We start from the raw sequence: 55,584 nt of genomic DNA, 5'->3' as shown, positions 1-55,584 counted from the left end.
ACAACTGGCCCGAGTTGAAGGACGTGCCGGACATGCTGGACGCGCTGGCCGAGGTGGGCATGCACGCCATCCAGACCTCTGGCAACACGATCCGCAACGTGACCGCCGACCATTTCGCAGGGGCCGCAGCGGACGAGATTGCCGACCCGCGCCCCGTGGCCGAGCTGATGCGCCAGTGGTCTACCGACCACCCCGAGTTCCAGTTCATGCCCCGCAAGTTCAAGATCGCCATCACCGGCTCGCCCAACGACCGTGCTGTGACCAAGGCCCATGACATCGGCATCCGCATGGTCACCCGTGACGGGCAACGCGGCTACGAGATCATCGTGGGTGGTGGCCTGGGCCGGACGCCGATGATCGGCAAGGTCATCACCGACTTCCTGCCCGAAGCGGACCTGCTGCCGTACCTCGAAGCGGTCGTGTCCGTCTGGAACCAGATCGGCCGCCGCGACAACAAGTACAAGGCGCGCATCAAGATCACCGTGCACGAGCACGGCATCGACGAAATCCGTCGCCTGGTCGAAGAACGGTTTGTGGAAACGCGCAAGACCTTCTCGGGCGTGGATGTCCAGATGCTGCGCGAGATCGAAGAGCACTTTGCCGCTCCCGCGTTCAAGACTGCGTCCGAGGCACCGTTCAAGGACGCCTATCACAACGACCCCGTTTTCCGCAGCTGGGCCGACACCAACCTGACCGCCCACAAGGCGCCGGGTTACAAGATCGTGTCGATCTCGCTCAAGAAACACGGGGCCACACCCGGTGACGCCAGCGCGGACCAGATGCGCCTGATGGCCGATCTGGCGCAAGACTACGGCCACGACGAATTGCGCATCAGCCACGAACAGAACGTGATCCTGCCCCATGTGCACGTGTCCGACCTGCCCGCGCTGCACGCGCGCCTCAAGGACGCGGACCTCGCCACCGCCAATATCGGCCTGATCAGCGACATCATCGCCTGCCCCGGCATGGACTATTGCGCGCTGGCCACGGCCCGCTCGATCCCCATCGCCCAGGAGATCGCCACAGCCTTTGATGACCTCAAACGCGAGCACGAGATCGGCGCGCTCAAGATCAAGATCTCGGGCTGCATCAACGCCTGTGGCCACCACCATGTGGGCCATATCGGCATCCTCGGCCTCGACCGCGCAGGCGTCGAAAACTACCAGATCACGCTGGGCGGCGATCACACCGAAACGGCTGCCGTCGGCGACCGCGTCGGCCCCGGCTTTTCCGCGGACGAGATCGTCCCGGCGGTGGAACGGATCGTGGACACCTATCTCGACCTGCGCAGCGACGCGGACGAGACATTCCTCGACACCTACCGGCGCACGGGCCTCGCCCCGTTCAAGTCCGCCCTCTACCCCGAGACCAAGGTTGCCGCGGAATAGGGTCTGATGCTTCATTGTTCCCCAAATATGCACGGCCCGACGCAGCCCGAGGCGCATGTGATGGTCAGCGCGCTGAACGCGAAACTGACCCATCACGGCGCCACGGATGTGCTGCGCGCGGCCTTTGACGCGGTGCCGGACATCGCACTCGTGTCCAGCTTTGGCGCGGAATCGGTGGTGCTGTTGCATCTGGCGGCGATGGTGCGGCGGGACGTGCCGGTGATCTTTATCGACACCGAGATGCTCTTTGCCGAGACGCTGGTGTACCAGCAGGACGTGGCCGAACGGCTGCGGCTGGAAAACGTGACCGTGATCCGCGCGCAGGACATTGTGGTACAGGACCCGGACGGCACATTGCACCGGCGTGACACCGATGCGTGCTGCGCGCTGCGCAAGACGCGGCCTCTGCAACAGGCGCTGGCGCCTTACGGCGGCTGGATCACCGGGCGCAAACGCTACCAATCCGGCACACGCGCGCGTCTCGAATTCTTTGAGGTCGAGGACGACACGGGCCGGATCAAGGTCAATCCGCTGGCCCGCTGGGCCCCTGCGGATGTGGCCGAGTATATGGACGAAAACCGCCTGCCCCGGCATCCGCTGGTGGCGCGGGGCTATCCCAGCATCGGCTGCGCGCCCTGCACCTCGCCAGTGGCACGAGGTGAAGACCCCCGCGCCGGACGCTGGCGCGATACGGACAAGGACGAATGTGGCATCCATTTTGTGAATGGCAGAATGGTGCGCGTAGGAGAAAGCAAATGACAATTATTGTGACGGATCAGGGCTTTGGCCCCGACACATGGGATCGCGGTTACACGCCCTTGGGCGAGGCCGCCAATGACGCCGTGGCCCTTGATGTGCCCAGCGACGCCGACCCCGATCAGATCCCGCTGAGCGCGGAGATCATCCGCGTGGATTTCCCCAGCTTTGCCGACGGGCGCGGGTTTACCATTGCGCGGATGCTGCGGTTGCGCGGCTTTCGGGGCCGTTTGCGGGCGCGGGGGCACGTGATTTCGGATCAATACGCGATGGCGCGCCGGTCCGGGTTCGACGAGGTCGAGATCGCCCAGGCTCTGGCCGCCCGCCAGCCCGAAGACCAGTGGACGTTCCGCGCCGATTGGCAGAACCACGACTATCAGGCGCGTCTGCGCGGGCAGTCGAACCACTAGCCTGCGTTGACACGGATCAAGGCGCGCGACCATTTGCGCCCTTATCCCCGCGACAAAATCCTTCCCAAAGAGAGAGGCGCAGGTGTAAACCTGCGTTGACATAGTTATGACCGAGCAAACACCTGTGAACCAAGCCAGCGCCGTCAAGGCGACCCCCGCCCTGCCCGATGCCCAGACCGTGACGCAGGTCACGCACTGGACCGACCGTCTGTTTTCCTTCCGCGTGACGCGGCCTGCGTCGCTGCGGTTCCGGTCGGGCGAGTTCGTGATGATCGGCCTGATGGGCGAGCCACATCCCGAGACCGGCAAGCAAAAGCCGCTGCTGCGCGCCTACTCCATCGCCTCGCCCAGCTGGGACGAGGAGTTGGAGTTCTATTCGATCAAGGTGCCCGACGGCCCGCTGACCTCGCGGTTGCAGCACATCAAGGTGGGCGAAGAGATCATTCTGCGCCCCAAGCCCGTGGGAACCTTGGTGCATGACGCGTTGTTGCCGGGCAAGCGGCTGTGGTTCTTTGCCACCGGTACCGGTTTTGCGCCTTTTGCCTCGCTCTTGCGCGAGCCGCAGACCTATGAGGATTATGACGAGGTCATCATCACGCACACCTGCCGCGAGGTGGGCGAGCTGGAATATGGTGCCAAGCTGATCGAGGATCTGAAGTCGGACGCGCTGTTGAACGAGTTGATCGGCGATGGCTTCTGGAAGAAGATCAAGTATTACCCCACCACCACCCGCGAAGAGAGCCCCAAGATGGGCCGCATCACCGATCTGATGAAGTCGGGCGAGGCCTTTGCCGATCTGGGCGTGCCGCCGCTGAACCCTGACACGGACCGCGCGATGATCTGTGGCAACCTGGCGTTCAACCTGGAACTCAAGGCGATGTTCGAGGCGTATGGTCTGGAAGAAGGCGCCAATTCCAAACCCGCCCATTACGTGGTGGAGAAGGCATTCCTCGACTGATCCTGCCTTCAATCGCAGATCAAAAAAGGCCGGAGGCGACATGCGCTCCGGCCTTTTTCGTATGCAGGGTGTGGCCGGAGGGTATGGCCCCCCGGCCCCGCGCGGGTCAGAGGCCCATCGCGTCTTTCAGCTGATCCAGAAGACCCTTGAGGACTTCGGGATTGTCCTGGGCCTGTTCGATCCCCGCCTTGAGCGTCGTTTTCTGGATCGCGTTCAGAGCGTCGGAGTTGTCGATCATGTCGGTCACCTTGGTCAGGTCGAACCCGTCCACGGTCAGCAGATCCGCCAGACCGCCTGTCGCGGTTTCGGTCCCTTCGGCGGCTGTTTCGGCGGCCTCGGCGATGGCGTCATTGCCACCTTCCTGCACCAGCGTGTCGACCGTGTTGGTCGCAGGCTCGGCCGTTTCAGTCGCGGCCTCGGTGGTTTCGGTGACGGCATCTGTCGCCGCCTCGGTGGCATCCGCACCCGCATCCGCTGCTGCGGCGGCGGCGTTTTGGTCCACTTCGGTCACTGCTTCGGCAGCATCAGTCGCCGTATCCGTAGCCGCATCTGCCGCGTCGCTGGCTGCGTCCGTGGTTGCATCGACCGCATCTGTTGCGGCGTCCGTGGTCGCATCCACGGCGTCAGTTGCAGTATCGGCCACGGCATCAGCCGTGTCACTGGCCGCGTCTGCGGTCGCATCAACCGCCTCGTCCGCTGTCTCAACGGCGGCGTCGGCTGCGTCTGCGGTCGCATCAGCTGCATCACTGGCGGTGTCAGCCACGGCATCTGCGGTGTCGCTGGCCGCGTCCGCGGTCGCATCAACCGCCTCGTCCGCTGTCTCAACGGCGGCGTCTGCGGCGTCTGCGGTCGCATCAGCCGCATCACTGGCGGTGTCAGCCACGGCATCTGCGGTGTCGCTGGCCGCGTCTGCGGTGGCATCAACCGCCTCGTCCGCAGTCTCAACGGCGGCGTCGGCGGCGTCTGCGGTCGCATCAGCCGCATCACTGGCGGTGTCAGCCACGGCATCTGCGGTGTCGCTGGCCGCGTCCGCCGTGGCATCAACGGCATCACCCGCCGTGCCCGTCACCGCATCCACCGCGTCGCTCGCAGCATCGGCAACGGCATCGACGGCATTTTCACCGGTCTCGACCAGTGCCTGGCCAGCATCAGTTGCGGCGTCCACGGCCGCGTCAACCGCGTCACCGGCTGCGGCAGCGGCGTCCTCGGCGGTTTCGGCAACCGCATCAACCGCGCTGCCCACGGCATCCGTTGCCGCATCAACCGCACCGGCCACGGTGTCGGTCGTGGCGTCAGCCGCGGCACCGACGGCGTCGCTTGCGCTCTCCAGAGCGGCGGGCGCATTCACGGCCTCGGCGGCATCCGTCACCGCCTCTTGCGGCGTTTTGCCGGAAAAGAGCAGATACGCCCCGCCCAGCACAACCGCAGCAACCACGATCCAGATCAGATTTTTCATTTTGATGTCCCCTTTTATGTCGGACCAACGCACAGAGCGCGTGATGAGTTCCAAGGGGTCAGATGCGCGTCGGAAACAAAAGGTGCAAGGGGGAAAATCCGCGATTTCGGCGCAGTATGGCCGATTTCGAGGGTTGAAGACGGCGCGGTCTAGGGCTAGGTTTTGGCCTCAATTTCCGGAAATGATCCAAGGACAACCACCATCGCTCGCAGACCCCACAACGCGCCGCCTCAACGTGACACCGGCCCGCGCGTCAATGACAAGATCCGTGCCCCAGAAATCCGCCTGATTGGCGCCGACGGCGAAAATGTCGGCGTTGTGTCCCCCGCCCGCGCCATGGACATGGCCGACGAGGCCGGACTGGACCTGGTGGAAATTTCGCCAAACGCCAATCCGCCCGTGTGCAAGATCATGGATTTCGGCAAGTTCAAGTATGAACAGCAAAAGCGCGAGAGCGAAGCCCGCAAGAAACAGAAGATCATCGAGATCAAAGAGGTCAAGTTCCGGCCCAATACCGACACCAATGACTATGATGTCAAGATGCGCAACGTGTTCAAGTTCCTTGAAAACGGCGACAAGGTAAAGGTGACGCTGCGGTTCCGGGGGCGCGAGATGGCGCACCAGAACCTTGGCCGCGAGCTGTTGGAACGGGTGGCCGAGGACACCAAGGAACACGGCAAGGTCGAGAACTTTCCCAAGATGGAAGGTCGCCAGATGGTCATGCTGATCGGCCCGCTGCCCGCCAAGGGGTAACGCAAATACTCCGTGATCCAAGGGCGTTGCAATTGCAGCGCCCTTTGTTGTTGCCCGGTTCATCCCCTGGCACATGACGACGCCGTGATCCGTATACGGCGTTCGTCGGGCGGCCTTGACGGCGCGTCTGGTGCGCTAGAATAAGAGACTGTTACCGCTCACAGCTCTTTTGGAGGTCCCATGCCCGCATTCGCCAAATATCCCAGCCTTGATGGCGCATCAGTCCTGATCACCGGCGGGGCCTCGGGCATTGGGCGACTGACGGTCGAGGCCTTTGCCGAGCAAGGTGCACGGGTTGGATTTCTGGACCGGGACGCGGATGCCTCGGCAGAGGTGAGCGCGGTGACGGGTGCGGCCCACGCCCTGTGCGATCTGCGCGATATCGAGGCCACGCGCGCCGCCATTGCCACGCTGGCCGAAAAGGTCGGCCCCTTCACCGTTCTGGTCAACAATGCCGCGCGCGACGACCGCCATGACTGGCGCGAGGTGACGCCGGAATACTGGGACGAGCGGATGCAGACGAACCTGCGCCACATGTTCTTTGCCATTCAGGCGGTGGCACCGGGCATGATGGATGCCGGCGGCGGATCGATCGTCAATCTCGGCTCGAATTCCTGGTGGGAAGCGGGCGGCGGTTTCCCGGCCTACACGACGGCCAAGGCGGCGGTGCACGGCCTGACCCGCACCATGGCCCGCGATCTGGGCAACCACCGCATCCGGGTGAACACGGTTGTGCCGGGCTGGATCATGACGGACCGGCAGAAGGAACTGTGGGCCACGCCAGAGGCGCTGGAGGCGCACCGCGCGCGGCAATGCCTGCCCGACCTGATCGACCCCGTCTATGTGGCGCGGATGGTGCTGTGGCTGGCGTCGGACGACAGCGCGATGTGTACGGCCAATAACTTCATGGTCGAAGCGGGGTCGATCTAGGGCAAGTCGACACCGAAATGTCGGGCAAGCGAGAACGCTGTCAACACGTCTCCAAAAGCTGCTGCTCCTCTGCAAACAGTGATGTCGAAGGTCTTGCTGTGTTGTTTTGTGCAATGCGCCAAGCTATCGCCAGGCATTCGCAACCCGTCCAAGCGGCGTTTGATCCCAGCAGATTGAAAATCCATGACCTCAACGTCGTCCGGCAGCAAAGGCACCGATCAGGCAACAAATTTCCTCATATCTTCGGTCATTCGGTCCAGACAAGCGAGGATGGGCCCACTTTGGGGCTGTTCGCAAAAATTCCCAGCAATCACCAAACAATGGCTTTGCATCGGACCGCGTATGATATCTTCCAAGTCGTCGACGGCGCGGACACAGGCCACGACATCGGCGCGAGGCGGGTCCTTGTCCTTTGCAGCCAACGGCCCCCCGAAAAACAAAAGGGCCGCCATCAGGCAGCCCTTCCACAGATATGTCACGGACCCGATCACGCCGCTGCCGCAACCGCCCGTTTGGTCATCACCGCGCACAGATGTGCCCGGTAGGCGTCGGTGCCATGCAGATCGCTGATCATGTCATCGCCGCTCAGGGACAATCCGTCGATGGCATCCGCAGAGAAGTTAGCGGACAGCGCCGCCTCAGCCTCGGCCCAGCGGAATACGCCGTCATTGCTGGCCCCGGTGATCGCCACGCGCACGCCATCTGCGAATTTCGCCACATAGACCCCCACCAGCGCAAAGCGCGAGGCGGGTTGCACGAACTTCTGGTAGTTCGCCTTTTCCGGAACCGGGAACCGGACCTCGGTGATGATTTCGCCCTCGTCCAGCGCGGTGGTGAACATGCCCTGGAAATAGTCGTCGGCTGCAATCTCGCGGCTGTTGGTGACAATGGTGGCACCCGACGCAAGTGCAGCCGCGGGATAGCAGGCGGAGGGGTCATTGTTGGCGAGGCTGCCGCCGATGGTCCCACGGTTGCGCACCGCCGGATCCCCGATATGGGCCGCCGTGGATGCCAGCGCCGGGTAGGCCCCAGCCTCTGCTGCCACGGTGGCATGGCACGTGGCCCCACCGATACACAGCGCACCGTCGTCGCCGGTGCACACACCCTGCATCTCGGAAATGCCCTTGAGGCTCACCAGTTTTGTCGGGCTCGCCAGCCGCTGCTTGAGCGTGGGGATCAGGGTCTGCCCGCCGCCCAGCGCCTGTGCGTCCTCTTCTCCCAGTGCCGCAACTGCATCCGCAACTGAACTGGGTTTTGCAAATTCGAAGTTATACATCTTCAGGTCCTTCTTCTCGGCAACATGATCCTTGTCATCTTGCCAAATAAACTCCGGGGGTCCGGGGGCTGGCCCCCGGTCCTGCCCTTTCCATTCAGCCGTTCATCGCCGCCCAGACACGATCCGGCGACAGGGGCATGTCCACATGGGTCACGTCCTTGCCCGCCGATTGCAGCGCATCGACCACCGCATTCACCACCGCAGGGGGCGACCCGATAGCACCCGCCTCGCCGCAGCCCTTGACCCCAAGCGGGTTGTGGGTGCACGGCGTCTGGCAGGAATGATCCACCGAGAACATCGGCAGGTCATCGGCACGCGGCATCGCATAGTCCATGTAGGACGCGCTCAGCAACTGGCCGTTCTCGTCATAGGCACAGTTCTCGAGCAGCGCCTGCCCGATCCCCTGCGCCAGACCGCCATGGACCTGACCCGTCACAATCATCGGATTGATGATGTTGCCAAAGTCATCTGCGGCCGCAAAGCGTTCGATACTGACCTTGCCGGTGTCGGGATCCACTTCAACTTCACAGGCGTAAGCCCCTGACGGGTATGTGAAATTCGACGGATCATAGAAGGCCGTCTCTTCCAGCCCCGGCTCGATATCCTCGAGCGGATAGTTGTGCGGCACGTAAGCGGCGAGGGTCACATCCCCCCAGGCCACGGACTTGTCCGTGCCCGCAACCGAGAACGCGCCGTCCTTCAGCTCGATATCCGTCTCTGAGGCTTCGAGCAGGTGCGAGGCGATCTTTTTGGCCTTGTTGATGATCTTTTCCGTCGCACGGACCATGGCCGAGCCGCCGACCGCAATCGACCGCGAGCCATAGGTCCCCATGCCCATCGGCACCTTCGACGTGTCGCCATGCACGATCTCGATCATGCTCTCATCAATACCGATCATCTCGGCCACCACTTGCGCAAAGGACGTCTCGTGCCCCTGCCCGTGGGAATGCGACCCGGTCATCACGACAAGGCCGCCAGTGGCATTCACCCGCACGGTGGCACTTTCATACAAGCCAGCCCGCGCGCCCAGCTGCCCCACGAGGTTCGACGGCGCGATGCCGCAGGCCTCAATATAGCAGTTCACGCCCAAGCCCCGCAGCTTGCCGTTTTTCTCGCTTTCGGCACGGCGCGCGGCGAAACCGGCGAAATCGCCCATCTCTTCGAGCTTGTCCATTGTCGCGTGGTAATCCCCGGTGTCATATTCGACCGCCACGGGCGTGGCATAGGGGAATTCGGTGATGAAATTCTGGCGACGCAGCGCGATAGGATCAACACCCAGCTCGCGCGCGGCCTTGTCCACCACACGCTCCAACTGGAACGTCGCCTCGGGGCGGCCTGCCCCGCGATAGGCGTCCACCGGCACAGTGTTGGTGAACACCGCCTTGACGTTCACATAGATCAGCGGGGTCTTGTAGTTCCCCGCCATCAGCGTGCCGTGCAGCCATGTGGGCACGGAGGGCGCAAAGGTCGACAGATAGGCCCCCATGTTGGCATGGGTTTCCGTACGGATCGCGGTAAAATTGTTGTCCGCATCCAGCGCCAGTTCGATCTTGGTCACGTGGTCGCGCCCATGGGCGTCCGAGATGAACGCCTCGGAGCGGGACGAGGTCCACTTGACCGGACGGTTGCAGGCCTTGGCCGCAAAGGTGCAAAACGCTTCTTCCTGATAGTGGAAGATCTTGGTGCCGAACCCGCCGCCCACATCGGGGGCCACGACGCGCAACTTGTGCTCCGGGATGCCCAGAACAAACGCGCCCATCAACAGACGGATCACATGCGGGTTCTGCGACGTGGTATAAAGCGTGTGCTCATCCGTGCCGCGGGCATACTCGCCCACGGCGACACGCGGCTCCATCGGGTTGGCGACAAGGCGGTTGTTGACCAGCTCCAGCGAGGTGACGTGTGCCGCCTCGTCAAAGGCCTTGTTCACGGCGTCCTTGTTTTCCTCGACAAAGCCCCAGTCGTAGCAGAGGTTGCTCGTCAGATCGTCATGCACCTTGGTCGCCCCGTCCTTGAGCGCGTCCTTCATGTTCACAACGGCGGGCAGTTCGGCAATGTCCACGGAGATCGCCTCGGCGGCGTCACGGGCCTCGGCCAGGGTCTCGGCGACCACGGCGGCGATGGGTTCACCCACATGGCGCACCTTGCCCTGCGCCAGCACGGGGTGCGCCGGTTCCTGCATCGGATCGCCGTGCCTGTCGGTCACTTGCCAGCCGCAAGGAATGGAGCCCACGCCCTCGAAATCCGCGCCGGTAAAGACCTTGACCACGCCGGGCATGGCTTCGGCGGCACTGGTGTCGACGCTGGTGATGGTGCCATGGGCAATGTCAGAGCGCAGAAAGAACACATGCGCCTGCCCGTGGATGTTGATGTCGTCAGTGTAATTGCCGGCCCCTGTCAGAAACCGTACGTCCTCGCGCCGCTTGCTGCTGGCGCCGATGCCTCCGTCTTTTGGCATGTCATTCCTCCCTGATGTCGCGACACGGGGTGTGCCCCGCCTTGTTTTCCCGCCCGTCGCCCGATCTTCTTTCGGCCAAAAATATCCCGGGGGGTGCGGGGGGCTGGCCCCCCGTCTGTTCTCACTTGAACGCGGGCCTATTCCGCCGCGATCGCGCCGACGTCCTGACCGGATGCGGCCATGATCGCCTTGACGATATTGTGGTATCCGGTGCAGCGGCAGATATTGCCTTCGAGATATTCCCGCACGTCGCTTTCGGACGGTTTCGGGTTGTCCTTGAGCAGCGCCGCCGCCGACATCACCATGCCCGGCGTGCAAAATCCGCATTGCAGCCCGTGGTGGTCCTGAAACGCCTGTTGGATCACGTTGAGCGATCCGTCCGCATTGGCCTGCCCTTCGATCGTGGCGACATCCGCGCCATCGGCCTCGGCCGCCAGCATCGTGCAGCTTTTGACCGCGACACCGTCCACGTGGACCACGCAGGCCCCGCATTGCGAGGTGTCGCATCCCACATGTGTGCCGGTCAGTTTCAACTGGTCTCGCAGGAAAGACGACAGCAACGTGCGCCCCTCAATCTCGCCAGACGCAGCTTTTCCGTTCACGGTCATGGTGACCTGTGCCATGGCATCCTCCCTTTTGGCATTCTTGTTTGACCCGAGTTAAGCATGCAGACCTGCAGTTGAGAACAGAAATCTTTGCCCATCCGCCGATTTCGCAAGATCATGCAGGCGTTTAAGGTGCGTGGCGCGGGCGCGGGCGGGTCGGGATTTCCTTGAGCAGGCCGCCCACCCCCATGGCCGCGATGTCGGATGCCGAAAGCGGGATCCCGCAGATCAGCCGTTCGAGCACCCAGTCCGCCCCGTTCAGCGCGGGCGACCGCGCGCAGCCCGGCAATCCGATCACCGGCTTGCCCGACACCGCGCCGAAAAACAACAGGTTGCCCGGATCGACCGGCATGCCAAAGGCGGTGACGGTTCCGCCTGCGGCGCGCAGGGCTTGCGGCGCCACGTCGCGCGTGTCCGAGGTGGCCGAGGCCGTCAGGATCAGCACCACATCCTCGGTCGTGGCCGCGATGGCATCCGCCAGCGCGCGCGTTTGATGGGCCACAACGCAGCGCGGGCCAAGCGTCACGCCCAACCGGTCCAGCCGCCCGGCCATGGCGTCGCGCCCCTTTGCGGGCGGCACCTGCCCGCCCACCCGGCTTTCGATCAGCCGCGCGCTGGTGACCGTGGGGGCTGCGATGCGCAGTGCGCCTGCCGCCTGGGCACAGGCCCGGTCCAGGTCTGCCGCCGCCACGCCATAGGCGATGATCTTGATCGTGGCGACCATGGTGCCCGCCTCGACCCGGTGAAACGGGGCCACGGTGGCCAGCGTGATCATCGGATCCACCCCGTTGATCCCCGCCACGCGGGCCGCATCGACGCACGCCACCCCCGGTCCGGTGGCATAGAGGTTCACGCGCCCCGCACCCGCACCCGCGATCCGCAGGCCCTGCCCACCCGGATCAGGCACAATGGCACGGGCCAGCGCCTCCGCGGCGCGGTTTTCCTCGACATCGCCGGGCTCCAGCCGCGCCACCACAAGGGTCTCGTGCCCTGCGGCGCGCAGGTCCCGCACCTGCGCAGGTCCCAGCACCGTTCCCTTGGGCACGCGGGCCGTGCGGCCGGGCATGGAATGGGCAAGGATCGCGCCCTCGGCCTCCGCCGCCGGGACCGGTCCAAAGATCATGCGGGCCGCCGCAGCGTCTGGATCATCTGCGCTAGGATCGACACCGCAATTTCCGACGGGCTGGCCGCGCCGATATCAAGGCCCACCGGGCCCTTGATCCGCGCGATATCCCCCGCGCCGAACCCCGCCGCCTCAAGCCTTTCGCGCCGTTTGGCATGGGTGCGTGTCGATCCCAGCGCCCCGATATAAAACGCGCCGGACCTGAGTCCCAGATGCAGCGCCGGGTCGTCCAGCTTGGGGTCGTGCGTCAGCAGAACCAGCGCCGTACGGGTATCCAGCCCCACCTGCGCCAGCGCCTCGTCGGGCCAGTCATTGATCACTGTCTCACCGGGAAAGCGCGCCTGCGCGCCAAAGGCTGCGCGCGGATCAATCACCACCGGATCAAAACCCGCAATCCGCGCCATGGGTACCAGCGCCTGCGCGATGTGCACAGCGCCCACAATCGCCAGCCGCAAGGGCGGATTGTGGATGGCCACAAAGGTCCGCCCGTCCTCTTCGACGCCGCTGCGGTCCGCGGCAAACCGTGCTGCGTGGCCGTCATGGTCCAGACGGCGGTCCCAGCTTTGCACATCGACCACATAGGCCGCAGGCCGCCGCGCGGCCCGCGCGGCCACCAGATCCTCCAGCATCGCCAGAGGCATCGCCGCGCCCACCGGCTCCACCAGCACCTTGATCGTGCCGCCGCAGGCCAGCCCGACGGCAAAGGCGTCATCATCGCTGACCCCATATTCCAACAGCCGCGGCGCCCCATCCTCGAGCGCATCCATCGCCTCGATGACCACGGCCCCCTCGACGCAGCCGCCCGAGACCGAGCCCATCATCTCGCCCGTGCCCGACACCACCAGCTGCGCGCCCGCACGGCGCGGCGCGCTGCCCCATGTCTGCACCACCGTGGCCAGCGCGGCACCCTGCCCCGCCTGCACCCAGTTCAGCGCCTGTTCCGGCGCACCGTCGATTGATGACATGTGTTTGTGCCTCCTGCCCCAGACCGGCCTCGTGTCCGTGCCGCCCGGAAACCTAGCGCCAGCGCCTTGCCGGACACAAGGCCAAGCTGGCGCAGGTGCGCATGTGCACGGCAAACGCTTGCGCGCCCCCGCGCACCGCCCTACATCTGTGCCAAGCACAGCCGGAGACACGCCCCATGCCGATGCAAGCCCAGGAAATCGAGGATCTGATCCGCGAAAGCTTTCCCGATGCCCAGATCACCATCACGGACCTTGCCGGAGACGGAAACCACTACTCCGCCGAGGTGATCGATGCGTCCTTTGCGGGCATGAACCGGGTGCAGCAGCACCGCGCAGTGACCAAGGCGCTCAAGGGCAAGATGGACGGCAGCCATGGCGAATTGCACGCGCTGGCCCTGACCACCAAGGCGCCTGCGTGACCCTGCTCTGGCAAATCCTGTCCGCGCCGTTCCGGCGTGGGCCGCGCCGGCCACTGGCCGCGCGCCGCCCGGACCGCCGGGCCATGGGGCAGGAACAGTCCGTGCCGCTCGGCATGGAAGCGACCGATCTGGCGCTGATCGACCGGGTGAACCGCAAGAATGACGCGCTGGAACGCGTGACCATGCCCCGCACCGGGCAAAGCCGCAGCCTCAGCGGGCTGGCCGGGGCCAGCACCCATATCGACCCGATGCCCGAGGACGAAACCTATGCCGCGCGCTACCACCGTGCGCACAACAAGAAAGACAGCTGACATGAGCAACGCAAACGACCGCATCTCTGAAACCATCACGTCAAACGATGTGGTGCTTTATATGAAAGGCACAAAATCCATGCCGCAATGCGGCTTTTCCAGCCGGGTGGCGGGTGTGCTGAACTACATGGGCGTCGATTTCGCCGATGTGAACGTGCTGGCCGATGAAGAGATCCGGCAGGGCATCAAGGATTTCTCCGACTGGCCCACGATCCCGCAGCTTTACGTCAAGGGCGAGTTTGTCGGCGGCTGCGACATCATCACCGAAATGACCCTGTCAGGCGAGCTGGACACGCTCTTTGACGACAACGGCGTGACCTATGACAAGGACGCGGCAGACAAGATCCGGGAAGCCAACGGCTGAGCCTGGCCGCGCGCACGGACCACGTGCGCGCCAGGAATGGAACAAGGCGCGCCCCACCGGGCGCGCCTTTCCTTTGGATCAAGCCGGGCCGCGGGAACTAGCGGGTCTTTTCCTCGATATCGGCGGCCAACGCCTCGGCGCGGGCGGCGAGTTCGGCCAGCGTGTCCGTCACCGCATCGGGGATCACCGGCACCTCGATCCGCTCCGGCTCCGGCGCGCCCATGGTGCGCAGCCCCTCCAGCTCCGCCTCGCGTTCGGCCAGTTGCGCCTGCACCTCCGCGATCTTGTCCTCGACGCTTGCGGTCTTGTCGGCCAGCATCAGCCCCGCCATTAACAGCATCCGCGCCTCGGGCATGCGGCCCGCCTGATCGGCCAGCACCTGCGCCTCGTCGTCCAGCATCTTGGCCGCGGCATGCAGATAGCTTTCCTCGCCTTCCTGGCAGGCCACGCCGAACTGGCGTCCACCGATGGAAATCGTCACCTCGGGCATCAGGCATCCTCCTCTTCGTCGGGCATCTCCAGCTGGTCCAGCAGCGGCGTCAGCGCGCCGATGATGCTGCTGGCCTCGGCCACGTCTGCTGCCCGCGTCGCGCGCAGTGCTTCCAGCTCGGCCATCATCGCCTTGTTGATCAGGTGCGGCTCGCCCACCCCTTCTTCGTTGGCGGCGCGCAGGGCCATGTTCGACTCGCGCAGTTGGTCGTTGGACTTGCGCAGCCGTTGCAGTTCAAGATCCAGCTCCGCCACGCGCGCCTGCGCCTGGGATGCGGCCGCCTCGGCCGCTGCGGCGGCACCGGCCTGCTGATCCGACAGTTTGCGCACGCGTTCCTGCAATTGCGCATTGGCCAGCTTTTCGTCCTCCAGCGCCGCCTGCAACGCGTCAGCATCCGCGTTGCTGGTGGATCCAACCGCGCCCAGACCGGTGGAGATCCGGTCCATGGCCGCGGTGAGCCGCTGTTGCAGGGTGTCAATCTCGCTCATCTTGGTGCCTGTTCCATTCTGTTTGTCGGGCGCATGGGCCCGCACCTTGTCCTGTTTTCGACCCCGCCCGCGCGAATCGTTTCGTGGGCCGGTTGCATTGCAGTCTAGCCAATGCCCGGCGCAAATGCGCCCCCCCTTTGTGATCAACCACTTGCGGGGCGGCGTTGATGTGCCGCCGGGCCCCTGCGCCCGGCAACGGTGCAGATCGCCTTGATCTTTGGGGTTTGGCTGTTATTCAGCCTCAAACGCATATTGCCCAAAGGACGTCACGCCGTGGATCTGACAGCACTTCGCACCGCCCATCCGGACCACTGGTCCAAAGCCACTGCCATCCGCGCGCTGACGCTGGATGCCGTCGCCGCCGCCAATTCGGGCCATTCCGGCATGCCGATGGGCATGGCCGACGTGGCCACCGTCCTGTTCGAAAAGCACCTGAAATTCGACGCCTCCGCCCCCAACTGGCCCGACCGCGACCGGTTCATCCTGTCGGCAGGGCATGGCTCCATGCTGCTCTATTCGCTGCTGCACCTGACGGGCTACGAAGACATGACGCTCCAGCAGATCAAGGATTTCCGCCAGTGGGGGGCAATCACGGCGGGTCATCCGGAATACGGCCACGCCACGGGCATCGAGACGACGACCGGCCCCTTGGGTCAGGGCATCGCCAACTCGGTAGGATTTGCCATGGCCGAAGAAATCCTGCGCGCGCAGTACGGGCGCAAGGTTGTCGATCACTTTACTTACGTCATCGCGGGTGACGGCTGCCTGATGGAGGGTGTCAGCCAAGAAGCGATCACGCTGGCGGGCCGCCACCAGCTGTCGAAACTGATCGTGTTCTGGGACAACAACAACATCACAATCGACGGCCCCGTCACGCTGGCCGACACGACCGACCAGCCGCAGCGCTTTAAATCCGCAGGCTGGGCCGTGATCGAAATCGACGGCCATGATCCCGAGGCCATCGACGCGGCCATCGCCAAGGCCAAGACCCAGAAAAAGCCCACCATGATCGCCTGCAAGACCCATATCGCGCTGGGTCACGCCGCACAGGACACGTCCAAAGGCCACGGCGCGCTGACCGATGCGGATCAGATGGCCGCGGCCAAGGCCGCCTATGGCTGGACCACCGGCCCGTTCGACGTGCCCGCCGACATCAAATCCGCATGGGAGGCTATCGGCGCCCGTGGCGCGGAGGCCCGCACCGAATGGGAGGCGCGCTTTGCCGGATTGTCGTCGAACAAGCAGAACGAATTCAACCGCGTGATCGCGCGGGACGTGCCCAAGAAACTGTCGGCCACCGTCAAGGCGTTCAAGAAACAGATGAGCGAGGCCGCGCCCAAGCTGGCCACGCGTGCGGCGTCCGAAAAGACGCTGGAAGTGCTGAACCCCGTGATGCGCGAAACCGTGGGCGGGTCGGCGGACCTGACCGGATCGAACAACACCAAGACATCCGATCTGGGCGTGTTCGACACCGACAATCGCGGCGGGCGCTATGTGTATTGGGGCGTGCGCGAACACGGCATGGCCGCGGCGATGAACGGCATGGCGCTGCACGGGGGCCTGCGCCCCTATGGCGGCACGTTCATGTGCTTCACCGACTATGCCCGCCCGGCGATGCGGCTGGCGGCACTGATGAAGATCCCCACAGTGTTCGTCATGACCCATGACAGCATCGGCCTGGGCGAAGACGGCCCGACCCACCAGCCGGTGGAGCATCTGGCGATCAGCCGCGCGACACCGAACACCCACGTGTTCCGCCCCGCCGACGCGGTGGAAACCGCAGAGGCCTGGGAATTGGCGCTGTCGTCCAAGGACACGCCTGCGGTCCTGTCGCTGACCCGTCAGGGCCTGCCCACGGTGCGGACTGAACACAAGCTCAAGAACCTGAGCGCGCAGGGCGCCTATGTGCTGGCCGAGGCCACGGGCAAACGTCAGGTGATCCTGATCGCGACCGGGTCCGAAGTCTCCATCGCCCTTGAGGCGCGGGCCACGCTGGAAGAGGCCGGGATCGGCTGCCGGGTGGTGTCGATGCCGTGCATGGAGCTCTTTGCCCAGCAGGACGAAGCCTATCGCCGCAAGGTACTGCCCGCGGGCCCGGTGCGCATCGGCATCGAGGCCGCCGTGCGCCAAGGTTGGGACCAGTGGTTGCTGGGCGAGCGTGGCAAGGCGAACAAGGCCGATTTCGTCGGCATGGACGATTTCGGCGCCTCCGCCCCGGCCGGCACCCTGTTCGAGAAATTCGGCATCACTGCCGCGGCCGTGGTCGAGAAGGCCAAGGCGCTGCTCTGACGGCGCATATGGGGCCTCCGCCTTGCGGGGGCCTGCCCCATTGAGACAGGTGACATGACCGACACCCCCGACGCATCGTCAAAGTTTCAGGACAGCCTGCCGGTGTCATCCGATGCGCTGATGCGGCAGTTGGAGGCGTGGGGCATTGCGTTCACGCGCCATGACCACGTGCCGCTGCGCACGGTCGAGGATTCAAAGAAAGTGCAGGACATGTTCCTGCCGTCTGACGCGGGCGGCGGGCATATCAAGAACCTCTATCTGCGCGACAATAAGAAACGCAATCTGCTGGTCGTGGCCGAGCAGGACCGCAAGATCGACCTCAAGGCGCTGCATCAGATGCTGGGCACGGGGCGGTTGTCGTTCGGGTCGGCGGATCGGTTGATGGAGCATCTGGGCGTGCGCCCCGGCGCGGTCACGCCGCTGGCGATGATCACCGGCGCCAAGACGGGCGTGCAGTTGTTCATTGACGCAGGCCTGCGCGAGTGCACACAGATCTACCCCCACCCGCTGGTCAATGACCGCACGCTGGGCATGACCGTCGCGGGGCTGGAGACGTTTTTCGAAAAGGTCGGCGTGTCACCCACCTGGGTGACACTTTAGCGATTTATGCAGCCTTGGGGGCAAAGGCGCGCCAGATGGGCGTGATCACCTTTTCGCCCACTGGGATCAGCGCGGTGCCGATGGCAAGCCCCAGAAGTCCGTTGAGCGTCGCCTTGACCAGCCACTTCACAAAGCCTGCGGCCTCGCCAAACGCGCCGCTGATGCCAGAGGCTGCGCCATAGATCAGGTCCTCGGGGCCGTGCACGCCCATTTGCGCCAGACCGTGCACGATGATCTCGCCACCAACCCAGAGCATGGCGGCGGTGCCGATGACCATCAGCGCCTTCATGAAGCCCGGCATGACCTTGACGATGCCACGCCCCAGCGCCCGTGTCAGACCCAGACGCCCGCGTGCGGCCATGGCAAGGCCCGCATCATCCGCCTTGACGATCAGCGCGACCGATCCGTAGACCGCGATGGTGATCATGATTGCGACAGCCGCAAGCGTCGCCGCCTCCATCCAGAAATTGCTTTCGGGGATGTTGGACAGGGCGATTGTCATGATCTCGGCTGACAGGATAAAGTCGGTCTTGATGGCGCCGCGGGCCTTTTGCTCCTCGAGATGGGCGGGATCTTCGACCACGTCGGCCTTGCCCTCGTAATCCTCGTGACCGTGGCCCCAACCCAGCGCATGGGCGACCTTTTCGGCCCCTTCGAAACACAGGTACGCCCCGCCCAGCATCAAAAGCGGCGGAATGGCCCAGGGCGCAAAGGCCGACAGGGCCAGCCCCACGGGCAACAGGAACACGAGCTTGTTCTTGAACGAGCCCTTGGCGATGCGCCAGATGATCGGCAATTCGCGGTCGGCGGAGAACCCTTGGACATATTTCGGCGTCACAGCGGCGTCATCGATGACCGCCCCGGCCGCCTTGGCCCCGGCCTTGGCCGCCTGTCCGATCACATCATCCACCGATGCCGCGGCGACCTTGGCGATTCCCGCCACGTCGTCCAGCAATGCCAAAAGTCCGCTCATCTCGCCGGCTCCTTAACCCTGTCCATGTACGTTAGCGCATAACACCATCAAAAGGTTCCGCATACTGTTAGCGCCAACTGTATACCGATTGCCACGTTTATCGCTAACACTTTGTTTTTCCGCGCCTTTAAGGGTTCTCATGCCGCGGTGCGGCAGCTATCACGCCCCTGACACATAGGCTGCCGTTGCGGAAGGACCATCATCATGACAATCAAAGTTGGCATCAATGGGTTTGGGCGCATCGGACGTTGCACGCTGAACCACATCGCGACATCGATGCGCAATGACATCGACGTGGTGGCGGTGAACGCCACGGGCCCGCTGGAAACCGCGGCGCATCTGATGAAATACGACAGCATTCATGGCCGTTTCCCGCACGAGATCACCGTGTCCAACAACACGATGGACCTGGGCCGCGGGCCGATCCGGATGATGTCGACCTATGACATGAACGCGCTGGACTGGGATGGCGTGGACGTGGTGCTGGAATGCACGGGCAAGTTCAACGACGGCGAAAAGGCCAAGGTGCATTTCGAGCGCGGCGCGAAGAAGGTGCTGCTGTCGGCACCGGGCAAGAATGTGGACAAGACGGTTGTGTTCGGCGTGAACGATGACCTGCTGGCGGCCAATGACCGAATGATCTCGAACGGGTCGTGTACGACCAACTGTCTGGCCCCGCTGGCCAAGGTGCTGGACGAGGCGATCGGCATCGAACGCGGCGTGATGACCACGATCCACAGCTATACCGGCGACCAGCCCACGCTGGACCGCCGCCACGACGATCTCTATCGCGCGCGGTCGGCGGCCATGGCGATGATCCCCACGTCCACCGGGGCCGCCAAGGCGCTCGGAGAGGTCTTGCCCAACCTGGCGGGCAAGCTGGACGGCACCGCGATGCGCGTGCCCACGCCCAACGTGTCCGCCGTCGACCTGACATTCGAGGCGGGCCGCGATGTCACCAAGGAAGAGGTCAACGCCGCCGTGGCACAGGCCGTGCAGGGCCCGATTGGCCGGGTCCTGGCCTATGATGACGAACAGAAGGTCAGCATCGATTTCAACCACACCGAACATTCGTCGATCTTTGCCCCCGATCAGACCAAGGTTGTCGGCAACCGGCTGGTGCGGGTGCTGGCGTGGTACGACAATGAATGGGCGTTTTCGGCGCGCATGGCGGACGTGGCCGTTGCGATGGGTCGGCTCGGCTGATCCTTTCGCCGCGCTTGCAAGGTTTGGGCAGGGCTGTCACAACGGCCCTGCCCTTTTTGCTGTTCAGGCCGTGTTCCGCCATGACAAATTTCAATGCCCTCGTCCTTGGCCTGCTGATTGTCGGCGCGATCACCGTGGATGTCATGCTCTATGGGTCTGAACACCTTGTGTTCCTGGGCAAGAAGTTCGCAGAATTCCTCGAATGGATCGCCTTCTGGCGATAAAGTCGCACCGGCTGGCCCGCCTGCCCGGTTGACAAATCGGCGCGCATGGCTTTGTTAGCGGTAACGGCGACGGGCGGTAAGACGCGCGTGGCCTCGGACAGCTATCTGACACACAATGTGGGAGAGACCACCATGGCCATCAAAGTCGCTATCAACGGATTTGGCCGCATCGGCCGCAACGTATTGCGCGCGATCGTGGAAAGCGGGCGGACAGACATCGAAGTCGTCGCCATCAACGACCTCGGCCCGGTGGAGACCAACGCCCACCTGCTGCAATATGACAGCGTGCACGGCCGGTTCCCGGTGCAGGTCAAGACATCCGCAGACAGCATCGACGTGGGCCACGGCCCCATCAAGGTGACCGCAGAGCGCAACCCCGCCGACCTGCCCTGGGGCCATGTGGACATCGTGCTGGAATGCACCGGCATCTTCACCTCCAAGGACGCCTGCCAGGCGCATCTGGAAAACGGATCGTCCCGTGTTCTGATCTCGGCCCCTGGCAAGGATGCGGACAAGACCATCGTTTACGGCGTGAACCACGACACCCTGTCGGGCAATGATGTGATCGTGTCGAACGCGTCCTGCACCACCAACTGCCTGACGCCGGTGGCCAAGGTGCTGCACGACCAGTTCGGCATCAAACGCGGGTTCATGACCACCGTGCACAGCTATACCGGCGATCAGCCGACGCTGGACACGATGCACAAGGACCTCTACCGCGCGCGCGCGGCAGCCCTGTCGATGATCCCCACCTCGACCGGCGCGGCCAAGGCCGTGGGTCTGGTGATGCCCGAGCTGAACGGCAAGCTGGACGGTGTGGCCATCCGCGTGCCCACGCCCAACGTGTCTTGCGTGGACCTGACCGTCGAAGTGGACGGTGACGTGACCATCGAGCAGATCAACGCCGCCATGAGCGCCGCCGCAGCCTCCGGCCCTCTCAAGGGTGTGCTGGGTGTGACGGACGCGAAACTGGTGTCGATGGATTTCAACCACGACCCGCATTCGTCGATCTTTGCCACCGACCAGACCAAGGTGATGGACGGCAACATGGTCCGTATCCTCAGCTGGTATGACAACGAATGGGGTTTCTCGAACCGCATGGGCGATACGGCGGTCGAGATGGGCAAGTATCTGTAACCGCAGAACGAATTTGTTTGATCAGGGCGCCACTTGGGCGCCCTTTTTCGGTCGGCCTCTCTTGGGTCTTGCCCGTCGCGCGCCCATATATGTCGCAGGCAGAACAGGAGACGACATGACGCCGGACATTATGTTTACCCGGTTGACAGAGGTCGACCCGGTCGAGATCGCCCAGCACATGTCCGATCCGCGCGTTGCAGAGCATATGCCACTGTTGACCGGTGCGTGGGACGTGGGGACAGCCAAGGCTTTTGTCACCGCAAAAGAGGCATGCTGGGCCCGCGATGGGCTGGGTCACTGGGCCTTTTTGTCCGGTGGAGCATATGTCGGCTGGGGCGGATTTCAGAAAGAGGCGGAAGAGTGGGACTTCGGCCTGGTTCTGCGCCCGGACGCGTTTGGACTGGGCGCGCGCGTTCTGCGCAAGGCGATGGATTTTGCCAAGGCCGACGCGCGGATCCCCTATGTCACCTTCCTGCTGCCGCCGTCGCGCAAGAATCTGCGCGCACTTGACCGGCTTGGGGCCTTGTCTGCCGGCACGGTCGACTACGATGGTGCGGCATTTCTAAAATACCGGCTGGACACCGCAGACGCAGACTGACCGCGGCGCGTCAGCCAAACCGCTCCTTGAGCGCATCATTGACCAGTGGTGTCACGAATTTGCTGACATCCCCACCCAGACGGGCGATTTCCTTGACGAGTTTGGAGGCAATCGCCTGATGCTCGGCCTCGGCCATCAGGAACACGGTTTCGATGCTGTCATCGAGCTTGCGGTTCATGCCGACCATCTGGAATTCATATTCGAAATCCGCAACGGCCCGCAGGCCGCGAAAGATGATCTGCGCGCCCACATCGCGGGCGCAGTCGATCAGCAGGTTCTCGAACGGGTGGGCGACGATCTCGGTGCCCGTCTGCGCGCTCAGCTTGGCGCATTCGGCCTCGATCATGGCGACGCGGGCCTCCAGATCGAACAACGGCCCCTTGTCGCGGTTGATGGCCACGCCGATCACCAGCCTGTCCACCATCGGGCTGGCCCTGCGTATGATGTCGATATGCCCCAGCGTGATGGGATCGAAGGTTCCGGGGTATAGGCCGATACGCATGGGCGGCTCCGTCAGTCGTCTTTCATCGCAATCCACCATTTCGGGGCTGCGAATGCAAGCGCGCTCAGTGGCCCATGATCATCCCTTGCAGGGCGTCCTTTTCCATCGCCAGTTCGGTCAGGCGCGCCTTGACCACGTCGCCCAGAGTGATGAGGCCGACCAACTGGCCCCCTTCGAGGACGGGCATGTGGCGGAACCGGCCCTCGGTCATCTTTTGCAGGACGGAATCGGCGCTGTCCTCGCGGCTGCAGGTGACGAGTTTCGAGGTCATGAAGCTGTCGACCGGATCGTTGAGGATGACGCCGCCACGCTTGGCCAGCACGCGCACGATGTCGCGTTCCGACAGGATGCCGTCAGCGGTCTGGCCATCGGCCGAGACGACAACCGTCCCGATCTTGCGTTCCGCCAGGATCTTTGCCGCGTCCGACACCTTTGTGCCCGGTGGGACGGTGACGACGGCATCGTCGGATTTCGACTTGAGAATCTGGTGGACAAGCATGGTCTGGGCCCTCGCGTTGACATTTCCGTGACCCAGCGTCGGGCGCGGAACGGTGTCGTGTCAAGCCTTGTGTTCGCCACAGGCGTGCAGCCGCTGGTCTGGATTGCGGCCCATTCAACCTGTGGCATCACGTGAATTTCCTACGTTTAACCGCTGATTTACTTCATATTTTCCATAATAGCAGCCTCCAGCAGCCCAACCTCGGCCTTCAGCCCCTGGACCAGCAAGCGCGCAATCCGTTCCAGACGGCCATGGCCCTGATCGGACGCGTGACGGATCAGGTAAAAACTGCGCTGAATGGAAAACACATGTTCCAGAACGCGGCGCATACCGGGCACGTGGGCCAGTGCAAAGTCGTGAACAACCCCGACCCCGCCGCTCTGCCGCAGCAGGTTCAGCTGCACCGCAACCGAGTTCGACGCGAGTGCCACGCGCGTCACGCCGGCATTGGCGAGGTAGTCGAGTTCCTGATCAAAGATCATGTCGGGGATATAGCCGACAATGCGGTGGTTGCGCAGGTCCGCCAGTGTGTCCAGCGGCGCGGCCGTCGCGAGATATTCGCTGCTGGCCGCGAAGTGCAGGCTGTAGTCGGTGATCCGTTGCACGGTCAGACGCCCACCGCTGGGCGCACTGACCCCGATGGCAAAATCCGCCTCGCGCCGCGACAGGTTCACAACGCGCGGCAGGGCGACGATCTGGATGTCGAGTGCAGGATGCGCCTCGGTGATGCGGGCGCAGACCTGCGGCAAGAGGTAGTTCGCACAGCCATCGGGCGCACCGATCCGCACCTGCCCCGCCAGCGCCGCCGACGGACCTTCGGCGCCGTCGGCCCCCCGGTTCGCGGCGATCCCCTCGGCGGCCGTGCGCATTGCGGTCTCGGCCGCTTCGGCGCTGCGCAGCAATTGCTGGCCCGGTTCCGTCAGCGCATAGCCCTGCGGCGTTTTCACAAAGAGCGCCGCGTTCAGATCCCGTTCCAGCCGCGCCACGCGCCGCCCCAGCGTCGCCGCATCCAGCCGCGTCGTCTTGCTGGCCCCCGACAGGGTTTCCGCCCGCGCCACCGCCAGAAACAGCCGCAGATCGTCCCAATTCATATCCATGGCGCGCCCTCGTTTTGCATTTTTGCAAAGTGATTTTGCCCAGATGCCCCTTTTACAGCGCATTTTGCAAGACTATCCTGCGCCCAACATTACACGCACTGTCGCCCCGCGACGCAGGAGGATTCCATGCAAGAGCTGACCCACTATATCGATGGCACGCACACCAAGGGCACGTCTGGCCGGTTTGCGGATGTGATGAACCCGGCCACGGGCGAGGTGCAAGCCAAGGTGCCGCTGGCCTCGACCGACGAGATCAACGCCGCCGTGGAGATCGCCGCCAAGGCGCAACCGGCCTGGGCCGCGGTGAACCCGCAACGCCGGGCGCGGGTGATGATGAAATTCGTGGCCCTGCTGAACCGCGACATGGACAAGCTGGCCGAGGCCTTGTCCCGCGAACATGGCAAGACACTGCCCGATGCAGCCGGTGACGTGCAGCGCGGGCTGGAAGTGGTCGAATACTGCATCGGCGCGCCGCATCTGCTGAAGGGCGAATACACCGACAGCGCGGGCCCCGGCATCGACATGTATTCCATGCGCCAGGCGCTTGGTGTCACGGCGGGCATCACGCCCTTCAACTTTCCGGCGATGATCCCGATGTGGATGTTTGCGCCCGCCATTGCGTGCGGCAACGCCTTTATCCTCAAACCCTCCGAACGCGATCCATCCGTGCCGCTGATGCTGGCCGAACTGATGGAAGAAGCGGGCCTGCCCAAAGGTATCCTGCAAGTCGTGAACGGCGACAAGGAGGCGGTCGATGCGATCCTGCACAACGACGTGATCCAGTCCATCGGATTTGTCGGATCAACGCCGATTGCGGAATACATCTATGCCACGGGCTGTGCGAACGGCAAACGGGTGCAGTGTTTCGGCGGCGCCAAGAACCACATGATCGTCATGCCAGATGCGGACATGGATCAGGCGGCAGATGCGTTGGTGGGTGCGGGATACGGGGCGGCTGGCGAACGCTGCATGGCGATTTCCGTGGCGGTGCCTGTGGGAGATGAGACCGCCGACCGTTTGATCGAGGCGCTGGTGCCGCGGATCGAAAAGCTGAAAGTGGGCCCTTATACCGCAGGCAATGACGTCGATTACGGCCCCGTCGTGACGGCGGCGGCCAAGGCCAATATCGAACGTCTGGTGCAAACCGGCATCGACCAGGGGGCCGAACTGGTCGTCGACGGGCGCGATTTCAAGTTGCAGGGGTATGAAGAGGGATATTTTGTCGGGCCCCACCTCTTTGACCGCGCGACGCCCGACATGGACATCTACAAGCACGAGATCTTTGGCCCAGTGCTGACCACCGTGCGCGCCCAGACCTACGAAGAGGCGATTGGCCTCGCCATGGACCATGAATACGGCAACGGCACCGCGATCTTTACCCGCGACGGCGACACGGCCCGCGACTTTGCCAACCGGATCAACATCGGCATGGTGGGCATCAATGTGCCCATCCCGGTGCCGCTGGCCTATCACACCTTTGGTGGCTGGAAAAAATCCGTCTTTGGCGACCTCAACCAGCACGGGCCAGATGCGTTCAAGTTCTATACCCGCACCAAAACCGTGACAGCGCGCTGGCCTTCGGGCATCAAGGAAGGCGGAGAATTCTCGATTCCCGTGATGGAGTAACATGCCCGTAGGGTTCCACATATTCCCGGATCGCGGCCTTGTCGTGGTCCGGTATTCCGGAATGGCCGCCATTCGTGACACGGTGGAGGCGACCAAAGCCTATGTGTCCCACCCCAACTTTGCCCACGGACAGAAACAGCTGGTCGATCTGACCCAACTGACCGATTACGAACGTGACTATGTGGCGTTCATGCTCATGCAGGCGTCCAAGGCAGGACGGTTTGCCAATTCGGGTACCCAGTCGCTGGTGGTCTATGTGGCCCCGACCCCGATCGGGCAGGAGCTGGCCGCGCTGTTTCTGAAATCCTGGGACGATGTGGATGCGGTTGTGCCGATGGTGCAGGAATCCGAGGCGCAGGCGCTTGCCATGCTGGGCCAGTCTGAGACATCGATCCCCGCCCTCTTGGCCGCGGTGGACGGACCGGCCTTGCAATAGTCTCGCAAACATCGGAATTTAACGTGCGTTCAATTCATGACACAGCACGAAGGGAGGCATCATGGACTTTGCCCTGACCGAGGAACAATCCGCCATTTTCGACATGGCCCACGCCTTTGGCCAATCCGAGATTGCACCTTTTGCGCGCGACTGGGAAGCGGCGGGCACCATCCCCAAGGATCTGTGGCCCAAGGTGGGCGAATTGGGGTTTGCGTCGCTTTACGTTTCCGAAGACGCGGGCGGGTCCGGCCTGTCTCGGCTGGATGCAACGCTGGTGTTCGAGGCGCTGTCGATGGCCTGCCCCTCCGTCGCGGCGTTCCTGTCGATCCACAACATGTGCGCCAAGATGCTGGACACCTTTGCCTCGGACGATCTGAAGGCACAGGTGATGCCGGGCGTGTTGAGTATGGAAACCGTTCTCAGCTATTGCCTGACGGAACCCGGTTCCGGCTCTGACGCGGCCGCCTTGCGCACGCGCGCTGAGCGCACGAATGAAGGATACACCCTGAACGGGACCAAGGCGTTCATCTCGGGCGGCGGGTATTCGGATGCCTATGTCTGCATGGTCCGCACGGGCGAGGACGGGCCCAAGGGCGTGTCCACCGTCTATGTGGAGGACGGCACCGAGGGGCTGAGCTTTGGCGGGCTTGAGGACAAAATGGGCTGGAAGAGCCAGCCCACCGCCCAGGTGCAATTTGACAATTGCAACATTTCTAGCGGAAATCTGGTGGGTGAAGAGGGCCAAGGCTTCAAATATGCGATGATGGGCCTGGATGGAGGCCGTTTGAACATCGCCGCCTGTTCGCTGGGCGCGGCGCAGACCGCGCTGACCATGACGTTGCAATATATGGGTGAGCGCAAGGCGTTCGGTCAGTCCATCGACCAGTTCCAGGGGCTGCAATTCCGGCTGGCGGACATGGAGATCGAGTTGCAGGCCGCGCGCACCTTCCTCCGCCAGGCGGCGTGGAAGCTGGACACCGGCGCACCGGACGCCACCAAGTTCTGCGCCATGGCCAAGAAGTTCGTGACCGAAGCCGGGTCCAAGGTCGTGGATCAATGTCTGCAACTGCACGGCGGCTATGGCTATCTGGCCGATTACGGGATCGAGAAACTGGTGCGTGACCTGCGCGTGCACCAGATCCTCGAAGGCACCAACGAGATTATGCGCGTGATCGTCGCGCGGGACATGCTAAAGAACCGATGAGTAGCATGAAATTTCTTCAAAATTTGGCGTGGCGAGTCGAACTGTGGATCACAAGACCCATCGTCTTGGGGCTACAGCAGTTAATGCTGTTTCGGATAATGACGGTGGCCTTTCCGGCGTTTATCGTCACATTTTTTACGTTTGTGACTTTGGACGTACTGCTTTTTGACGCTGATAGAGTGAACCTTCGAATTTGGGTCAATGCAGTCTATTCTTTGTTCTGGTTTACGTTTGGTGCCTGGCTTTTTGTCATTGCGGTACGAAACTTTAGTGTCAAAGGAGCAGCGGATGCACAGTTGCGGGTCACAACACTTGAGAAGAAACTGAAAATCCGATGACTGACATCTCCATCCGCATCACCGGCCACGCGGGCCGCATCACCCTGCAACGGGCGCACGCGCTCAATGCCATGACCTACGAGATGTGCGTCGCCATCGAGGCGGCGATGGACGCATGGGCCAATGACAGCGCGGTCAAACTGGTTGTGATCGATGCCGAAGGCGACCGCGCGTTTTGCTCGGGCGGGGATATCGCGGAACTCTACGAGACCGGCACCAAGGGCGACTTTGCCTATGGCCAAAAGTTCTGGGCGGATGAATACCGCCTGAACCACAAGATCTTTCACTATCCCAAGCCTGTCGTCAGCTTCTTGCAAGGGTTCACTATGGGTGGCGGTGTGGGCATCGGGTGCCACGGATCGCACCGGATCGTGGGCGACACCAGCCAGATCGCCATGCCGGAATGCGGCATCGGTTTGGTGCCGGATGTGGGCGGGTCGCTGATGCTGGCCCTCGCGCCGGGCCGTTTGGGCGAATATCTGGGCACCACGGCGGCACGCATGAATGCAGGTGACGCGATATTCGCGGGCTTTGCCGATCACTACATCGCCGAAGACCGCTGGCCCGCCCTGATCACGACACTGGAGCAGACGGGCGATGTCGCTTGCGTCACCGATGCGGCCACCGCCCCTGCCCCCGGCCCCTTGCAGGCCGCAATGGCCGATATCGACCGCCACTTCCACGGCGCGTCCCTGTCCGACATCCTGACGACGCTGCGTGCCGAGGACAGTGATTTCGCCCGCGACACGCTCAAGCGGATGGGCCGCAACAGCCCTCTGTCGATGGCCTGCGCGATTGAAACGCTGCACCGGCTGCGCGGTCCGTCCCTGACGCTGGAAAAGGCGCTGGACCTCGAATACCGTTTTACCGCCCGCGCGATGGAGCATGGCGATTTCCTCGAAGGGATCCGCGCGGCGATCATCGACAAGGACCGTAGTCCGAACTGGCAATATGCGGATCAGAACGTGCCCCCCACCGCGATCAGCAAGATGTTGATGCCGCTGGGGAAATTGGCGCTCAACCTGGGAGGAACGGGGATGAAGATCGGATTTATCGGGCTGGGGAACATGGGCGCGCCCATGGCGGTGAACCTGGCACAGGCGGGCCACGCAGTGACCGGCTTTGACGTGACGGGCACCGGGCCTGCGGGCATGGCGATGGCGGCAAGTGCCGCCGAGGCCGCAGCGGGCCGAGACATTGTGATCACCATGCTGCCCAATGGCGATATCCTGCGCGCCGTCGCCGCCGAGGTTATCCCGGCCATGTCCCAAGGGGCCACGCTGATCGACTGTTCGACCGTGGATGTAGACAGCGCCCGCGCCGTTGCGGCCCAGGCGGATGCGGCGGGTGTGGGATGCGTGGACGCGCCGGTGTCCGGCGGGATCGGCGGCGCGGCAGGCGGCTCGCTGACCTTTATGGCAGGCGGCAGCACGGCGGCGTTCGAGGCGGCCGAGCCACTTTTTGACATCATGGGGCAAAAGGCCGTGCATTGCGGCGATGCCGGTGCCGGTCAGGCGGCCAAGATCTGCAACAACATGATCCTTGGCGTGACCATGATCGCCACCTGCGAGGCATTTGCGCTGGCCGACAAGCTGGGTCTTGACCGGCAAAAGATGTTTGATGTGGTCAGCACCTCGTCGGGCTATAGCTGGACCATGAACGCCTATTGCCCCGCACCCGGTGTCGGACCGACCAGCCCGGCCGATAATGGCTATACCCCGGGATTTGCAGCGGAATTGATGCTCAAGGATCTGGGCCTCAGCCAGCAGGCGGCAGAGGCCGCGGATGCGGACACGCCGATGGGACAGGCCGCGCTTGCGCTCTATCGGCAGTTCGTCGAGGACGAAGGCGGCAAGGGCAAGGATTTCTCGGCGATGTTGCCGCGCTTTGTCGACCGCGGACGACCCTGACGGGCCCCGCGGTTTTCCGCGCACCTCGTCCACAAATGAACAATTGCGGGGCCTGTGCGTTTACCTCCTGAGCAAAGGAGAATCACATGTTGAAAACGCTACTCGTCACCGCATCGCTGTCCATGGCCCTCGCAGGCGCGGCGCAGGCCGCACCCAAGGGATGCCCGCCGGGACTGGCGAAAAAGGCTGTGCCCTGCGTGCCTCCGGGACAGGCCAAAAAAGCGGCCAATCCGTCGACAGGATACCAACGGGGCGATGTGATCACGGGCGATTACATCATCATCCGCGATCCGGGGCGCTATGGGCTGCCTGAAGGTCAGACGTATTACCGTGTGGGTGACAACGTGTTCCGGGTGGACCGCGACACACGCGAAGTCCTTGACCTGATCGGCGCAGCCGCCGCCGTCCTGAATTGATCCATCGCGGCGCGGGCACATCCGGTCCGCGCCGCGCTGATCACTCCGCCGCCACCTTGCGCGGTTGCAGCATCGGTTTGAGGTAGTGGCCTGTGTAGCTTTCTGCGATTTCTGCCACCTGTTCCGGTGTGCCTGTGGCCACGACCTTGCCGCCGCCATCGCCACCCTCGGGGCCGATGTCGATGATGTGGTCGGCGGTTTTCACCACGTCGAGATTGTGTTCGATCACGACAACCGAATTCCCTTGATCAACCAATTCATGCAGCACTTCCAAGAGCTTGCGCACATCCTCGAAATGCAGACCCGTGGTCGGCTCGTCGAGGATATAGAGCGTCCGACCCGTGGAGCGTTTGCTGAGCTCTTTCGACAGTTTGACCCGCTGCGCCTCGCCCCCTGACAGGGTCGTGGCCTGCTGGCCCACCTTGATGTAGCCAAGGCCCACACGCATCAGCGCGTCCATCTTTTCGCGGATCGACGGCACGGCCTGGAAAAAGCCCTGCGCATCCTCGACGGTCATGTCCAGCACATCGGCGATGGACTTGCCCTTGAACTTGATCTCGAGCGTTTCGCGGTTGTAGCGCGCGCCCTTGCAGGTCTCGCATTCCACATAGACATCCGGAAGGAAGTGCATCTCGATCTTGATGACACCGTCGCCCTGACACGCTTCGCAGCGCCCTCCCTTCACGTTGAAGCTGAACCGCCCGGGTTTGTAGCCGCGGGCCTTGGCCTCGGGCAGACCGGCAAACCAGTCGCGGATCGGGGTGAATGCGCCCGTGTACGTGGCCGGGTTCGACCGGGGTGTGCGACCAATGGGCCGCTGGTCGATGTCGATCACCTTGTCCAGATGTTCGAGGCCCTTGATCGTTTCGCACGGCGCAGGCGTCTGGCGCGCGCCGTTCAGCGCCATGGACGCAGTCTTGAACAGCGTTTCGATCGTCAGCGTGGACTTGCCCCCGCCTGACACGCCGGTGACGCAGACGAACTTGCCCAGCGGAAAATCAACGGTCACGTTTTGCAGGTTGTTGCCGGTGGCCTTGACCACGGTCAACTTCTTCTTGCCCTTCTTGCCCTTGCGGCGTTCCAGCGGCACGGCGATCTCGCGCTTGCCGGACAGGTAGTCGCCAGTGATCGACCCGCTTGCCGCCAGTACGTCGGGCGTGCCATGCGCCACAACCTCACCGCCGTGCACACCGGCACCGGGGCCGATGTCAAAAACGTAGTCCGCCTCGCGGATCGCCTCTTCGTCATGTTCGACCACGATGACCGTATTGCCCTGATCGCGCAGGTTCTTGAGCGTTCCAAGCAGGCGATCGTTGTCGCGCTGGTGCAGCCCGATGGACGGCTCGTCGAGGACATAGAGAACGCCCGTCAGGCCCGACCCGATTTGAGAGGCCAAGCGGATGCGCTGGCTCTCTCCGCCACTTAAGGTGCCACTTGAACGTGACATCGTAAGATATTCAAGTCCAACATTATTCAGGAAGCCAAGCCGCTCGCGGATCTCTTTCAGAATCGCGCGCGCAATCTCGTTGTTCTGGGCGCTCAGGTTGTCCGGCACGGTCTTGCACCAGGCATAGGCTTCGCGGATCGACATCTCGACCACCTGCCCCACGTGCAGCAGACGATCCGGATCATTTGACGGCCCGATCTTGACCGCCAGTGCTTCGGGGCGCAGGCGGAACCCGCCGCAATCGCCGCAGGGGCGGTTGTTCTGATAGCGCTCGAATTCCTCGCGGATCCAGTTGGAATCCGTCTCGCGATAGCGGCGTTCCATGTTGGGGATCACCCCTTCGAACACGCGCGTGACCTGATAGACGCGGCCCCCCTCGTCATAGCGAAACGGGATCTCGTCATCGCCGGAGCCATAGAGAAATACCTGTTTCACATGGGCCGGCAGGTCTTTCCACTTGGTCTGCGGATCGAACTCGTAATGCTTGGCAATCGCTTCGATGGTTTGCAGGAAATACGGGGATTTGCCCTTGCGCCAAGGCGCCAAGGCCCCGTCATAGACCTTCAAAGTCTGGTCCGGCACGACAAGCCGTTCGTCAAAGAACAGCTCCTGCCCCAGCCCGTCGCAGGTCGGGCAGGCTCCAAAGGGCGCGTTGAAGGAAAACAGCCGCGGCTCGATCTCGGGGATGGTGAAGCCACTGACTGGACAGGCGAATTTCTCGGAAAAAGTCGTGCGTTCCGGGTCACCCTCACTCGGTGCGGTCTCGAGAATGGCAATGCCGTCGGCCAGATCCAGCGCGGTGCGCAGGCTGTCGGCCAACCGCGTTTCCAGCCCCTCGCGCACCACGATCCGGTCCACGACCACGTCGATGTCATGCCGAAACTTCTTGTCCAGCGTCGGCGGCTCGTCCAACTCGTAAAACGCGCCGTCCACCTTGACCCGCTGGAACCCCTGCTTGCGCAGCTCCAGGAATTCCTTGCGGTACTCGCCCTTGCGGTCGCGGATGATCGGAGCCAGCAGATAGGCGCGCGTCCCCTCCTCCATCGTCATGATGCGGTCGACCATGTCCTGCACCTGCTGCGCCTCGATGGGCTTGCCGGTGGCAGGGCTGTAGGGCGTGCCGACACGGGCAAAGAGCAGCCGCATGTAGTCGTAAATCTCGGTCACGGTGCCGACGGTCGAGCGGGGGTTCTTTGACGTCGTCTTTTGCTCGATGGAAATCGCGGGGCTGAGGCCGGAGATGTGATCCACATCCGGCTTTTGCATCATATCGAGGAACTGTCGCGCATAGGCGGACAGCGATTCCACATAGCGGCGCTGCCCCTCGGCATAGATCGTGTCGAAGGCAAGGCTCGACTTGCCCGACCCCGAGAGGCCGGTGATCACCACCAGCTGATCACGCGGGATATCCACGTCGATCCCCTTGAGGTTGTGCTCGCGCGCGCCGCGCACCTCGATATTCTTTTGCTCGGCCATATCAGCCCCCCGGATTAACGATCTGTACATAGGTCAGATGGCCGTCACAGCCAATGAAAAAGTTAGAACATTGTGCGAACATGTTCGCTGCTGTCATGCGCTGTCAGCACGTCGGCGCGCTGCCATCCAGCCATGGGCGGCGATGCCGCAAGCAAACACGGCCACGCAGGTCCACACCAGCCCCGGAAACCCCGCCACGCCCAGTACCAAAAGCAGCACAGGCGTGCCCAGCGTGTTGCCGAGGTTGCCCGTTTGCGCGAGGCCGCCGTAAGCTTGGCTCTGATGTGCCGCGCTTTGGTTCAGCTGTGGTCCGGCGGCGAAACTGGCCCCCTGCACAAGGCCAAGTGCGGCCGCCAGTGCGAGGCACGCCGCAGGCAGCCCCGGCATGACCCACAGCCACAAGAGCGACGCGATGCAGGCGGCAAACCCGATCTGCACCAGCATCACCGCCGTGATGAAGCGCAGCGCATAGACCCCCAGTGTCAGCGATACGGCAATCGAGGTCAGCGGCATTGCCCCCATCACCCAAGCCCGCCATTCGGGCGCAATATAGGGCGGCAGGACGGTCAGGATGGCAAGGAAGCAGAAGGTGTAAAACATCCACCCAGCCCCAGGTGCGGCGATGCGCGGGGAGCGGTAGATGGCGATGTGGTCCCGCACGATCCCGGTCAGGGTCAGACGCCCCTCGGGCGGTACTTCGATCGGGCGCAGGAACACGGTCAGGATCACGGCAAAGGCCATGAGCCACAGCGCGTGCGCGACAAAAAGGGCAGGCAACCCGCGCGCCTCGACCAGCGGCAGGCCAAGCGCGACCAGCAGGGTAAAGGCGACCGAGAAGAACGTGCTCCAAAGTGTCAGTGTAAAACCGCGGTGCCGATCCGTGCTGAGCTGTGCGATCAATGTGGGTGCAGCCACCACGATGGCCAGATGCGAAACCCCTTCGAGGCCCCGGCTGAGCAGCATCAAGGGCAGGCTCGGCATCGTCGCCTGAAAGAGCGACAGCGCCGCCCCAGCCCACAGCGCCCAGAGCATCGCGCGGCGATACCGGATGCGCGCCACCACCAGACCGGCCACAACCCCCAGGACGATCCCCACGAACCCCACCAGCGACACGATGAACCCCAGCGCGGGGCCCGCGTCGGGATAGACCTGCGGCAGCCGGTCAAAGATGATGGAAATCTTGGCGTATTGCCCCGCCGCCCCCAGCCCCGCGCCCCAGAGGGCAAAGACAAGCGGGAATGAGGTGCGGTCGGTCATGGCTCCGGGCTACGCCTGAAAGCCGGGCGCTGCAAGGCCGCGATCTGTGCGCGGCCTGCGCCTTACATGTGGATTACGCGGTCATAGGCGTCGAGCACGCTTTCGTGCATCATTTCGGACAGGGTCGGATGCGGGAATACGGTGTGCATCAGATCCTCTTCGGTGGTTTCCAGCGCCTGACCCACGACATAGCCCTGGATCAGTTCGGTCACTTCGGCCCCGATCATGTGCGCGCCCAGCAACTCGCCGGTCTTGGCGTCGAACACGGTCTTGATCATGCCCTCGGGCTCGCCCAGTGCGATGGCCTTGCCGTTGCCGATAAAGGGGAACTTGCCCACCTTCACCTCGTGCCCGGCCTCCTTGGCCGCCGCTTCGGTCAGGCCGACGCTGGCCACCTGCGGATGACAATAGGTGCAGCCCGCGATGGAGTTCGGCTTGATCGGGTGGACAGTGTTCTTGCCCGTGATCAGCTCGGCCACCATGACGCCCTCGTGCGACGCCTTGTGCGCCAGCCACGGCGCACCCGCGATGTCGCCAATCGCGTAAAGCCCCTCGATTCCGGTGCGGCAATATTCATCTGTCACCACGTGGGTCCGGTCGACCTTCACGCCCAGTTTTTCGAGGTTCAGCCCCTCGACATTGCCGACGATCCCTACGGCGGAGATCACGGTGTCAAACTCGTGCTTCTCGACCTTGCCGCCCACGTCGATATGGGCCGTGACCTTGCCCTTGGCCCGGTCCAGCTGTTTGACCATCGCCTTTTGCATGATCTTCATGCCCTGTTTCTCGAACGCTTTCTTGGCAAAGGCGCTGATCTCGGCGTCTTCGACGGGCAGGACGCGGTCCATCACCTCGACCACGGTCGTATCCGCGCCCAAGGTGTTGTAAAAGCTGGCGAATTCGATGCCGATTGCGCCCGACCCGATGACCAGAAGCTTTTTCGGCATCCGTTTGGGCGTCAGCGCCGCCTTGTAGGTCCACACCAGTTCGCCGTCCGCTTCCAGACCCGGCAATTCGCGGGCCCGTGCGCCGGTGGCCAGAATGATGTTCTTGGCTGTTATCTCTTCGGTGCCCTTGTCGGTCTTGACGCTGACCTTGCCCTTGGACGGGATCGTGCCCTCGCCCATGATTACGGTCACCTTGTTCTTTTTCAGAAGGTGTTGCACGCCACCCGACAGCTGTGCGGCCACCTTGCGGCTGCGGTCCACGACGGCGGGCAGGTCATAGTCGATGCCATCCGCCTTGAGGCCGAATTCCTTGGCGCGGTGCATCAGGTGGAACACTTCGGAACTGCGCAGCATCGCCTTGGTCGGGATGCAGCCCCAGTTCAGGCAGATACCGCCCAGATGTTCGCGTTCGACAACACAGGTGTTCAAACCCAACTGGGCCGCCCGGATTGCCGCGACATACCCACCCGGCCCGGAGCCGATCACAACCACATCAAAGGATTTCGCCGCCATATCAATGTCCTCGCCAAACGCTGCGTCAGAATTAGTTTACCGTTAAACTATTTTTCCGCAAACGACAACGAAGGCAAGGCGCGACAAATCGACTGACGCCGGGGAAACGTGCGTAAAGTCTGTGGGGATCAAAGCGGTCAGGCGGCGGCAGCTGCCTGCAAGCCGCGTACCGTGGCACCATAGCCGCCCGCGTCCAGATGCGCCTGCTCGGCCCCGGTTGTCACGCGGCCCAGCGCTGCATTGCGATGCGGGAACCGGCCAAACTGGCGGATCACTTCGCGGTGGGCACGCGCATGCAGCAACGATGTGTCATCCGGCATCCGTTCACAGATCAGCCGCACGGCGCGGTCCTGGTCGCACAGGTTTTCCGAATGCTCGAGCGGCATGTAGAAAAACTGCCGGGCGGGTGCGTCGATGCGCATGTCCCAGCCCTTGGCGATGGCGGATTTCGCCGCCGCAAGGGCCGCGCGGTCCGTGCCAAAAGCGCGCGGGTCGTCGCGGAACATGTTGCGCGGGAACTGGTCGGTCAGAATGATGTAGGCCAGCGCCCCGTTGGGATATGTTAGCCAGAGAGAGAACTTGCCCTCTGTCGCGGCTTGCCATGTGGCGCCGAAACGGCTGCGTATGGTCTCATCCAGCGCGGGATCGGTGGCATACCACTGCTCCGGACCACACTCATCCAACCAGAACTTCAAAACATCATCCGGACCCATCATGGCGTTCGCTCCCACTCGCAATGCCGTATGTCAAATCGTTACATAGGTTTTAGATACGACCCCAATCACGAAATACAACAGGGACGACACATTAGGCGGCGCGTGTGTCGTCTTCGCCGTCCAGATCGGTTTCGATGGCGTATTCTTGCGCAATTTCCATGGCGACGGGCGTGGTCGATGCCGGCGACATCGCAACATACGACCCCGTCTCGTCCAGTGGAACGGTCGAACGCTGTGTCATCCGGTAGGTGGCATAGGCCACCAGGATGGCAAAGAGGATGGCGGTGAACAGGTAGAACCCGCCCGGGCCCACATTCTCCATCAACGCACCGACGATGAGGGGTCCCGCCACCGCACCCAGCCCGTTCAGGAACACCAAGCCCCCCGAAGCCGCCGCCATGTCGTCATGGTCGAGAAAGTCGTTCGTGTGCGCGATCAGCAGCGAATAGAGCGGGTTGGACATCCCCCCCACCAGAAAGGCGGATCCCAGCAGCAGCGCAAAGTTGCCACCCAGCACCATGCCCAGGACCGACCCTGTCACGCCCAGCGCAGAGACAGCCACGATCAGCAACCGTCGGTCCAGCCGGTCGGACAGCCAGCCGATCGGGTATTGCAGCACGACCGCACCGACAAAGAACGTGGCCACAAAGGTCGAAATTTGCGCCACACTCAGACCGATCTGCGCGCCATAGACCGAGGCCATGCCAAACTGAGCCGAGAACACACCGCCCAGGATGAACATGCCAAACACACCCAAGGGGGACACCTGCGCCAGCTGGCGCAGCGTCATCGGCTTGGTCGTGTCAAAGGCTGGTGTCGGGCTGATCGACAGCAGGATTGGCGTAATGGCAATGGAGACCAGCACCGACGGGATCACAAAAAGGACGAAGCCCGACGGGTCAGCGGTCAGCAACAGGGCCTGGCTGGCGACAATGCCCAGCGTCTGCACGATCATGTAAAGCGACAGCGCCTTGCCCCGGTTGGAATTGTCCGCCGCATCGTTCAGCCAGCTTTCCGCGGTGACATATACGGCGGAAAAGCAGAACCCGATCAGCACGCGCCCCACCGTCCACACCCACGGATCGGCAAAGGTGGGGTACAGGATCATCACGGCGGAGATCAGCGACGCCAGTGCCGCGAACACCCGCACATGACCCACCCGCCGGATCATCCCCGGCGCCATGCGGCTGCCCCCGAGAAAGCCCGCGAAATAGGCCGACATGACAATCGACATCTCGAGCGTAGAAAACCCTTCGATCTCGCCCCGCACGCCCAGCAAGGTGCCCTGCATGCCGTTGCCGACCATCAACAGGAACATGCCGAACAACAGGGCCCAGGCGCTGGTCAAAACTTGGATCATCTCTCAGGTCTCCTGCGCGGTGGCGATGCCCGACCCTTGCATGTCGGGTTCAATATTGTGTTAGCGTCTGCGACGCCGAATGTCGGTTTTCAGGCGTCCGTTTGCGGCAACAACAGCGACGCATCGCCATAGGAAAAGAACCGGTAGCCCTGCGTTACGGCATGCGCATAGACCGCGCGCATCCGCCCTGTCCCCATCAGCGCCGACACAAGCATGAGCAAAGTCGACTTGGGCAGGTGGAAATTCGTCATCAACCCGTCGGTCGCGCGAAAGTCGAAACCGGGGTAGATAAAGATGTCCGTCTCCCCCTCCCACGGGGCAAAGCCCACGTCGCGCGCCATTGTCTCGATCAGCCGCAGCGCGGTTGTGCCCACCGGGATGATCCGGCCACCGGACGCGCGGGTGCGCGCCATGTCCTGCGCGGCTGTTTCGCTGACCTGGCCCCATTCCGCGTGCATCTTGTGGGTGGCAACATCCTCGACCTTGACCGGCAGGAACGTACCTGCACCCACATGCAGGGTCACATAAGTCACGCGCACCCCGCGCGCCTCCAGCGCCTGCATCAGCGCGTCGTCGAAATGCAGCGATGCGGTGGGCGCAGCAACGGCGCCCGCATTGCGCGCCCAGATCGTCTGGTAATCCACCTTGTCGCGCGCATCCGCGGGCCGTTTGGCGGCAATGTAGGGCGGCAACGGCATGGCACCGGCCTGCGCCAGCGCAGCATCGAAATCATCGCCCGTCAGGTTGAACCGCAAACGCCCCTGCCCGTCGGCAATACCGTCCAGCGTCGCACTCAGCGCGTCGGAGAACACCACGACCTCGCCCACCTTGACCTTCTTGAGCGGTTTGACCAGCGCGCTCCAGGTGCCGTCGGCCTGCGGCTCCAGCAGCGTCACCTCGATCCGGGCCTGGGTCTGGCCCTGCGCAGTGGTCCGGTCGCGCGTGCCGAAAAGCCGCGCGGGGATCACCCGCGTGTCGTTCAGCACCAGCAGATCGCCGGGCCGCAGCCAGTGCACCAGATCGGTGACCACCCCGTCATGCAACGCGTCATCCGCCACCAGCAACCGCGCCGAAGACCGCGGCACCGCGGGGCGCGTGGCAATCAGCTCTTCGGGCAGGTCGAAATCAAAATCAGACAGTTTCATGGCTGCGGGTTAAACCGCCCGCTAGCGCGCATCAAGCTCTTCTCGGCGTTCGCGCAGCCGTCTTTGGCCGGGGGTCTCTTCTGGCTCCTCCGGGGCAAAGGCTTCGGGCTGGGTTGCCGGGGCGGCACCGCCCTCGACCTGCGGCAGATCGGGCGCAGGCGCGCGAAAGATGTCGCGGAACATACCCGGCGTCAGGGCCGAGAGCGGATTGACCTGCACCCGCGGCTCCGACACCGGGCCGCGCAGCCGGTAGTTGAACCCGATCAGCCCCTCGCCCTTACGGGTCAGAATGCTGCCGATCCCGTTCAGCAGAAAGAGCGGCGAGATAACTCCGCGCATGTCCAGTACCGAATTTGTCACGTCATAGGTGCCGTCCATCGACAGCCCCATAGACGGCCCAGTGGCGCTGGCCTGGGTCAGCACCATGGTGCTGGGGGTCAGGCGGAAACTGGCATCGACCTCCTGAAAATGGATGCCACTGCCGCCCATCTGTTCGAGCAGCCCGATGATGCTGATGGCGTTCAACAAGGCCGCGATTGCCGGCGCGTCGGTGATGCGGGTCTCGGTCACCCGCAGCGTGCCATCAAAGCTGGCCGCGCCCACGGGCAACAGGGTCAGCGACAGCGCTCCGCCTCGCGCCTGTTTCAGCAACCCCGCGGACGCCGCCACGCCGCCCGCATCGTCGGCCCGGATGCGCACGGCGCTGCGCCCGTTCTGCGGCAGGACCTGACCAGTGACCGGGGTACCGCCATTCACCCGCGCGGTGAACTCTCCGTCGAGGCCGCGCGCCATGTCGAACTGGCCGTTCATCCCCGTCAGCGCGATGGAGTCGGTGATCTGCAACCGGTCCAGCGCCAGCGTGATCGGCCCGCCACCCTGTTGGCCACCAGTGCCGGAACCCCTGCCGCCGAAATCCGCTGCGCGCAGGTCGAGGACACCTCCGCGCACGACCACCGCCGGGGCCGCGCGTCCGCGCCCCACCAGATCGACGGGTCCGCGCAGCCAGCGGCCCACCTCCACCTGCGAAAACCGCGCGCGCTCCAGCCCGCCACCTGGCGACAGGGTGATGGTGCCGGTGGCCTTCAGCCCCGGCGCATCGAGGCTCAGTTGATCCACGCGCGGCGTGTCGCCCAACAGGCCCGCCACTTGCAGGCTGCCGGGTGTGGACGCCGCCTTGCTCCAGCCCAGCGGCGGCGATGACAGGCGCACGCCGCGCAAGTCCGACGACAACGCAAAGGTTGGTGCGCCGCCGCCCACCGGCAGGCCGATGTCGATGCGGCCCGTGCCCTGCCCCGTCACCAATCCCGGAGGCAAGCCCAGCTCAAACGCCTCAATCGTGCGCGGCGACAGCTCGATCGTGCCCGAGACCGTGCCAGACTGCGGGGTCGATGCAATCGGTTGTGTCCACGTGGCGTCAAAAGGTACCCCGTCCAGCGTACCGGGTCCCGACACTGCGACCCGGGTGTTGCTGGCCGTCACGTTGAGGACCTTGGCCACAAGCCGCCGCCCATCGATCAGATTGGAACTGGCGACCTGCCGCGCCGTGCCCGACGCATTATAGTCCAGGTCCGCCGTGGTCAGCCCCGACCGCAGGGGCAGCGCCAATGTCCCCGACACGTCCAGAACGCCCTCGGCCAGATCCGGGGCAAGCCCCGCCTTTTTCATGATGTTGAGCGGCGGCTGATCCAGCAACGACAACGCCGCGGTCACGCTGCCTTGCGCGGCCAGCCGCACCACGGCCGGTGCGCCGTCCCGCGCGGTGACGTCCGGAATGATGAAGGACGACCCGCCCACCTCGACGATGCCACCCTCGGGCGCGGCAACCTGGCCTGCATCGACTGCAACCACAAACCGTCCCCCCAGCAGGCTGGCCGTACCGCTCGCATTGCGGACCGGTGGGAGCGTTTTGACGTACCGCACATGCGCATCGTCATAGGCAAAGCTGACAAAGGCCGTGGTCGGCGCCGTCGGCGTGTCGCGCACGGCCACGTCGATGTCCCGCAGCGTGCCCCCAAGCAGGTTTTCCGACAACCAGCCCCGCGTTTTCGGCACCAGCTGTTCGGGCCACAGCGCCAGCAGGCGTTCGGGCGTCAGCCCGTCCATCTGCGCATCCAAGCTGTAACTCCACCCGGCCTCGACAACCTCGAGCGCGCCGCGGGCCAGAAAGGTCTGACCGCTGTCCTGAAACAGCACCTGCCCCACATCCAGCCGGAACGGATCCAGCGTCAGCCGGAAATCCATGTCCGCGTTCTCGATGGCCACCGGGTCGGGATAAAGCCCATCGGGATTGAGCGAGATGACATTGGAACGGAACTGCCCCACAAGATCGCGCAGCGCGCCGGTCCCGTCCAGGCCCAGCACGGTCTGCCCCTCGATCGCGCCGGTCACCCATGCGCTGTCCACGGACAGCTCGCTGAATTCCAGCACCCGGCCCTCCGGATCATAGTTGAAATAGCTGCGTGCCGCGTTGAACGGCACCGGACGCGTGGCATCGGTGGGCTGGATAACCCCCGCGCCGATCCCCAGTGACACGTTCAGCGGTGCAAGCGTGCCATCACCGGCAATCCCGCCACGCATAGATCCGGAGATGGGTGCGCGCAGAACCTCCAGCCACTCAAATGGCGGCGCAAGGGCCGCAATATCGCCCGCATCAATGTCCGTGATCGTGGCCCCGAATGCCGCGGCAGCGTCACCGATCCGGCTTTCGTAGTTGGCCTCCAGCGTGGCCACCCCCTGCCCGCCGCTCAGCAGCGCCAGATCCGAGGTGATGCGCAGATCATCGCCCGCGCGGCTCAGCCGCATCCGCCCCCCGTCGATGGTCCAGGCCCGCGCGGACCGCACATCTTCGATGCGCAGGGTCAGGGCCTGGATGTCCGCGTCTTGCAGCGCCGACAGCGCCGGTTGCGTCAGCAAGGCGTCGATCCGTTCGATCAACTGCGCAAAGGTCGCGGCCTCCTGCGTCGGGGATGTCAGGTCCAATCCCCCAGACAGCACGACCGATCCATCCGACAGGCGGCGCAGATTGGCAAATATCCCCGAAATGCTGATGGATGTGGGGCGCACCGTGCCGCGCAGCAAATCGTCCACCGTCGTGCTGGCGCGCAACTCGCCAAAGGCCACGATCTCGGCCCCGGCCCCGTCGACCAGCTGCACATTGGTCATCCGCGCAGTAGGATGGATGCCATTCTCGGCCATCACCTCCAGCGCGTCGAACCGCAGCGATGCCGCACCAAGCGCCTCGGCCACGCGCAGCTCGATCCGTTCGCGCAGCCAGTCGGGCGCAGCCACGGGGCGGCCCATCGCCACGTAAAGGCCAACGCCGACCACCGCCGCCACGCACAGCGACACCAGAATGCTGCCGATCCCCGCCCGCCGCCACAGGCTGGCCTTGCGCGCGGGGGGCACGGGGTCTTGGGTGGGATCTGCACTGCTCATGACTTTATTCTTGTCCGCCCAGCCCTATCATGCCAGTCACAACTTTCACTCCAGCGACGAAAAGGTCCCTGCCTTGCTCGATATTGCGACACCCGCCCCCGATTTCACACTGCCGCAGGGCGACGGCACCGATGTCACCCTGTCCGACCTGCGTGGCGCGCCCGTGGTGCTTTTCTTTTATCCGCGCGACGACACGCCTGGCTGCACCAAGGAGTCCATCGCCTTTTCCGAACATCTGGACAGCTTTGCGGCCACGGGCGCAAAGGTGTTCGGCGTGTCCAAGGACAGTGTTGCAAGCCATGCGAAATTTGCCACCAAGCGTGATCTGACCGTGCCGCTCTTGTCGGACGAGAACGGCAGCGTGTGCGAGGATTACGGCGTGTGGAAGGAAAAGAACATGTATGGCAAGAAATACATGGGCATTGAACGCACGACCTACCTGATCGACGCCAATGGCGACGTCGCAATGGTCTGGCCCAAGGTCAAGGTACCCGGCCATGCCGAGGCGGTTCTGGCGGCGGTACAGGCGCTCTGAATGCGGCCATTGGCAGAGATGGCGGACGCGGTGCTGCGCACCGCTGACGGGCGCGAAAAGACGGCCCTGTCGCGCGGCTTTGCCGCCGAATGGCAGGCCGCGCGCAAGTCGGGCGCACAGCCCGAGGTGGGCCAAGCCGCCCCGCCGATGATGCCCGCCCGGCCTGCGCGGCCCGAACTGCTCAGCCCGCGCGACGTGCCGCGCCGACGCCCCGGCAGTCCTGAGGGCCGCATCGCCCTGCTGCATGCAGTGGCCCATATCGAGCTGAATGCAGTTGACCTGCATTGGGACATCATCGCGCGGTTCACCCATGTGCCCATGCCCATCGGGTTCTACGATGACTGGGTCAAGGCGGCGGACGAGGAATCCAAGCATTTCAACCTGATGTGCGATTGCCTTGAAGCGATGGGCAGCCATTATGGCGCTCTGCCCGCACATGCCGGCATGTGGCGTGCCGCCGAGGATACGGCAGAGGATTTCATGGGCCGCCTTGCCGTCGTGCCCATGGTGCTCGAGGCGCGCGGGCTCGATGTCACGCCCGGCATGATCAAGATTTTCCGCAACGCCAAGGCCGACCAGGCCGTCGCAGCTCTCGAGACGATCTATGCCGAGGAGGTGGCGCATGTGGCCTACGGGTCCAAGTGGTTTCACTTCCTCTGTGGCCGCCACGACCGTGACCCCAAGGACGCGTTTCACGATCTGGTCCAGACCTATTTCCACAGCCCGCTCAAACCGCCCTTCAACGAAGAGAAACGTGCCGAGGCGGGCCTGCCCCCGGATTTCTACTGGCCATTGGCCGTAGCGGACTGACCCGTACGGACAGGATGCGCGGTTTTCCGCCAATTTGTCACAATTCCGTACCACTTTGCGCCGGAATGGGGGATCAGGCTTGCCGCCCAAGGACGACACCCTTATTCACAGTCCGCAAGGCGTCGTGTTGGGGGATATGAGCGCCGGAATTGGGATGGGACAAGGGACGAGACGCAGTGCGAACACGCCTCGGCATAAAATGGCACGGCCTGCTGGAACACTATTTTCCAGAGCGCCGCGTATTCCTCAAATCGGACAATGACACGCGATTCATCCGGCTGCGCTCCGGAACACAGCTGGTGGCCTTTGCAGGCAGCTCCTTTGTGGTGGCCTGGGCGATTGTCGCGACGGCGATCCTGCTCATGGACAGCATCGGCGCCGGAAACTTCCGCGAACAGGCAAAACGCGACCAGCGTACCTATCAGGCGCGCCTGAACGACCTGTCCGCACAGCGCGACGCCCGCGCCGAAGAGGCGCTGGCCGCACAGGAACGGTTCAACGCCGCCCTGTCGCAGATCTCGGTGATGCAGTCCGAACTGCTCAGCTCCGAAACCCGCCGCCGCGAGCTGGAAACCGGGATCGAAGTGATCCAGGCTACGCTGCGCGGCACCATGCAGGACCGCGAGGCCGCGCGCAGCCAGCTGGCCACCCTGCAAGAGGATCTCGCCACCGGGGCCGCCTCCTCCAGCGCGGTTGCCGCCAATGGCGCCCCGATGGATTTCGTGGCCGACGCTCTCGCCCGCACCGCGGCCGAGCGTGACAAGGTGGTACAGGACGCGCAGGACGCGCTGCTGGCCGCCGACGAAATGGCCGCGCAGATCGCCGTGATGCAGGAACAAAACGACCAGATCTTCCGCCAGCTCGAAGAGGCGATGACCGTCTCTGTCGCCCCGCTGGACAAGATGTTCCGCGCCGCAGGCATGCCCACCGACCGCATCATCGAGCAGGTCCGCCGTGGCTATTCCGGTCAGGGTGGCCCGCTCACGCCGCTGTCTTTCTCGACCCGCGGCGAAGAACCCAGCCCAGACGCCCTGCGCGCCAACCGTCTGCTGAACCAGATGGACCAGCTGAACCTCTACCGCATCGCCGCGCAAAAAGCGCCCTTTGCCTCGCCCGTCAAATCGGCCTTCCGGTTCACCTCGTCCTTCGGCTTCCGCCGCGACCCCAAAACCGGTGGCCGCCGCATGCACAACGGCGTCGATTTCGCCGCCAGCAACGGCACCCCCCTCTATGCGACCGCCGACGGCGTCGTCACCTATTCCGGCTGGCAATCCGGCTATGGTCGTCTTGTCAAAATCCAACACGAATTCGGCATCGAAACCCGCTATGCCCATTTGTCCAAACTTCGCGTGAAAGTTGGCCAAAGGGTCTCGCGCGGGGACCGGATTGGTGATATGGGAGCCTCTGGACGGGTGACCGGTGTGCATTTGCATTACGAAGTCCGCGTCGGCGGCAAAGCCGTAAACCCCATGATCTACATCAAGGCAGCAAACGATGTTTTCTAAGAGCAAAATCAACGAACCCGGCCCCAGCACAGACGCAGCGAAACCAGCCGCACAGCCGTCTCCTGCCCCCGCCGCACCGCCCAAGCAGAGCGAGTTCAAGGCCAGCGCCCCCAAGGCCAAGCCGCCCGCCTCGGTCCTGTCTGCGGATCTGCACATCACCGGCAACATGAAAACAACCGGCGACATCCAGGTCGAAGGTACCGTGGAAGGCGACATTCGCGCCCACCTGCTGACCATTGGCGAAAGCGCCACGATCAAGGGCGAAGTGATCGCCGATGACGTCGTGATCAACGGCCGCATCGTGGGCCGCGTGCGTGGCCTCAAGGTGCGCCTGACATCGACCGCACGTGTCGAGGGCGACATCATCCACAAGACCATCGCCATCGAATCCGGCGCCCATTTCGAAGGCTCGGTGCAGCGTCAGGACGACCCGCTCAACGCAGGCTCCGGCCAGCCCAAGCACCGCCAGCCTGCCCCGGCAGCGCCCGCGGCTCCGGCAACACCACGCCAGGAGTAACCGGGCCTCATCCCCGGACAGGAACAGGCGTCGCAGGAAACTGCGACGCTTTTTTCATTGCCCCAGCATCCACGCCCCATCCGGCCAGAACGCGTGGTAGGCAAAGGCAAACATCACGTCATGCGGCACGTCCGACCCATCGGCACGCCGCACGCGGATACTGCCCACATCGCGCCCCCGGTCGATGCGCGGCGTGTCCAGCGCCGACGCCTGCCCCGGCACCCAACTGATGGTCACGCCCGCTTCGGTAACCTCACCGGCCGCAGCCAACCGCGTCAGCGGCCAGGCCCGGTCGCCCACGCGCACCACCCGTGCCAGCGCCGGTATACCATGCGGCGGCGGCGCGCCGGAATAGAGAAACGGACGCGTGCTGCTGTCATATCTGGAATAGGGATTGCGGCCATAGTCGCGGTTGAACGGCGGCTCGGCCATGACCAGCCCGTCAGGATGCGCCGCCTTGAACTCTGCCCAGCTCTCCATCCATGTGGGCATCTGGCGCAGCTCGGTGCCGGTCATCGCGCCCACCACAGCCACGCCGATGGCCTGCTGCCACCAGCTTTGGGTTTCGCGGTCGTACATGATCATGTCCGACTGGCGCAGCTTGCCCGACACGCCAAAGCTCAGCACCCGTCCACCCACGCGCCGGTCAAAGGTGATGCCCGAATTGCACAGCGGGCAGAATGTCACCGCCACGGGGATGCCGCCGACGGTGTCATTCACGATTTCGTGCCACGTCAGATACCGGATCGGATAGGCCCGCGCCCGCGCGCCGTCGATGGCGACGGTGATCACGGGCTCCCGGTTGCCGATGCCACGTTTGTTGGCCACTTCGACAAATTGAGGGGCATCGATGGCGGGAATGCCGTCCTTGGGTGGCCCGCCCGACAGGATCTCGACCCAATTGGCGATGGTCGTCTTGTCGAAATCCGTATCCGGCCATTCGTGACGCCAGAAATCCGGGCTGGCCACTGCGGGCAACGCCCCGCACAGCGCCAGCAACAAAACGGCTATCCCGTGTCTGAACATGGCTCCCCCCACCGACGTGTCGACGCACGCAGCATGCCCCAGGGCGCGCCGCAAACACAGCCCACCCCACGCAGACGTGAAAAGGGGCGCGCCAAGCGGCACGCCCCCATCTGTCTCAAACGCTGAACCGGGATCAGTCGGTTGCGACCACCTGCACCATGCGGTCGGGATCGCCTTCGGTCATCGCGCCGCTGCGCGGATGGCCCTTCTTGATCGACTGAACCACGTTGAAGCCATCGGTCACACGGCCCACGACCGTGTATTGCCCATTCAGAAACGGACCGGGTTCGAACATGATAAAGAACTGCGAATTCGCGCTGTTGGGCGATTGCGACCGCGCCATCCCAACCACACCGGCCTCAAAGGGCACGTTCGAAAACTCCGCAGGCAGGTCCGGCAGATCCGACCCGCCCGTGCCCGCACGGCGATAGTTATAGCCGTCCGTGGTATCGCCGAACTGCACATCGCCCGTCTGCGCCATGAACCCGTCGATCACCCGGTGAAAGACCACACCGTCATAGGCGCCGCTTTCGGCCAGTTCGGTGATGCGCGCCACGTGCTGCGGCGCGACATCTTCGAGCAGGTCGATGGTGATCACACCATTGGCCTCGCCCGCAACGGTGATCTGAAGCCCTGTGGCCAGCGCAGGCGACGCACCGGCAACAAGGGCCGCGGCCAGAAGGTTACGCAACATCTGCGGCCACCTTGACGCTGATCATCCGGTCAGGCTCCGCTGGTGGCTCGCCGCGCGTGATGGCGTCGACATGTTCCATGCCCGACACGACCTGACCATACACGGTGTACTGACCGTTCAGGAAATCATTGTCCTTGAAGTTGATAAAGAACTGGCTGTTGGCGCTGTTGGGGTTGGCCGACCGGGCCGCACCCAGCGATCCGCGCGCGTGCGGGATCTTGGAGAATTCGGCCGGAACATCCGGCTTGTCCGACCCGCCAGTGCCCGCCATGCGGATGTTGAAACCGTCTTCCATGTCGCCGTGCTGCACGTCGCCTGTCTGCGCCATGAACCCGTCGATGACACGGTGGAATGCAACATTGTCGTACTCGCCCGCGCGTGCCAGCTCCTTCATGCGCTCCACATGTTTGGGGGCCACGTCGGGCAGCAGCTGGATGGTGACCGTGCCACCCTTCAGTTCCATCAGGATCGTGTTTTCGGGGTCTTTGATATCGGACATGCGTGCCTCTTTCTGTCTCAAGCTTTCTTGGGACATATGCCGATGCGGCCCGATGGACAAGTAACGCGTTGACCTGCAGGCCAAATGCCGCGATGCAATGCGCGTATTCACCAAACCGACCGGACAAAGGAACGCGATATGGGCTGGAAAACGCTGGACGACATGGACCTGAACGGCAAACGGGTGCTGACCCGCGTGGACATCAACGTGCCGATGGAAAATGGCCGTGTCACCGACGCCACCCGCATCACCCGCATCGCCCCCACCGTGGCCGACATCCGCGCCAAAGGCGGCAGCCCGGTTCTGCTGGCCCATTTCGGCCGCCCCAAGGGCCAGGTCGTGCCCGATATGTCGCTGGAGCCGCTGGTGCCCGCCCTGCAAGAGGCATTCGGCTGCCCCGTCACCTTCGTCGAACGCCCTTCGCGTGACTGGATCGATGCCCAGCCCGCCGATGCGGTGATCCTCGTGGAAAACACCCGCTTCACCCCGATGGAAGAGGCAAACGACCCCCAGATGGCGCAATTCCTCGCCACGCTGGGCGATGTGTTCTGCAATGACGCGTTCTCTGCTGCGCACCGGGCCCATGCCTCGACCACCGGTGTGGCCCACCTGCTGCCCGCCTGCGCCGGGCGTTTGATGCAGGCCGAACTCAGCGCGCTGGAGGCCGCCCTGTCCACGCCCAAACGCCCCGTGGGTGCCGTGGTAGGCGGTGCCAAGGTCTCGACCAAGCTCGACCTGCTGACCAACCTGGTGGAAAAGATCGACGTGCTGATCATCGGCGGCGGCATGGCCAACACGTTCCTCGCCGCCCAAGGTGCGCAGCTGGGCGCGTCCCTGCAAGAGGCCGACCTGCACGACACCGCGCGCGAGATCATGGACAAGGCCGCCGCCGCAGGCTGCCGTATCCTGCTGCCCAGCGATGGGCGCGTGTCCCGCGCCTTTGCCGCCGGTGCGCCTTATGACACCATCGCGCTGAATGCGGACACCCGGCTCGATGATGACCAGATGGTGCTGGACGCAGGCGACGCGGCCGTCGCGGATGTTGCCGCCGCGATCGACACGCTCAGCACGCTGATCTGGAATGGCCCGCTGGGGGCCTTTGAAATCGCCCCCTTTGACACGGCCACCGTCGCCGCGGCCAAGGCGGCGGCGGCGCGCACCGCCTCACACGGGCTGATCACCGTCGCAGGCGGCGGCGACACCGTTGCGGCGCTGAATCAGGCGGGTGTGGCGGACGACTTTACCTATATCTCTACCGCCGGTGGCGCGTTCCTCGAATGGATGGAGGGCAAGGACCTGCCCGGCGTCGCCGCCTTGGGCTGACCGGACGGGTTGGCGCGGCGCGCCTGCGCCCCATATCATACGCAGTCTATCAGCACGGGGGGGACCACCACATATGGCATGGACACTGATCACCGGCGCGTCCGAGGGACTGGGCGTCGAATTCGCCCGCATCGCCGCCAGGGAAGGCCGCAACCTGATCCTTGCCGCACGGTCGGCGGACAAACTCGAACGCGTCGCAGAAGACGCCCGCGCCCAAGGTGTCGAGGTTCTGGTGGTGCCGACCGACCTCTCGGACCCCGCCGCCACGGATCAGCTTTGGGCCACCGCGACCGACGGGCGTTCGGTGGATGTGCTGGTCAACAATGCCGGGCTCGGCTCCAACGGTGATTTCGCCGATGGACAGTCCTGGGGCCGCGAGCTCAGCTCGATCCAGGTCAACATGCTCGCCCTGACCCGGCTGATGAAATTGGCGATCCCCCACATGCAAGCCCTCGACAAGGGACGAATCCTCAATGTGGCCTCGGTCGCGGGCTTCACCCCCGGCCCGAACATGGCCGTCTATCACGCGACCAAGGCCTATGTGCTGTCCCTCTCCGAGGCCGTCGCCGAAGAGCTGCGCGGCACAAATGTCACCGTCACCGCACTCTGCCCCGGTGCCACGGCCACGAATTTCTTTGAGGATGCGGACATGAACGGCGTGCGCCTGCTCAAGATCGCCAAACCGATGAAGGCGTCCGAAGTGGCCGAACTTGGCTGGCTTCAGGCGCGGATCGGTAAGCGGATCGTGGTACCAGGGGCCATGAACAAGGTCTTTGCCTTCCTGCCGCGCATCTCACCGCGCGGGGTCACGACGCGCGTCACCTCCATGATCATGGGAAAACACTAGCCCGGCGAATCATAAGGGATTCACAAGGCGAATCAGGTGTGTCATACTGCACGAAACCACCCAGAGAGGTGGATCAAAGGCAGAGCAGCATGACCCGCACCGCACGTCCCGCATTGGGGACATTCATATTCTTTGCAATCGCGTTTGCGCTTGCGATCTACTTCACCTTTGCGGCGGTGCAAGGGGATTACGGCCTGTTCCGGCGCGCGGAAATTGATGCCGAGGCGCGCGACCTTGCCGCCCAGCTGGCCATCGTGCAGGCAGACGTCGCACAAATGGAAAACCTGACCAAACGCCTCTCCGATGACTATCTGGATCTTGACCTGCTGGACGAACAGGCACGCAAGATGTTGGGTGTCCTGCGCAGCGACGAAATCGTCATCCGCTGATTTTCCCATAACTTCAGACATTTACCGCGCGGCTGCCGTTGCGGCACATTGACACTCGCACGCACGCGGCGAATCCTGTAAGGAATAGTTTAACGCTAAACTATCTGCCCCGGAGGAGGAGCCCCCCTATGGCCGCGCGCAAAGCCACGAAGAAACCCAACGTATCCGCAGAGGAGTTGCAAGCCTACTACCGCGACATGCTCCTGATCCGCCGCTTCGAGGAAAAGGCGGGCCAACTCTACGGAATGGGTCTGATCGGCGGGTTTTGCCACCTTTATATCGGTCAGGAGGCCGTCGTTGTGGGCCTCGAGGCAGCAGCGGGCGAAGGCGACAAGCGCATCACATCCTACCGCGATCACGGTCACATGCTGGCCTGCGGGATGGACCCCAATGGCGTGATGGCCGAGTTGACGGGCCGCGAGGGCGGCTATTCCAAGGGCAAGGGCGGGAGCATGCACATGTTCTCGAAGGAAAAGCATTTCTACGGCGGCCACGGCATCGTGGCGGCACAGGTACCGCTGGGCGCGGGCCTTGCCTTTTCGGACATGTACAAGGGCAACGACCGCGTGACCTTCACCTATTTCGGTGACGGTGCGGCGAACCAGGGCCAAGTCTACGAGGCCTACAACATGGCCGAGCTGTGGATGCTGCCCTGCATTTTTGTCATTGAAAACAACCAGTACGCCATGGGCACCTCGACCAAGCGGTCGACCAAGTCGCCCAGCTACTGGGAACGCGGTGCCGCCTACGGCATTCCGGGCGAGGAAGTGGACGGCATGGACGTGCTAGCCGTCAAGGAAGCGGGCGAAAAGGCCGTGGCCCACTGCCGCGCGGGCAAGGGCCCCTATATCCTCGAAATCAAAACCTACCGCTACCGCGGCCACTCGATGTCGGACCCGGCCAAATACCGGACCCGCGAAGAAGTGCAGAAGATGCGCGACGAACGCGACCCGATCGAGGCCGTGCGCTCCATGCTGCTGACCGGCAAGCACGCCACCGAAGAGGACCTCAAGGCGATCGACAAGGAGATCAAGGAAATCGTCAACGCGTCCGCCGAGTTCGCCAAGGAAAGCCACGAGCCAGCGCTCGATGAGCTTTGGACCGACATCTACGCCGCCGAGACGGCACCGCAGAACGCGTAAGGGAGAGACAGACAATGGCAACCGAAATTCTCATGCCCGCCCTCTCGCCCACCATGGAAGAGGGTACGCTGGCGAAATGGCTTGTTAACGAAGGCGATACGGTCGCGTCCGGCGACATCATGGCCGAGATCGAGACCGACAAGGCGACGATGGAGTTCGAGGCCGTCGACGAAGGTGTGATTGGCAAGATCCTTGTCCCCGCGGGGACAGAAGGGGTCAAGGTCAACACGCCCATCGCGATCCTTGTCGAAGAAGGTGAAAGCGTCGACGACATCGACACGTCCAGCACCCCTGCCCCCGCCGCACTCGGCGGAGAGGAAGGCAAGGCCGCGTCGCCCGCAACCGCGTCAACACCAGATATCCCGCCCGCCCCGTCGGTCGATCAAAGCCCCGACTACCCCGAGGGCACGCCGATGAAACAGCAGACCGTGCGCGAAGCGCTGCGCGACGCCATGGCCGAAGAGATGCGCGCCGACGACACCGTGTTCCTGATGGGTGAAGAGGTCGCCGAGTACCAGGGCGCCTACAAGGTGTCCCAAGGCCTGCTGGACGAGTTTGGGTCGCGCCGCGTGATCGACACGCCCATCACCGAACACGGCTTTGCCGGGATCGGTGTCGGCGCGGCCTTTGGAGGGCTGCGTCCCATCGTGGAATTCATGACATGGAACTTCGCCATGCAGGCGATTGACCACATCATCAACTCTGCGGCCAAGACGCTCTATATGTCCGGCGGTCAGATGGGCGCGCCCATGGTCTTCCGTGGTCCCAACGGTGCGGCGGCTCGCGTCGGTGCCCAGCACAGCCAGGATTACGCTGCGTGGTACATGCAGGTGCCGGGCCTCAAGGTGGTGATGCCCTATTCGGCAGCGGATGCCAAAGGTCTGATGAAAACCGCCATCCGCGACAATAACCCGGTCTGTTTCCTGGAAAACGAAATCCTCTATGGCCGCAGCTTTGAAGTGCCGGACGTGGACGATTTCACCATCCCCTTCGGCAAGGCGCGCATTTGGCGCGAAGGGTCGGATGTGACCATCGTCTCCTTTGGGATCGGTATGCAATACGCCCTCGAAGCGGCGGACAAACTGGCCAAGGACGGCATCAGCGCCGAGGTCATCGACCTGCGCACCATCCGCCCGATGGACACCGCGACGATCCTGGCGTCGGTCATGAAAACCAACCGCTGCGTCACCGTCGAAGAAGGCTGGCCCCAAGGCTCGGTCGGTGGCTACATCAGTTCGGTGATCATGCAAGAAGCGTTCGACTACCTCGACGCCCCGGTGATCAACTGCACCGGCAAGGACGTGCCGATGCCCTACGCCGCGAACCTTGAAAAACACGCGCTGATTACGACGGATGAAGTGATTGCCGCCGTGAAACAAGTCACCTACCGCTAAGGAGCCGCTGATATGCCGACAGAAATTCTCATGCCCGCGCTGTCTCCGACGATGGAGGAAGGGACGCTGGCGAAGTGGCTCGTGAAGGAGGGGGATACGGTGTCGTCCGGCGATCTTCTGGCCGAAATCGAAACCGACAAGGCAACGATGGAATTCGAAGCCGTCGACGAAGGCGTCGTCGGCAAGATCCTGGTGGCCGAAGGCTCCGAAGGGGTCAAGGTCAACACGCCCATCGCGGTCTTGCTCGAAGACGGCGAAAGCGCGGACGACATTGGTACGACCTCCGCGCCCACCGCAGCGGCTGCTGCGCCCGAGGCAGCGGAGCCCGAAGCCTCTGCCCCGGCTGAGGCCCCGCAATCCGCGCCCGCGCCTGTCGCAGCCGACGGCAATCGGATCTTTTCATCGCCCTTGGCGCGCCGCATCGCGGCTCAAAAAGGCATTGATCTGTCCCAGATCAAAGGCTCCGGCCCACGTGGTCGTATCGTCAAAGCGGATGTGGAAAACGCGCAACCTCAAGCAGAAGCGCCTGCTGTCGCGAGTGCGCCTGCCGCAGCGGCCCCTGCCCCCGCGGGTCCGTCCGCAGACGCCGTATCGAAAATGTATCAGGATCGCGACTACGAAGAGGTCAAGCTCGACGGAATGCGCAAGACCATTGCAGCACGCCTGACAGAGGCCAAACAGACGGTACCGCATTTCTACCTGCGGCGTGACATCAAGCTGGATGCGCTGCTGGAATTCCGCGGCACTCTGAACGGTCAATTGGCTGAACGGGGCGTCAAGCTGTCGGTGAATGACTTCATCATCAAGGCGTGCGCACTTGCCTTGCAAACGGTGCCGGACGCAAACGCTGTCTGGGCCGGGGACAAGATCCTCAAGCTGACGCCGTCCGACGTGGCGGTGGCTGTGGCAATCGAAGGCGGGCTGTTCACGCCGGTCCTGAAGGATGCGCATCACAAGTCGCTCTCGGCTCTGTCTGCTGAGATGAAAGATCTCGCCGGACGCGCGCGGGACCGCAAGCTGGCGCCGCACGAATACCAAGGCGGCAGCTTTGCCATCTCAAATCTGGGCATGTTCGGAATCGACAATTTTGATGCGGTGATCAATCCGCCGCACGGCGCCATTCTAGCCGTCGGCGCGGGGGTGAAGAAACCGGTTGTTGGCAAGGACGGTGAATTGGGTGTGGCAACAGTGATGTCTGTTACCCTCTCCGTCGATCACCGGGTCATCGATGGCGCGCTGGGGGCTCAGCTCTTGCAGGCGATTGTCGACAACCTGGAAAATCCGTTAGCCATGTTGGCCTGATCAGAAACAAAAAAAGGGCCGGAGCAATGCTCCGGCCCTTTCTCATTTAGTTATCGTGATCTTTACCAAGCATATGGTTCATTGAAACCGACGGCTGTTCACACCCCGCCTCGCCAACGATGCGCGCTGGAATACCCGCTACTGTCTTGCAGTCGGGTACTTCTTCGAGAACAACGGACCCGGCCGCGATCCGGCTGCAATTGCCAATTCGGATGTTGCCCAAAACCTTGGCACCCGCTCCGATCAATACGCCGTTCCCGATCTTTGGATGCCGGTCTTCTTCTTCCTTGCCCGTACCGCCAAGCGTAACGGAATGCAGCATGGAAACATTGTCCCCGACCACGGCCGTTTCGCCAATGACGATGGAATGGGCGTGATCAATCATGATCCCTTTGCCAATACGGGCCGCCGGGTGAATATCCACCCCGAAAATCTCGGACACACGCATCTGGAAGAAATAGGCCAGATCAAAATTTCCCTGTGACCAAAGGAAATGACCAACACGGTAAGCTTGAACCGCTTGGTAGCCCTTGAAGTAGAGGATCGGTTGAACCAGCCGGTGGCATGCCGGGTCGCGCTCGTAAACAGCAACAAGGTCCGCGCGCGCGGCTGCTACCAATTCAGGCGAAGACTGATACGCCTCTTCGACAATCTCGCGCACTACCACCATCGACATTTCGTTGGATGCGAGCTTGGCTGCGATCCTGTATGACAAAGCCTTTTCAATGGATTTGTGGTGCAAAATGCAGGCATGTACAAACCCGCCGATCAGCGGCTCATCCGTCACCGCTTGCCGCGCTTCTTCCGTGATCTGGTCCCAAACGGGATCAATCTTCGCGATATTCGTTTTCAACTCAGCCATGGCAAATCCTCTCCGGCACACCATAGCCTAGATAGACATTTCTCGCCAAACGCAAACCTGTGATGGCGTTGATCTGACATCGCGATGAATGGAAGACCCCGCGCAGAGCTGATAATTATCAGGAAACTAAAGAAAAACTTAGGCCGCGTAATTTTCTACGCGACGAGGGCCAGCGTCGCAAACGGACCCACACCATATCTGGCGGAGTTCTGTGCAACCTCAACTGAAAACAGGGTAC

General features: G+C 63.4%; 55 protein-coding genes and 1 pseudogene (2 of these 56 cut by a window edge). 32 read left to right on the top strand and 24 right to left on the bottom strand.

Annotation, left to right across the window (positions count from 1 at the left end):
* The 4 genes from Q0949_RS20275 to Q0949_RS20260 all read left to right on the top strand — a co-directional run.
* A protein-coding gene (locus Q0949_RS20275) for a nitrite/sulfite reductase (RefSeq protein WP_299376820.1) crosses the window boundary here: on the top strand, positions 1-1,388 show its 3' portion. 277 nt of this gene lie to the left of the window's left edge; the window shows 1,388 of its 1,665 coding nt (coding positions 278-1,665); the start codon falls outside the window, past its left edge; it ends in the stop codon at positions 1,386-1,388.
* 27 nt (positions 1,389-1,415) lie between these two features.
* Positions 1,416-2,147 carry a phosphoadenylyl-sulfate reductase gene (locus Q0949_RS20270; RefSeq protein ID WP_299376817.1) on the top strand — a complete coding sequence of 244 codons (732 nt, stop codon included), beginning with the start codon at positions 1,416-1,418 and terminating at the stop codon, positions 2,145-2,147.
* Positions 2,144-2,554, top strand: a complete 411-nt coding sequence (locus tag Q0949_RS20265) for a DUF934 domain-containing protein (protein WP_299376815.1) — start codon at positions 2,144-2,146, stop codon at positions 2,552-2,554. Before Q0949_RS20270 ends, Q0949_RS20265 begins: the two co-directional genes overlap by 4 nt.
* A 106-nt stretch (positions 2,555-2,660) precedes the next feature.
* Positions 2,661-3,512, top strand: coding sequence for a ferredoxin--NADP reductase (locus tag Q0949_RS20260; protein ID WP_299376813.1), 852 nt, complete (start codon positions 2,661-2,663; stop codon positions 3,510-3,512).
* 106 nt (positions 3,513-3,618) lie between these two features.
* Here Q0949_RS20260 and Q0949_RS20255 read toward each other — a convergent pair whose 3' ends face one another.
* Positions 3,619-4,968, bottom strand: coding sequence for a hypothetical protein (locus Q0949_RS20255; protein ID WP_299376812.1), 1,350 nt, complete (start codon positions 4,966-4,968; stop codon positions 3,619-3,621).
* Between the two features lie 201 nt (positions 4,969-5,169).
* Between Q0949_RS20255 and infC the strand changes: the two genes are divergently transcribed.
* Both infC and Q0949_RS20245 read left to right on the top strand, forming a co-directional pair.
* Positions 5,170-5,721: a translation initiation factor IF-3 gene (infC, locus tag Q0949_RS20250; protein WP_299376928.1), complete on the top strand. Its 552-nt coding sequence runs from the start codon at positions 5,170-5,172 to the stop codon at positions 5,719-5,721.
* Between the two features lie 180 nt (positions 5,722-5,901).
* The gene (locus tag Q0949_RS20245) at positions 5,902-6,651 is read left to right on the top strand and encodes an SDR family oxidoreductase (protein ID WP_299376810.1); all 750 of its coding nucleotides are present in this window, start codon (positions 5,902-5,904) and stop codon (positions 6,649-6,651) included.
* Positions 6,652-7,138: 487 nt separating this feature from the next.
* Here Q0949_RS20245 and Q0949_RS20240 read toward each other — a convergent pair whose 3' ends face one another.
* From Q0949_RS20240 to Q0949_RS20220, 5 genes are all read right to left on the bottom strand, one after another.
* Complete coding sequence (locus Q0949_RS20240; protein WP_299376808.1) at positions 7,139-7,927, bottom strand: xanthine dehydrogenase family protein subunit M; 789 nt, start codon at positions 7,925-7,927, stop codon at positions 7,139-7,141.
* A 94-nt stretch (positions 7,928-8,021) separates the two neighbouring features.
* Positions 8,022-10,385 carry a xanthine dehydrogenase family protein molybdopterin-binding subunit gene (locus tag Q0949_RS20235; RefSeq protein WP_299376806.1) on the bottom strand — a complete coding sequence of 788 codons (2,364 nt, stop codon included), beginning with the start codon at positions 10,383-10,385 and terminating at the stop codon, positions 8,022-8,024.
* 137 nt (positions 10,386-10,522) lie between these two features.
* A complete protein-coding gene (locus Q0949_RS20230; protein WP_299376804.1) occupies positions 10,523-11,008 on the bottom strand; it encodes a (2Fe-2S)-binding protein in 486 nt (161 codons plus the stop codon).
* A 109-nt stretch (positions 11,009-11,117) separates the two neighbouring features.
* On the bottom strand, positions 11,118-12,113 hold the full coding sequence (locus Q0949_RS20225; RefSeq protein ID WP_299376802.1) for a molybdopterin-binding protein: 996 nt from the start codon (positions 12,111-12,113) through the stop codon (positions 11,118-11,120).
* The gene (locus Q0949_RS20220; RefSeq protein ID WP_299376799.1) at positions 12,110-13,078 is read right to left on the bottom strand and encodes an XdhC family protein; all 969 of its coding nucleotides are present in this window, start codon (positions 13,076-13,078) and stop codon (positions 12,110-12,112) included. The genes Q0949_RS20225 and Q0949_RS20220 overlap by 4 nt, the downstream gene beginning before the upstream one ends.
* Positions 13,079-13,254: 176 nt before the next feature.
* Between Q0949_RS20220 and Q0949_RS20215 the strand changes: the two genes are divergently transcribed.
* Genes Q0949_RS20215 through grxD form a run of 3 tightly spaced genes read left to right on the top strand, consistent with a single transcriptional unit; the run spans position 13,255 to position 14,172 of the window.
* On the top strand, positions 13,255-13,497 hold the full coding sequence (locus tag Q0949_RS20215; RefSeq protein WP_299376797.1) for a BolA/IbaG family iron-sulfur metabolism protein: 243 nt from the start codon (positions 13,255-13,257) through the stop codon (positions 13,495-13,497).
* Positions 13,494-13,808 carry a hypothetical protein gene (locus Q0949_RS20210; protein ID WP_299376795.1) on the top strand — a complete coding sequence of 105 codons (315 nt, stop codon included), beginning with the start codon at positions 13,494-13,496 and terminating at the stop codon, positions 13,806-13,808. The genes Q0949_RS20215 and Q0949_RS20210 overlap by 4 nt, the downstream gene beginning before the upstream one ends.
* A gap of 1 nt (position 13,809) precedes the next feature.
* Positions 13,810-14,172 (top strand): Grx4 family monothiol glutaredoxin, encoded by a 363-nt coding sequence (gene grxD / locus Q0949_RS20205; RefSeq protein WP_299376793.1) that lies wholly within the window; start codon positions 13,810-13,812, stop codon positions 14,170-14,172.
* Between the two features lie 97 nt (positions 14,173-14,269).
* Here the strand turns inward: grxD and Q0949_RS20200 are convergent, their stop codons facing one another.
* Together Q0949_RS20200 and Q0949_RS20195 are read right to left on the bottom strand one after the other, a co-directional pair.
* Positions 14,270-14,662 carry a cell division protein ZapA gene (locus tag Q0949_RS20200; protein ID WP_299376791.1) on the bottom strand — a complete coding sequence of 131 codons (393 nt, stop codon included), beginning with the start codon at positions 14,660-14,662 and terminating at the stop codon, positions 14,270-14,272.
* On the bottom strand, positions 14,662-15,150 hold the full coding sequence (locus Q0949_RS20195; RefSeq protein ID WP_299376790.1) for a hypothetical protein: 489 nt from the start codon (positions 15,148-15,150) through the stop codon (positions 14,662-14,664). Before Q0949_RS20195 ends, Q0949_RS20200 begins: the two co-directional genes overlap by 1 nt.
* A gap of 273 nt (positions 15,151-15,423) precedes the next feature.
* Between Q0949_RS20195 and tkt the strand changes: the two genes are divergently transcribed.
* Together tkt and Q0949_RS20185 are read left to right on the top strand one after the other, a co-directional pair.
* Positions 15,424-17,439 (top strand): transketolase, encoded by a 2,016-nt coding sequence (gene tkt / locus Q0949_RS20190; RefSeq protein ID WP_299376788.1) that lies wholly within the window; start codon positions 15,424-15,426, stop codon positions 17,437-17,439.
* A 54-nt stretch (positions 17,440-17,493) separates the two neighbouring features.
* Positions 17,494-18,039, top strand: a complete 546-nt coding sequence (locus Q0949_RS20185) for a prolyl-tRNA synthetase associated domain-containing protein (RefSeq protein WP_299376786.1) — start codon at positions 17,494-17,496, stop codon at positions 18,037-18,039.
* 4 nt (positions 18,040-18,043) lie between these two features.
* On the opposite strand, the gene Q0949_RS20180 is transcribed toward Q0949_RS20185, so the two are convergent.
* A complete protein-coding gene (locus Q0949_RS20180) occupies positions 18,044-19,012 on the bottom strand; it encodes a DUF808 domain-containing protein (protein WP_299376784.1) in 969 nt (322 codons plus the stop codon).
* 204 nt (positions 19,013-19,216) lie between these two features.
* Here Q0949_RS20180 and gap (Q0949_RS20175) point away from each other — a divergent pair, with 204 nt between their 5' ends.
* From gap (Q0949_RS20175) to Q0949_RS20160, 4 genes are all read left to right on the top strand, one after another.
* Positions 19,217-20,218 carry a type I glyceraldehyde-3-phosphate dehydrogenase gene (gene gap, locus Q0949_RS20175; protein WP_299376782.1) on the top strand — a complete coding sequence of 334 codons (1,002 nt, stop codon included), beginning with the start codon at positions 19,217-19,219 and terminating at the stop codon, positions 20,216-20,218.
* Positions 20,219-20,298: 80 nt separating this feature from the next.
* Positions 20,299-20,442, top strand: a complete 144-nt coding sequence (locus Q0949_RS20170) for a hypothetical protein (RefSeq protein ID WP_299376779.1) — start codon at positions 20,299-20,301, stop codon at positions 20,440-20,442.
* Between the two features lie 132 nt (positions 20,443-20,574).
* Positions 20,575-21,579 (top strand): type I glyceraldehyde-3-phosphate dehydrogenase, encoded by a 1,005-nt coding sequence (gene gap / locus Q0949_RS20165; RefSeq protein ID WP_299376926.1) that lies wholly within the window; start codon positions 20,575-20,577, stop codon positions 21,577-21,579.
* Between the two features lie 115 nt (positions 21,580-21,694).
* Positions 21,695-22,177: a GNAT family N-acetyltransferase gene (locus Q0949_RS20160; RefSeq protein WP_299376776.1), complete on the top strand. Its 483-nt coding sequence runs from the start codon at positions 21,695-21,697 to the stop codon at positions 22,175-22,177.
* Between the two features lie 10 nt (positions 22,178-22,187).
* On the opposite strand, the gene coaD is transcribed toward Q0949_RS20160, so the two are convergent.
* The 3 genes from coaD to Q0949_RS20145 all read right to left on the bottom strand — a co-directional run bounded on the left by coaD (position 22,188) and on the right by Q0949_RS20145 (position 24,275).
* Positions 22,188-22,679, bottom strand: a complete 492-nt coding sequence (gene coaD, locus Q0949_RS20155; protein WP_299376773.1) for a pantetheine-phosphate adenylyltransferase — start codon at positions 22,677-22,679, stop codon at positions 22,188-22,190.
* A 64-nt stretch (positions 22,680-22,743) separates the two neighbouring features.
* A complete protein-coding gene (locus Q0949_RS20150; RefSeq protein WP_299376771.1) occupies positions 22,744-23,178 on the bottom strand; it encodes a CBS domain-containing protein in 435 nt (144 codons plus the stop codon).
* Between the two features lie 158 nt (positions 23,179-23,336).
* Positions 23,337-24,275, bottom strand: a complete 939-nt coding sequence (locus Q0949_RS20145) for a LysR family transcriptional regulator (protein ID WP_299376770.1) — start codon at positions 24,273-24,275, stop codon at positions 23,337-23,339.
* 126 nt (positions 24,276-24,401) lie between these two features.
* On the opposite strand from Q0949_RS20145, the gene Q0949_RS20140 reads away from it, so the two are divergent.
* The 7 genes and pseudogenes from Q0949_RS20140 to Q0949_RS20115 all read left to right on the top strand — a co-directional run bounded on the left by Q0949_RS20140 (position 24,402) and on the right by Q0949_RS20115 (position 30,205).
* Positions 24,402-25,901 carry a CoA-acylating methylmalonate-semialdehyde dehydrogenase gene (locus Q0949_RS20140; RefSeq protein ID WP_299376768.1) on the top strand — a complete coding sequence of 500 codons (1,500 nt, stop codon included), beginning with the start codon at positions 24,402-24,404 and terminating at the stop codon, positions 25,899-25,901.
* A 1-nt stretch (position 25,902) separates the two neighbouring features.
* Positions 25,903-26,337, top strand: coding sequence for a hypothetical protein (locus Q0949_RS20135; RefSeq protein ID WP_299376765.1), 435 nt, complete (start codon positions 25,903-25,905; stop codon positions 26,335-26,337).
* Between the two features lie 61 nt (positions 26,338-26,398).
* On the top strand, positions 26,399-27,541 hold the full coding sequence (locus Q0949_RS20130; protein ID WP_299376762.1) for an acyl-CoA dehydrogenase family protein: 1,143 nt from the start codon (positions 26,399-26,401) through the stop codon (positions 27,539-27,541).
* Positions 27,542-27,546: 5 nt separating this feature from the next.
* Complete coding sequence (locus Q0949_RS20125; RefSeq protein WP_299376759.1) at positions 27,547-27,879, top strand: hypothetical protein; 333 nt, start codon at positions 27,547-27,549, stop codon at positions 27,877-27,879.
* A pseudogene (locus tag Q0949_RS20680) lies at positions 27,876-28,856 on the top strand (enoyl-CoA hydratase/isomerase family protein); the annotation flags it as partial. The gene Q0949_RS20125 and the pseudogene Q0949_RS20680, both read left to right, overlap by 4 nt.
* A 60-nt stretch (positions 28,857-28,916) precedes the next feature.
* A complete protein-coding gene (gene mmsB / locus Q0949_RS20675) occupies positions 28,917-29,789 on the top strand; it encodes a 3-hydroxyisobutyrate dehydrogenase (RefSeq protein ID WP_366524064.1) in 873 nt (290 codons plus the stop codon).
* 86 nt (positions 29,790-29,875) lie between these two features.
* Positions 29,876-30,205, top strand: a complete 330-nt coding sequence (locus tag Q0949_RS20115) for an excinuclease ABC subunit A (protein ID WP_299376753.1) — start codon at positions 29,876-29,878, stop codon at positions 30,203-30,205.
* A 40-nt stretch (positions 30,206-30,245) separates the two neighbouring features.
* Here Q0949_RS20115 and uvrA read toward each other — a convergent pair whose 3' ends face one another.
* The 7 genes from uvrA to Q0949_RS20080 all read right to left on the bottom strand — a co-directional run bounded on the left by uvrA (position 30,246) and on the right by Q0949_RS20080 (position 42,501).
* Positions 30,246-33,128, bottom strand: coding sequence for an excinuclease ABC subunit UvrA (gene uvrA, locus Q0949_RS20110; protein WP_299376750.1), 2,883 nt, complete (start codon positions 33,126-33,128; stop codon positions 30,246-30,248).
* 93 nt (positions 33,129-33,221) lie between these two features.
* Positions 33,222-34,385 carry an MFS transporter gene (locus Q0949_RS20105; RefSeq protein ID WP_299376747.1) on the bottom strand — a complete coding sequence of 388 codons (1,164 nt, stop codon included), beginning with the start codon at positions 34,383-34,385 and terminating at the stop codon, positions 33,222-33,224.
* 62 nt (positions 34,386-34,447) lie between these two features.
* Complete coding sequence (gene lpdA / locus Q0949_RS20100; RefSeq protein WP_299376744.1) at positions 34,448-35,845, bottom strand: dihydrolipoyl dehydrogenase; 1,398 nt, start codon at positions 35,843-35,845, stop codon at positions 34,448-34,450.
* 137 nt (positions 35,846-35,982) lie between these two features.
* Positions 35,983-36,561 (bottom strand): DUF924 family protein, encoded by a 579-nt coding sequence (locus tag Q0949_RS20095; RefSeq protein ID WP_299376741.1) that lies wholly within the window; start codon positions 36,559-36,561, stop codon positions 35,983-35,985.
* A 91-nt stretch (positions 36,562-36,652) separates the two neighbouring features.
* The gene (locus Q0949_RS20090) at positions 36,653-37,921 is read right to left on the bottom strand and encodes an MFS transporter (RefSeq protein ID WP_299376738.1); all 1,269 of its coding nucleotides are present in this window, start codon (positions 37,919-37,921) and stop codon (positions 36,653-36,655) included.
* Positions 37,922-38,010: 89 nt separating this feature from the next.
* The gene (queA, locus tag Q0949_RS20085; RefSeq protein ID WP_299376735.1) at positions 38,011-39,066 is read right to left on the bottom strand and encodes a tRNA preQ1(34) S-adenosylmethionine ribosyltransferase-isomerase QueA; all 1,056 of its coding nucleotides are present in this window, start codon (positions 39,064-39,066) and stop codon (positions 38,011-38,013) included.
* 21 nt (positions 39,067-39,087) lie between these two features.
* On the bottom strand, positions 39,088-42,501 hold the full coding sequence (locus tag Q0949_RS20080; protein WP_299376732.1) for an AsmA-like C-terminal region-containing protein: 3,414 nt from the start codon (positions 42,499-42,501) through the stop codon (positions 39,088-39,090).
* Between the two features lie 73 nt (positions 42,502-42,574).
* Here Q0949_RS20080 and Q0949_RS20075 point away from each other — a divergent pair, with 73 nt between their 5' ends.
* From Q0949_RS20075 to Q0949_RS20060, 4 genes are all read left to right on the top strand, one after another.
* Positions 42,575-43,036 carry a peroxiredoxin gene (locus tag Q0949_RS20075; protein ID WP_299376924.1) on the top strand — a complete coding sequence of 154 codons (462 nt, stop codon included), beginning with the start codon at positions 42,575-42,577 and terminating at the stop codon, positions 43,034-43,036.
* Positions 43,037-43,846, top strand: a complete 810-nt coding sequence (locus Q0949_RS20070; protein ID WP_299376729.1) for a ferritin-like domain-containing protein — start codon at positions 43,037-43,039, stop codon at positions 43,844-43,846.
* Positions 43,847-44,022: 176 nt separating this feature from the next.
* Positions 44,023-45,351: a M23 family metallopeptidase gene (locus Q0949_RS20065; RefSeq protein WP_299376726.1), complete on the top strand. Its 1,329-nt coding sequence runs from the start codon at positions 44,023-44,025 to the stop codon at positions 45,349-45,351.
* Positions 45,341-45,868, top strand: a complete 528-nt coding sequence (locus Q0949_RS20060) for a polymer-forming cytoskeletal protein (protein ID WP_299376723.1) — start codon at positions 45,341-45,343, stop codon at positions 45,866-45,868. The genes Q0949_RS20065 and Q0949_RS20060 overlap by 11 nt, the downstream gene beginning before the upstream one ends.
* A gap of 54 nt (positions 45,869-45,922) precedes the next feature.
* On the opposite strand, the gene Q0949_RS20055 is transcribed toward Q0949_RS20060, so the two are convergent.
* The 3 genes from Q0949_RS20055 to Q0949_RS20045 form a co-directional block, all read right to left on the bottom strand.
* Positions 45,923-46,894: a DUF3179 domain-containing protein gene (locus Q0949_RS20055; protein WP_299376720.1), complete on the bottom strand. Its 972-nt coding sequence runs from the start codon at positions 46,892-46,894 to the stop codon at positions 45,923-45,925.
* 133 nt (positions 46,895-47,027) lie between these two features.
* Positions 47,028-47,588 (bottom strand): peptidylprolyl isomerase, encoded by a 561-nt coding sequence (locus Q0949_RS20050; protein ID WP_299376717.1) that lies wholly within the window; start codon positions 47,586-47,588, stop codon positions 47,028-47,030.
* On the bottom strand, positions 47,578-48,087 hold the full coding sequence (locus Q0949_RS20045; RefSeq protein WP_299376714.1) for a peptidylprolyl isomerase: 510 nt from the start codon (positions 48,085-48,087) through the stop codon (positions 47,578-47,580). The genes Q0949_RS20050 and Q0949_RS20045 overlap by 11 nt, the downstream gene beginning before the upstream one ends.
* 138 nt (positions 48,088-48,225) lie before the next feature.
* Between Q0949_RS20045 and Q0949_RS20040 the strand changes: the two genes are divergently transcribed.
* The 6 genes from Q0949_RS20040 to Q0949_RS20015 all read left to right on the top strand — a co-directional run bounded on the left by Q0949_RS20040 (position 48,226) and on the right by Q0949_RS20015 (position 54,484).
* The gene (locus Q0949_RS20040; protein ID WP_299376711.1) at positions 48,226-49,410 is read left to right on the top strand and encodes a phosphoglycerate kinase; all 1,185 of its coding nucleotides are present in this window, start codon (positions 48,226-48,228) and stop codon (positions 49,408-49,410) included.
* Between the two features lie 73 nt (positions 49,411-49,483).
* Positions 49,484-50,257: an SDR family oxidoreductase gene (locus Q0949_RS20035; RefSeq protein ID WP_299376708.1), complete on the top strand. Its 774-nt coding sequence runs from the start codon at positions 49,484-49,486 to the stop codon at positions 50,255-50,257.
* Positions 50,258-50,346: 89 nt separating this feature from the next.
* On the top strand, positions 50,347-50,646 hold the full coding sequence (locus Q0949_RS20030) for a septum formation initiator family protein (protein WP_299376705.1): 300 nt from the start codon (positions 50,347-50,349) through the stop codon (positions 50,644-50,646).
* 128 nt (positions 50,647-50,774) lie between these two features.
* Entirely contained in the window at positions 50,775-51,788 is a 1,014-nt protein-coding gene (pdhA, locus tag Q0949_RS20025) for a pyruvate dehydrogenase (acetyl-transferring) E1 component subunit alpha (protein WP_299376702.1), read from the top strand.
* 14 nt (positions 51,789-51,802) lie between these two features.
* On the top strand, positions 51,803-53,182 hold the full coding sequence (locus tag Q0949_RS20020) for a pyruvate dehydrogenase complex E1 component subunit beta (protein WP_299376699.1): 1,380 nt from the start codon (positions 51,803-51,805) through the stop codon (positions 53,180-53,182).
* Positions 53,183-53,194: 12 nt separating this feature from the next.
* On the top strand, positions 53,195-54,484 hold the full coding sequence (locus tag Q0949_RS20015) for a pyruvate dehydrogenase complex dihydrolipoamide acetyltransferase (RefSeq protein ID WP_299376696.1): 1,290 nt from the start codon (positions 53,195-53,197) through the stop codon (positions 54,482-54,484).
* Between the two features lie 46 nt (positions 54,485-54,530).
* On the opposite strand, the gene cysE is transcribed toward Q0949_RS20015, so the two are convergent.
* Both cysE and Q0949_RS20005 read right to left on the bottom strand, forming a co-directional pair.
* Entirely contained in the window at positions 54,531-55,346 is an 816-nt protein-coding gene (cysE, locus tag Q0949_RS20010) for a serine O-acetyltransferase (protein WP_299376693.1), read from the bottom strand.
* Positions 55,347-55,501: 155 nt separating this feature from the next.
* On the bottom strand, positions 55,502-55,584 hold the 3' portion of the coding sequence (locus Q0949_RS20005) for a glycoside hydrolase/phage tail family protein (protein WP_299376690.1). The gene runs 3,853 nt beyond the window's last position; the window shows 83 of its 3,936 coding nt (coding positions 3,854-3,936); its start codon lies beyond the right edge, outside the window; it ends in the stop codon at positions 55,502-55,504.

The sequence above is a fragment of the uncultured Tateyamaria sp. genome (assembly GCF_947487805.1).
In the GTDB taxonomy this organism is placed as follows: Bacteria; Pseudomonadota; Alphaproteobacteria; order Rhodobacterales; family Rhodobacteraceae; genus Tateyamaria.
This window is presented reverse-complemented; position numbering and strand designations above follow the sequence as displayed.

What these genes read in the sequence shown, in the direction of transcription:
- Q0949_RS20140 (WP_299376768.1), top strand. Translation starts at nt 24,402, where the DNA reads ATGCAAGAGCTGACCCACTATATCGATGGCACGCACACCAAGGGCACG.
- Q0949_RS20050 (WP_299376717.1), bottom strand. Translation starts at nt 47,588, where the DNA reads ATGTTGCGTAACCTTCTGGCCGCGGCCCTTGTTGCCGGTGCGTCGCCT.
- Q0949_RS20230 (WP_299376804.1), bottom strand. Translation starts at nt 11,008, where the DNA reads ATGGCACAGGTCACCATGACCGTGAACGGAAAAGCTGCGTCTGGCGAG.
- cysE (WP_299376693.1), bottom strand. Translation starts at nt 55,346, where the DNA reads ATGGCTGAGTTGAAAACGAATATCGCGAAGATTGATCCCGTTTGGGAC.
- gap (WP_299376926.1), top strand. Translation starts at nt 20,575, where the DNA reads ATGGCCATCAAAGTCGCTATCAACGGATTTGGCCGCATCGGCCGCAAC.
- Q0949_RS20265 (WP_299376815.1), top strand. Translation starts at nt 2,144, where the DNA reads ATGACAATTATTGTGACGGATCAGGGCTTTGGCCCCGACACATGGGAT.
- mmsB (WP_366524064.1), top strand. Translation starts at nt 28,917, where the DNA reads ATGAAGATCGGATTTATCGGGCTGGGGAACATGGGCGCGCCCATGGCG.
- Q0949_RS20095 (WP_299376741.1), bottom strand. Translation starts at nt 36,561, where the DNA reads ATGATGGGTCCGGATGATGTTTTGAAGTTCTGGTTGGATGAGTGTGGT.
- Q0949_RS20125 (WP_299376759.1), top strand. Translation starts at nt 27,547, where the DNA reads ATGAAATTTCTTCAAAATTTGGCGTGGCGAGTCGAACTGTGGATCACA.
- Q0949_RS20020 (WP_299376699.1), top strand. Translation starts at nt 51,803, where the DNA reads ATGGCAACCGAAATTCTCATGCCCGCCCTCTCGCCCACCATGGAAGAG.
- Q0949_RS20115 (WP_299376753.1), top strand. Translation starts at nt 29,876, where the DNA reads ATGTTGAAAACGCTACTCGTCACCGCATCGCTGTCCATGGCCCTCGCA.
- Q0949_RS20225 (WP_299376802.1), bottom strand. Translation starts at nt 12,113, where the DNA reads ATGATCTTTGGACCGGTCCCGGCGGCGGAGGCCGAGGGCGCGATCCTT.
- Q0949_RS20260 (WP_299376813.1), top strand. Translation starts at nt 2,661, where the DNA reads ATGACCGAGCAAACACCTGTGAACCAAGCCAGCGCCGTCAAGGCGACC.
- Q0949_RS20135 (WP_299376765.1), top strand. Translation starts at nt 25,903, where the DNA reads ATGCCCGTAGGGTTCCACATATTCCCGGATCGCGGCCTTGTCGTGGTC.
- lpdA (WP_299376744.1), bottom strand. Translation starts at nt 35,845, where the DNA reads ATGGCGGCGAAATCCTTTGATGTGGTTGTGATCGGCTCCGGGCCGGGT.
- Q0949_RS20060 (WP_299376723.1), top strand. Translation starts at nt 45,341, where the DNA reads ATGTTTTCTAAGAGCAAAATCAACGAACCCGGCCCCAGCACAGACGCA.
- Q0949_RS20255 (WP_299376812.1), bottom strand. Translation starts at nt 4,968, where the DNA reads ATGAAAAATCTGATCTGGATCGTGGTTGCTGCGGTTGTGCTGGGCGGG.
- Q0949_RS20015 (WP_299376696.1), top strand. Translation starts at nt 53,195, where the DNA reads ATGCCGACAGAAATTCTCATGCCCGCGCTGTCTCCGACGATGGAGGAA.
- Q0949_RS20035 (WP_299376708.1), top strand. Translation starts at nt 49,484, where the DNA reads ATGGCATGGACACTGATCACCGGCGCGTCCGAGGGACTGGGCGTCGAA.
- Q0949_RS20030 (WP_299376705.1), top strand. Translation starts at nt 50,347, where the DNA reads ATGACCCGCACCGCACGTCCCGCATTGGGGACATTCATATTCTTTGCA.
- Q0949_RS20245 (WP_299376810.1), top strand. Translation starts at nt 5,902, where the DNA reads ATGCCCGCATTCGCCAAATATCCCAGCCTTGATGGCGCATCAGTCCTG.
- gap (WP_299376782.1), top strand. Translation starts at nt 19,217, where the DNA reads ATGACAATCAAAGTTGGCATCAATGGGTTTGGGCGCATCGGACGTTGC.
- Q0949_RS20170 (WP_299376779.1), top strand. Translation starts at nt 20,299, where the DNA reads ATGACAAATTTCAATGCCCTCGTCCTTGGCCTGCTGATTGTCGGCGCG.
- Q0949_RS20145 (WP_299376770.1), bottom strand. Translation starts at nt 24,275, where the DNA reads ATGGATATGAATTGGGACGATCTGCGGCTGTTTCTGGCGGTGGCGCGG.
- pdhA (WP_299376702.1), top strand. Translation starts at nt 50,775, where the DNA reads ATGGCCGCGCGCAAAGCCACGAAGAAACCCAACGTATCCGCAGAGGAG.
- Q0949_RS20185 (WP_299376786.1), top strand. Translation starts at nt 17,494, where the DNA reads ATGACCGACACCCCCGACGCATCGTCAAAGTTTCAGGACAGCCTGCCG.
- coaD (WP_299376773.1), bottom strand. Translation starts at nt 22,679, where the DNA reads ATGCGTATCGGCCTATACCCCGGAACCTTCGATCCCATCACGCTGGGG.
- Q0949_RS20070 (WP_299376729.1), top strand. Translation starts at nt 43,037, where the DNA reads ATGCGGCCATTGGCAGAGATGGCGGACGCGGTGCTGCGCACCGCTGAC.
- Q0949_RS20235 (WP_299376806.1), bottom strand. Translation starts at nt 10,385, where the DNA reads ATGCCAAAAGACGGAGGCATCGGCGCCAGCAGCAAGCGGCGCGAGGAC.
- Q0949_RS20130 (WP_299376762.1), top strand. Translation starts at nt 26,399, where the DNA reads ATGGACTTTGCCCTGACCGAGGAACAATCCGCCATTTTCGACATGGCC.
- Q0949_RS20200 (WP_299376791.1), bottom strand. Translation starts at nt 14,662, where the DNA reads ATGCCCGAGGTGACGATTTCCATCGGTGGACGCCAGTTCGGCGTGGCC.
- Q0949_RS20215 (WP_299376797.1), top strand. Translation starts at nt 13,255, where the DNA reads ATGCCGATGCAAGCCCAGGAAATCGAGGATCTGATCCGCGAAAGCTTT.
- queA (WP_299376735.1), bottom strand. Translation starts at nt 39,066, where the DNA reads ATGAAACTGTCTGATTTTGATTTCGACCTGCCCGAAGAGCTGATTGCC.
- Q0949_RS20270 (WP_299376817.1), top strand. Translation starts at nt 1,416, where the DNA reads ATGCACGGCCCGACGCAGCCCGAGGCGCATGTGATGGTCAGCGCGCTG.
- Q0949_RS20080 (WP_299376732.1), bottom strand. Translation starts at nt 42,501, where the DNA reads ATGAGCAGTGCAGATCCCACCCAAGACCCCGTGCCCCCCGCGCGCAAG.
- Q0949_RS20240 (WP_299376808.1), bottom strand. Translation starts at nt 7,927, where the DNA reads ATGTATAACTTCGAATTTGCAAAACCCAGTTCAGTTGCGGATGCAGTT.
- Q0949_RS20045 (WP_299376714.1), bottom strand. Translation starts at nt 48,087, where the DNA reads ATGTCCGATATCAAAGACCCCGAAAACACGATCCTGATGGAACTGAAG.
- Q0949_RS20150 (WP_299376771.1), bottom strand. Translation starts at nt 23,178, where the DNA reads ATGCTTGTCCACCAGATTCTCAAGTCGAAATCCGACGATGCCGTCGTC.
- Q0949_RS20105 (WP_299376747.1), bottom strand. Translation starts at nt 34,385, where the DNA reads ATGACCGACCGCACCTCATTCCCGCTTGTCTTTGCCCTCTGGGGCGCG.
- Q0949_RS20180 (WP_299376784.1), bottom strand. Translation starts at nt 19,012, where the DNA reads ATGAGCGGACTTTTGGCATTGCTGGACGACGTGGCGGGAATCGCCAAG.
- Q0949_RS20160 (WP_299376776.1), top strand. Translation starts at nt 21,695, where the DNA reads ATGACGCCGGACATTATGTTTACCCGGTTGACAGAGGTCGACCCGGTC.
- Q0949_RS20040 (WP_299376711.1), top strand. Translation starts at nt 48,226, where the DNA reads ATGGGCTGGAAAACGCTGGACGACATGGACCTGAACGGCAAACGGGTG.
- Q0949_RS20090 (WP_299376738.1), bottom strand. Translation starts at nt 37,921, where the DNA reads ATGATCCAAGTTTTGACCAGCGCCTGGGCCCTGTTGTTCGGCATGTTC.
- grxD (WP_299376793.1), top strand. Translation starts at nt 13,810, where the DNA reads ATGAGCAACGCAAACGACCGCATCTCTGAAACCATCACGTCAAACGAT.
- Q0949_RS20220 (WP_299376799.1), bottom strand. Translation starts at nt 13,078, where the DNA reads ATGTCATCAATCGACGGTGCGCCGGAACAGGCGCTGAACTGGGTGCAG.
- uvrA (WP_299376750.1), bottom strand. Translation starts at nt 33,128, where the DNA reads ATGGCCGAGCAAAAGAATATCGAGGTGCGCGGCGCGCGCGAGCACAAC.
- Q0949_RS20055 (WP_299376720.1), bottom strand. Translation starts at nt 46,894, where the DNA reads ATGTTCAGACACGGGATAGCCGTTTTGTTGCTGGCGCTGTGCGGGGCG.
- Q0949_RS20195 (WP_299376790.1), bottom strand. Translation starts at nt 15,150, where the DNA reads ATGAGCGAGATTGACACCCTGCAACAGCGGCTCACCGCGGCCATGGAC.